Annotated in this window: 53 protein-coding genes and 1 tRNA gene (1 of these 54 only partly in view); 21 read left to right on the top strand and 33 right to left on the bottom strand. The window is 65.6% G+C overall.

What is annotated here, in order from left to right:
- The 3 genes from lon to GM910_RS04480 form a co-directional block, all read right to left on the bottom strand.
- Window positions 1-1819, bottom strand: partial view of an endopeptidase La gene (gene lon / locus GM910_RS04490; RefSeq protein ID WP_159586324.1) — the 5' portion only. Its footprint begins 611 nt before the window's first position; only the first 1819 of its 2430 coding nucleotides appear in the window; the start codon lies at window positions 1817-1819; its stop codon lies beyond the left edge, outside the window.
- Window positions 1820-2075: 256 nt separating this feature from the next.
- Window positions 2076-3350, bottom strand: coding sequence for an ATP-dependent Clp protease ATP-binding subunit ClpX (gene clpX / locus GM910_RS04485; RefSeq protein ID WP_159586323.1), 1275 nt, complete (start codon window positions 3348-3350; stop codon window positions 2076-2078).
- A 275-nt stretch (window positions 3351-3625) separates the two neighbouring features.
- The gene (locus tag GM910_RS04480) at window positions 3626-4258 is read right to left on the bottom strand and encodes an ATP-dependent Clp protease proteolytic subunit (protein ID WP_159586322.1); all 633 of its coding nucleotides are present in this window, start codon (window positions 4256-4258) and stop codon (window positions 3626-3628) included.
- A gap of 176 nt (window positions 4259-4434) precedes the next feature.
- Between GM910_RS04480 and GM910_RS04475 the strand changes: the two genes are divergently transcribed.
- Entirely contained in the window at window positions 4435-5706 is a 1272-nt protein-coding gene (locus GM910_RS04475; protein WP_159586321.1) for a cytochrome P450, read from the top strand.
- 709 nt (window positions 5707-6415) lie between these two features.
- Here the strand turns inward: GM910_RS04475 and GM910_RS04470 are convergent.
- The 4 genes from GM910_RS04470 to GM910_RS04455 form a co-directional block, all read right to left on the bottom strand.
- Complete coding sequence (locus GM910_RS04470) at window positions 6416-7699, bottom strand: O-acetylhomoserine aminocarboxypropyltransferase (protein ID WP_159586320.1); 1284 nt, start codon at window positions 7697-7699, stop codon at window positions 6416-6418.
- 128 nt (window positions 7700-7827) lie between these two features.
- Window positions 7828-8349 carry a CoA-binding protein gene (locus tag GM910_RS04465; RefSeq protein ID WP_159586319.1) on the bottom strand — a complete coding sequence of 174 codons (522 nt, stop codon included), beginning with the start codon at window positions 8347-8349 and terminating at the stop codon, window positions 7828-7830.
- Complete coding sequence (locus GM910_RS04460) at window positions 8346-8771, bottom strand: VOC family protein (RefSeq protein WP_159586318.1); 426 nt, start codon at window positions 8769-8771, stop codon at window positions 8346-8348. Before GM910_RS04460 ends, GM910_RS04465 begins: the two co-directional genes overlap by 4 nt.
- Complete coding sequence (locus GM910_RS04455; protein WP_159586317.1) at window positions 8771-9592, bottom strand: enoyl-CoA hydratase; 822 nt, start codon at window positions 9590-9592, stop codon at window positions 8771-8773. Before GM910_RS04455 ends, GM910_RS04460 begins: the two co-directional genes overlap by 1 nt.
- 125 nt (window positions 9593-9717) lie before the next feature.
- On the opposite strand from GM910_RS04455, the gene GM910_RS04450 reads away from it, so the two are divergent.
- From GM910_RS04450 to argC, 7 genes are all read left to right on the top strand, one after another.
- Complete coding sequence (locus GM910_RS04450; protein ID WP_246225849.1) at window positions 9718-10182, top strand: PaaI family thioesterase; 465 nt, start codon at window positions 9718-9720, stop codon at window positions 10180-10182.
- A gap of 208 nt (window positions 10183-10390) precedes the next feature.
- Window positions 10391-10864: a 50S ribosomal protein L13 gene (gene rplM, locus GM910_RS04445; protein WP_159586316.1), complete on the top strand. Its 474-nt coding sequence runs from the start codon at window positions 10391-10393 to the stop codon at window positions 10862-10864.
- Window positions 10857-11339 carry a 30S ribosomal protein S9 gene (gene rpsI / locus GM910_RS04440; protein WP_159586315.1) on the top strand — a complete coding sequence of 161 codons (483 nt, stop codon included), beginning with the start codon at window positions 10857-10859 and terminating at the stop codon, window positions 11337-11339. Before rplM ends, rpsI begins: the two co-directional genes overlap by 8 nt.
- A 119-nt stretch (window positions 11340-11458) precedes the next feature.
- Entirely contained in the window at window positions 11459-11731 is a 273-nt protein-coding gene (locus GM910_RS04435) for a CopG family ribbon-helix-helix protein (RefSeq protein ID WP_159586314.1), read from the top strand.
- The gene (locus GM910_RS04430; RefSeq protein ID WP_425482649.1) at window positions 11728-12006 is read left to right on the top strand and encodes a type II toxin-antitoxin system RelE/ParE family toxin; all 279 of its coding nucleotides are present in this window, start codon (window positions 11728-11730) and stop codon (window positions 12004-12006) included. Before GM910_RS04435 ends, GM910_RS04430 begins: the two co-directional genes overlap by 4 nt.
- Window positions 12007-12009: 3 nt before the next feature.
- The gene (gene speB, locus GM910_RS04425; RefSeq protein WP_159586313.1) at window positions 12010-12960 is read left to right on the top strand and encodes an agmatinase; all 951 of its coding nucleotides are present in this window, start codon (window positions 12010-12012) and stop codon (window positions 12958-12960) included.
- Window positions 12961-13076: 116 nt separating this feature from the next.
- Window positions 13077-14006 (top strand): N-acetyl-gamma-glutamyl-phosphate reductase, encoded by a 930-nt coding sequence (argC, locus tag GM910_RS04420; RefSeq protein ID WP_159586312.1) that lies wholly within the window; start codon window positions 13077-13079, stop codon window positions 14004-14006.
- 102 nt (window positions 14007-14108) lie between these two features.
- Here argC and GM910_RS04415 read toward each other — a convergent pair whose 3' ends face one another.
- On the bottom strand, window positions 14109-15191 hold the full coding sequence (locus tag GM910_RS04415) for a COX15/CtaA family protein (protein WP_159586311.1): 1083 nt from the start codon (window positions 15189-15191) through the stop codon (window positions 14109-14111).
- Window positions 15192-15353: 162 nt separating this feature from the next.
- On the opposite strand from GM910_RS04415, the gene GM910_RS04410 reads away from it, so the two are divergent.
- Both GM910_RS04410 and GM910_RS04405 read left to right on the top strand, forming a co-directional pair.
- Window positions 15354-15572 (top strand): DUF2842 domain-containing protein, encoded by a 219-nt coding sequence (locus GM910_RS04410; RefSeq protein ID WP_159586310.1) that lies wholly within the window; start codon window positions 15354-15356, stop codon window positions 15570-15572.
- A 76-nt stretch (window positions 15573-15648) separates the two neighbouring features.
- A complete protein-coding gene (locus tag GM910_RS04405; protein ID WP_159586309.1) occupies window positions 15649-16839 on the top strand; it encodes a GNAT family N-acetyltransferase in 1191 nt (396 codons plus the stop codon).
- Window positions 16840-16845: 6 nt separating this feature from the next.
- Here GM910_RS04405 and GM910_RS04400 read toward each other — a convergent pair whose 3' ends face one another.
- On the bottom strand, window positions 16846-17157 hold the full coding sequence (locus tag GM910_RS04400) for a putative quinol monooxygenase (RefSeq protein WP_159586308.1): 312 nt from the start codon (window positions 17155-17157) through the stop codon (window positions 16846-16848).
- A gap of 559 nt (window positions 17158-17716) precedes the next feature.
- Window positions 17717-19819, bottom strand: a complete 2103-nt coding sequence (locus tag GM910_RS04395) for a GumC family protein (protein WP_159586307.1) — start codon at window positions 19817-19819, stop codon at window positions 17717-17719.
- A 201-nt stretch (window positions 19820-20020) separates the two neighbouring features.
- Here GM910_RS04395 and GM910_RS04390 point away from each other — a divergent pair, with 201 nt between their 5' ends.
- The 4 genes from GM910_RS04390 to GM910_RS04375 all read left to right on the top strand — a co-directional run bounded on the left by GM910_RS04390 (window position 20021) and on the right by GM910_RS04375 (window position 24699).
- Window positions 20021-20584: a polysaccharide biosynthesis/export family protein gene (locus GM910_RS04390; protein ID WP_159586306.1), complete on the top strand. Its 564-nt coding sequence runs from the start codon at window positions 20021-20023 to the stop codon at window positions 20582-20584.
- Between the two features lie 22 nt (window positions 20585-20606).
- Window positions 20607-21737, top strand: coding sequence for a glycosyltransferase family 4 protein (locus tag GM910_RS04385; protein WP_159586305.1), 1131 nt, complete (start codon window positions 20607-20609; stop codon window positions 21735-21737).
- 116 nt (window positions 21738-21853) lie between these two features.
- On the top strand, window positions 21854-23386 hold the full coding sequence (locus GM910_RS04380; protein ID WP_159586304.1) for an undecaprenyl-phosphate glucose phosphotransferase: 1533 nt from the start codon (window positions 21854-21856) through the stop codon (window positions 23384-23386).
- Entirely contained in the window at window positions 23383-24699 is a 1317-nt protein-coding gene (locus GM910_RS04375) for an O-antigen ligase family protein (protein ID WP_159586303.1), read from the top strand. Before GM910_RS04380 ends, GM910_RS04375 begins: the two co-directional genes overlap by 4 nt.
- On the opposite strand, the gene GM910_RS04370 is transcribed toward GM910_RS04375, so the two are convergent.
- Window positions 24662-24738: transfer RNA gene (locus GM910_RS04370), tRNA-Pro, on the bottom strand. The two genes, GM910_RS04375 and GM910_RS04370, sit on opposite strands and share 38 nt — an antisense overlap.
- Before the next feature lie 515 nt (window positions 24739-25253).
- Here GM910_RS04370 and GM910_RS04365 point away from each other — a divergent pair.
- Complete coding sequence (locus tag GM910_RS04365) at window positions 25254-25400, top strand: hypothetical protein (protein ID WP_159586302.1); 147 nt, start codon at window positions 25254-25256, stop codon at window positions 25398-25400.
- A gap of 85 nt (window positions 25401-25485) precedes the next feature.
- Here the strand turns inward: GM910_RS04365 and GM910_RS04360 are convergent, their stop codons facing one another.
- The 7 genes from GM910_RS04360 to GM910_RS04330 all read right to left on the bottom strand — a co-directional run bounded on the left by GM910_RS04360 (window position 25486) and on the right by GM910_RS04330 (window position 30447).
- Entirely contained in the window at window positions 25486-26004 is a 519-nt protein-coding gene (locus GM910_RS04360; protein ID WP_159586301.1) for a MerR family transcriptional regulator, read from the bottom strand.
- A gap of 106 nt (window positions 26005-26110) precedes the next feature.
- The gene (locus tag GM910_RS04355) at window positions 26111-26479 is read right to left on the bottom strand and encodes a VOC family protein (protein WP_159586300.1); all 369 of its coding nucleotides are present in this window, start codon (window positions 26477-26479) and stop codon (window positions 26111-26113) included.
- A gap of 137 nt (window positions 26480-26616) precedes the next feature.
- Entirely contained in the window at window positions 26617-26940 is a 324-nt protein-coding gene (locus tag GM910_RS04350) for an integration host factor subunit alpha (protein ID WP_159586299.1), read from the bottom strand.
- Between the two features lie 255 nt (window positions 26941-27195).
- Window positions 27196-28167 carry a beta-ketoacyl-ACP synthase III gene (locus GM910_RS04345; RefSeq protein ID WP_159586298.1) on the bottom strand — a complete coding sequence of 324 codons (972 nt, stop codon included), beginning with the start codon at window positions 28165-28167 and terminating at the stop codon, window positions 27196-27198.
- Window positions 28168-28176: 9 nt separating this feature from the next.
- Complete coding sequence (gene plsX / locus GM910_RS04340) at window positions 28177-29232, bottom strand: phosphate acyltransferase PlsX (RefSeq protein ID WP_159586297.1); 1056 nt, start codon at window positions 29230-29232, stop codon at window positions 28177-28179.
- A gap of 107 nt (window positions 29233-29339) precedes the next feature.
- Complete coding sequence (locus tag GM910_RS04335) at window positions 29340-29897, bottom strand: YceD family protein (RefSeq protein WP_159586296.1); 558 nt, start codon at window positions 29895-29897, stop codon at window positions 29340-29342.
- Entirely contained in the window at window positions 29890-30447 is a 558-nt protein-coding gene (locus tag GM910_RS04330) for a ubiquinol-cytochrome C chaperone family protein (RefSeq protein ID WP_159586295.1), read from the bottom strand. Before GM910_RS04330 ends, GM910_RS04335 begins: the two co-directional genes overlap by 8 nt.
- Window positions 30448-30597: 150 nt before the next feature.
- On the opposite strand from GM910_RS04330, the gene GM910_RS04325 reads away from it, so the two are divergent.
- Window positions 30598-31119 carry an outer membrane protein assembly factor BamE gene (locus GM910_RS04325; RefSeq protein WP_159586294.1) on the top strand — a complete coding sequence of 174 codons (522 nt, stop codon included), beginning with the start codon at window positions 30598-30600 and terminating at the stop codon, window positions 31117-31119.
- Between the two features lie 58 nt (window positions 31120-31177).
- On the opposite strand, the gene GM910_RS04320 is transcribed toward GM910_RS04325, so the two are convergent.
- From GM910_RS04320 to GM910_RS04265, 12 genes are all read right to left on the bottom strand, one after another.
- On the bottom strand, window positions 31178-33307 hold the full coding sequence (locus tag GM910_RS04320) for a sodium-translocating pyrophosphatase (protein WP_159586293.1): 2130 nt from the start codon (window positions 33305-33307) through the stop codon (window positions 31178-31180).
- 144 nt (window positions 33308-33451) lie between these two features.
- Window positions 33452-34669 carry an MFS transporter gene (locus GM910_RS04315; protein ID WP_159586292.1) on the bottom strand — a complete coding sequence of 406 codons (1218 nt, stop codon included), beginning with the start codon at window positions 34667-34669 and terminating at the stop codon, window positions 33452-33454.
- Complete coding sequence (nusB, locus tag GM910_RS04310; RefSeq protein ID WP_159586291.1) at window positions 34666-35169, bottom strand: transcription antitermination factor NusB; 504 nt, start codon at window positions 35167-35169, stop codon at window positions 34666-34668. The genes GM910_RS04315 and nusB overlap by 4 nt, the downstream gene beginning before the upstream one ends.
- A 1-nt stretch (window position 35170) precedes the next feature.
- Entirely contained in the window at window positions 35171-35641 is a 471-nt protein-coding gene (gene ribH / locus GM910_RS04305) for a 6,7-dimethyl-8-ribityllumazine synthase (protein ID WP_159586290.1), read from the bottom strand.
- A gap of 336 nt (window positions 35642-35977) precedes the next feature.
- Window positions 35978-36589: a riboflavin synthase gene (locus GM910_RS04300; protein WP_159586289.1), complete on the bottom strand. Its 612-nt coding sequence runs from the start codon at window positions 36587-36589 to the stop codon at window positions 35978-35980.
- The gene (gene ribD, locus GM910_RS04295; RefSeq protein ID WP_159586288.1) at window positions 36589-37713 is read right to left on the bottom strand and encodes a bifunctional diaminohydroxyphosphoribosylaminopyrimidine deaminase/5-amino-6-(5-phosphoribosylamino)uracil reductase RibD; all 1125 of its coding nucleotides are present in this window, start codon (window positions 37711-37713) and stop codon (window positions 36589-36591) included. Before ribD ends, GM910_RS04300 begins: the two co-directional genes overlap by 1 nt.
- Window positions 37714-37716: 3 nt before the next feature.
- Entirely contained in the window at window positions 37717-38181 is a 465-nt protein-coding gene (gene nrdR, locus GM910_RS04290) for a transcriptional regulator NrdR (RefSeq protein WP_159586287.1), read from the bottom strand.
- 39 nt (window positions 38182-38220) lie between these two features.
- On the bottom strand, window positions 38221-39534 hold the full coding sequence (glyA, locus tag GM910_RS04285) for a serine hydroxymethyltransferase (protein ID WP_159586286.1): 1314 nt from the start codon (window positions 39532-39534) through the stop codon (window positions 38221-38223).
- 209 nt (window positions 39535-39743) lie between these two features.
- Complete coding sequence (locus GM910_RS04280) at window positions 39744-41003, bottom strand: L,D-transpeptidase family protein (RefSeq protein WP_159586285.1); 1260 nt, start codon at window positions 41001-41003, stop codon at window positions 39744-39746.
- 301 nt (window positions 41004-41304) lie between these two features.
- Window positions 41305-41820 carry a transcriptional regulator LdtR gene (gene ldtR, locus GM910_RS04275; protein ID WP_159586284.1) on the bottom strand — a complete coding sequence of 172 codons (516 nt, stop codon included), beginning with the start codon at window positions 41818-41820 and terminating at the stop codon, window positions 41305-41307.
- Window positions 41821-41974: 154 nt separating this feature from the next.
- Complete coding sequence (locus GM910_RS04270) at window positions 41975-42397, bottom strand: DUF6163 family protein (protein ID WP_159586283.1); 423 nt, start codon at window positions 42395-42397, stop codon at window positions 41975-41977.
- Window positions 42394-43455, bottom strand: coding sequence for an enoyl-CoA hydratase/isomerase family protein (locus tag GM910_RS04265; RefSeq protein WP_246225848.1), 1062 nt, complete (start codon window positions 43453-43455; stop codon window positions 42394-42396). The genes GM910_RS04270 and GM910_RS04265 overlap by 4 nt, the downstream gene beginning before the upstream one ends.
- A 179-nt stretch (window positions 43456-43634) precedes the next feature.
- Between GM910_RS04265 and hemB the strand changes: the two genes are divergently transcribed.
- The 4 genes from hemB (at window position 43635) to GM910_RS04245 (ending at window position 48313) form a co-directional block, all read left to right on the top strand.
- Entirely contained in the window at window positions 43635-44669 is a 1035-nt protein-coding gene (gene hemB, locus GM910_RS04260; protein WP_159586281.1) for a porphobilinogen synthase, read from the top strand.
- A 399-nt stretch (window positions 44670-45068) separates the two neighbouring features.
- The gene (locus GM910_RS04255) at window positions 45069-45551 is read left to right on the top strand and encodes an RDD family protein (RefSeq protein WP_159586280.1); all 483 of its coding nucleotides are present in this window, start codon (window positions 45069-45071) and stop codon (window positions 45549-45551) included.
- 159 nt (window positions 45552-45710) lie between these two features.
- The gene (locus tag GM910_RS04250; RefSeq protein ID WP_159586279.1) at window positions 45711-47543 is read left to right on the top strand and encodes an SLC13 family permease; all 1833 of its coding nucleotides are present in this window, start codon (window positions 45711-45713) and stop codon (window positions 47541-47543) included.
- Between the two features lie 23 nt (window positions 47544-47566).
- A complete protein-coding gene (locus GM910_RS04245; RefSeq protein WP_159586278.1) occupies window positions 47567-48313 on the top strand; it encodes an arginyltransferase in 747 nt (248 codons plus the stop codon).
- A gap of 109 nt (window positions 48314-48422) precedes the next feature.
- Here the strand turns inward: GM910_RS04245 and GM910_RS04240 are convergent, their stop codons facing one another.
- Window positions 48423-49193, bottom strand: a complete 771-nt coding sequence (locus GM910_RS04240; RefSeq protein WP_159586277.1) for a hypothetical protein — start codon at window positions 49191-49193, stop codon at window positions 48423-48425.
- Here GM910_RS04240 and GM910_RS04235 point away from each other — a divergent pair.
- Entirely contained in the window at window positions 49134-53141 is a 4008-nt protein-coding gene (locus tag GM910_RS04235; protein WP_281354862.1) for a hypothetical protein, read from the top strand. The two genes, GM910_RS04240 and GM910_RS04235, sit on opposite strands and share 60 nt — an antisense overlap.
- 145 nt (window positions 53142-53286) lie before the next feature.
- Here GM910_RS04235 and GM910_RS04230 read toward each other — a convergent pair whose 3' ends face one another.
- Together GM910_RS04230 and parC are read right to left on the bottom strand one after the other, a co-directional pair.
- Window positions 53287-53763 (bottom strand): SRPBCC family protein, encoded by a 477-nt coding sequence (locus tag GM910_RS04230; RefSeq protein ID WP_159586275.1) that lies wholly within the window; start codon window positions 53761-53763, stop codon window positions 53287-53289.
- Window positions 53764-54042: 279 nt separating this feature from the next.
- Entirely contained in the window at window positions 54043-56298 is a 2256-nt protein-coding gene (gene parC, locus GM910_RS04225) for a DNA topoisomerase IV subunit A (RefSeq protein WP_159586274.1), read from the bottom strand.
- Window positions 56299-56685: the final 387 nt, after the last annotated feature.

The following is a 56685-nucleotide window of genomic DNA, read 5'->3' as shown; positions in this document are numbered from 1 at the left end:
CCGTGACGACGCCCGTCTGGTCCTCGCCCTCGGCCTGGCCGAAGCGGAAGCGCGGCACGCCGAGATAGTCGGCAAGGTTCTTCTCCGTCACCTTGACCGTCTCTTTGCCGGACTTCAGGATCTCGGTCACCGCCTTGCGCGCCAGCTTCATCAGCTCACGCTCCAGGTTACGCACGCCGGCTTCCCGCGTGTAGGTGCGGATGATCTCCTGCAGCGCGCCGTCGGTGACGGAGAACTCCTTCTCCTTCAGCGCGTGCTCGCGCACGGCCTTGGGCAGCAGATGCCGCTTGGCGATCTCGACCTTCTCGTCCTCCGTGTAGCCGGCGATACGGATGATCTCCATCCGGTCCATCAGGGCCGGCGGGATGTTCAGCGTGTTCGCCGTCGTCACGAACATGACGCTCGACAGGTCGTATTCGACCTCGAGGTAGTGATCCATGAAGGTCATATTCTGCTCGGGATCGAGCACCTCGAGCAGGGCCGAGGACGGATCGCCGCGGAAGTCCATGCCCATCTTGTCGATCTCGTCGAGCAGGAAGAGCGGATTGGACTTCTTGGCCTTCTTCATCGACTGGATGACCTTGCCGGGCATCGAGCCGATATAGGTGCGGCGGTGGCCGCGGATCTCGGCCTCGTCGCGCACGCCGCCCAGCGCCATGCGCACGAACTCACGGCCCGTGGCCCGCGCGATCGACTTGCCGAGCGAGGTCTTGCCGACGCCGGGAGGGCCGACGAGGCACAGGATCGGGCCCTTCAGCTTGCGCTGCCGGCTCTGCACGGCCAGATATTCGACGATGCGCTCCTTGACCTTCTCGAGGCCGAAATGGTCGGCGTCGAGCACCTCTTCGGCGAAGTTCAGGTCGTTACGGACCTTGGTGTTCTTCTTCCACGGAATGGAGAGCAGCCAGTCGAGATAATTGCGCACGACCGTCGCCTCGGCAGACATGGGCGACATGGTCTGCAGCTTCTTCAGCTCCGCATCGGCCTTCTCGCGCGCTTCCTTGGAAAGCTTCGTCTTCTTGATGCGCTCCTCGAGCTCGGCCACCTCGTTGCGGCCGTCCTCGCCCTCGCCGAGCTCCTTCTGGATCGCCTTCATCTGCTCGTTGAGGTAGTACTCGCGCTGGGTCTTCTCCATCTGCCGCTTCACACGGCTGCGGATGCGCTTCTCCACCTGCAGGACCGAGATCTCGGCCTCCATGAAGCCCATGGCCTTCTCAAGCCGCTCGCGCACGGAGAGCGTGGCCAGCATCTCCTGCTTTTCGGGGATCTTGATCGCCAGGTGCGAAGCGACCGTGTCGGCCAGCTTGGCGTAGTCCTCGATCTGGCTCGCCGCGCCCACGACCTCGGGCGAAATCTTCTTGTTGAGCTTCACATAGTTCTCGAAGTCGGCGACGACGGAACGGGCCAGCGCCTCGATCTCGACCTCGTCTTCCTCCGGCGTTTGCAGAAGCTCCGCACGCGCCTCGTGGAAATCCTCGCGCTCCGTGAAGCCGGAAATGCGCGCACGCGCAGCGCCCTCGACCAATACCTTGACCGTGCCGTCGGGCAGCTTCAGGAGTTGCAGAACATTGGCAAGGGTGCCGATGTCATAGATGCCGCTCGGGTCGGGATCGTCGTCGGCGGCATTCATCTGGGTCGCCAGCAGAACCTGCTTCTCGGCGCCCATCACCTCTTCCAGCGCCTTGATCGACTTCTCGCGCCCCACGAAGAGCGGCACGATCATGTGCGGGAACACAACGATGTCGCGCAGGGGCAGCACCGGGAAGAGCGTTTCACCGGAAGTCTTCGGGGTGCCAGGAGTCTTGGGGGTATTTGTCATCTTTCAGCCTTTGTCAGCCGCAGCCGCTCTCAAGAGCCAGCCGCGGGCCTTGCTTTCGAAGGATACCGTCCGCCCGTGGGGCTTGCCATACGCAACGCCGACCCGGGGGACGAAACCCGCCACCATATGTCCATTAAGTGGAGGCGCGCGGCACTAAGATCAAGGGCGTTGCGCCGGCCTTCGGGCCTGGGCGGCGAAAGCGGGATATCGGCCCTCCGGCCGTGCCTTGCTACCCCGTCCCGACGGCCAGCTTTCCTCACGCGCTGACGCTGCCTTTTTCCTTCTCGCGCTCGGCATAGATGTAGAGGGGGCGTGCATTGCCGTTGACCACCTCGTCGGAGATCACGACCTCCTGGACGCCCTCCAGCGCCGGCAACTCGAACATTGTGTCGAGCAGGATCGATTCCATGATGGAGCGCAGGCCGCGCGCGCCGGTCTTGCGTTCGATCGCGCGTTTGGCGATCGCCAGAAGCGCGTTCTCGTGGAAGGTGAGTTCCACGTTCTCCATCTCGAACAGCCGCTGATACTGCTTCACCAAGGCGTTCTTCGGCTCGCTGAGGATCTGCACCAGGGCTTCCTCGTCGAGGTCCTCCAGCGTCGCCAGCACCGGCACGCGGCCCACGAACTCCGGAATGAGACCGAACTTCAACAGGTCCTCCGGCTCCACCTGGCGCAGGAGCTCGCCGGCACGGCGGTCCTCGGGCGAAGAGACGTTGGCGGCAAAGCCGATGGAGGTCTTGCGGCCGCGGTCGGAGATGATCTTTTCGAGCCCGGCGAAGGCGCCGCCGCAGATGAACAGGATCGACGAGGTGTCGACCTGCAGGAACTCCTGCTGCGGGTGCTTGCGCCCGCCCTGGGGCGGCACGGAGGCGACCGTGCCTTCCATGATCTTCAGGAGCGCCTGCTGCACGCCCTCGCCCGACACGTCGCGGGTGATGGACGGGTTGTCGGACTTGCGCGAAATCTTGTCGATCTCGTCGATATAGACGATGCCGCGCTGAGCGCGCTCGACGTTGTAGTCGGCCGACTGCAGGAGCTTGAGGATGATGTTCTCCACATCCTCGCCCACGTAGCCCGCCTCGGTCAGCGTCGTCGCGTCGGCCATGGTGAAGGGCACATCGATGATGCGCGCCAGCGTCTGCGCCAGCAGCGTCTTGCCGCAGCCGGTGGGGCCGATCAGAAGGATGTTGGACTTCGCCAGCTCCACGTCGGGATTCTTGCCGGCATGGGCAAGCCGCTTATAGTGGTTGTGCACGGCCACCGAGAGCACGCGCTTTGCGTAGCTCTGGCCGATCACATAGTCGTCGAGAACCTTCAGGATCTCCTGCGGGGTCGGCACGCCCTCACGCGACTTCACCATCGAGGATTTGTTCTCCTCGCGGATGATGTCCATGCAAAGCTCGACGCATTCATCGCAGATGAAGACGGTCGGCCCGGCGATCAGCTTGCGCACCTCGTGCTGGCTCTTGCCGCAGAACGAGCAGTACAGCGTGTTCTTGGAATCACCGCCGCTGTTGCTGATCTTGCTCATCTCTCACGTCCTTTCAGTACCACCGGCGCCCCTTCACGAGGTCGTCTGCCGGAGGGCGAAGAAAGGGTCTGACCCCCCGCAGCTTCGCCCCATTGTCGTTTTCCGAACGAACCACAAATCGGAAAGCGCGGCAACAATCCCCAGCAAAGACTAGGGTATCGAACTTCAACATAGGCTTAACGTAGGCGGTTGCCAGCATCGAGGGAACAGGAAATTGTGACGGAAATGACGCAGCACCCAGCTATTTTCGCCGCCCGTTCCCCGTCCCCGCCCTCTTACGAGATCTTTGGGGCCTCGATCAGTTCGCGATTCGTGATCACCCTGTCGATGAGACCGAACTCCTTGGCCTCGTCCGAGTTCATGAAGTGGTCGCGGTCGAGCGTTTTCTCGATCGTCTCGTAGTCCTGGCCCGTGTGCGTGACATAGACCTCGTTGAGCCGCCGCTTCAGCTTGATGATATCCTGGGCGTGGCGCTCGATATCGGAAGCCTGTCCCTGGAAGCCGCCGGAAGGCTGGTGCACCATGATGCGGGCGTTCGGCGTTGCAAAGCGCATGTCCTTGGCGCCGGCGCACAGGAGCAGCGATCCCATGGAGGCCGCCTGGCCGAAGCACAGGGTGGAGACCGGCGGCTGGATGAACTGCATCGTGTCATAGATGGCCATGCCGCTCGTCACCACGCCGCCTGGCGAGTTGATGTAGAGCGCGATCTCCTTCTTCGCGTTCTCCGCCTCGAGGAAGAGGAGCTGCGCGCACACCAGCGCAGCCACGCTGTCCTCGATCGGCCCCGTGATGAAGATGATGCGTTCCTTCAAGAGGCGCGAGAAGATGTCATAGGCGCGCTCGCCGCGGTTCGTCTGCTCGACGACCATCGGCACAAGGTTCATCGCGGTCTCGATGGGATTTGGCATGGAGGGATACCTTATTCCTTGGAAGCGCCGGCCTGCCGGGCGCGAGGCAGATTCGTTCTCTTTACGCCGATATAGGATGCCCGCTCCCGCCTGCGCAAGGCCGCGATTGAATTGCCGTGCTCCATAAGCCCCGCGCACCGGTTGCGCCGTCGCGAAAGAGGGCTAAGACAGAGCCTATGAACACCGCCGAATCCCCTCCCCTCTCCCTCGACCGGCCCCTCTCCCTCGACCGGCCCCTCTCCCTCGACCGGCAAAGCCGCCGCCTGCGGCTCGACCCGCACAGTCCCGCCTTCGTGCAGAACCCCTACGCGGCCTACGCCCACCTGCACGAAAACGCCCGCGTCTTCTTCTGGGAGGATTACGGCATGTGGTGCCTGGCGGGCTACGAGGAGGTGAACGGCGCGCTGCGCAACCGCCGGCTCGGCCGGCAGGTGCCGGCGGGCACGACGCTCTATGGCGAGCCGCATCTGCGGGAGTTCGCGGCGGTCGAGGCGCATTCCATGCTGGAGCTGGAGCCGCCGGCGCACACGCGGCTCAGAACGCTCGTCAACCGCGCCTTCGTCTCGCGCCAGGTGGAGCGGCTGCGCCCGCGCGTCGAGGCGCTGTGCCACGAACTCGTCGACGGCTTTTCGGCGGACGGCGAGGCGGACCTGATCCCCGCCTTTGCCACGCCGGTGCCCATCACCATCATCGCCGAGATGCTGGGCGTTCCGGTGGAGATGGGAAGCCAGCTCCTCGACTGGTCGCACCGCATGGTCGCCATGTACATGCACGGCCGAGGCCAGGCCGTGGAGGAGAGCGCCAACGAGGCGGCGCGCGAATTCGGCGGTTTCATCCGCTCCTATGCGGCGAAGCGGCGGAGCGAACCCGGCGACGATCTCCTCTCCCTCCTCATTTCAGCGCATGAAAGCGACGACAGGCTGTCGGAAGACGAGCTCGTCTCCTCGACCATCCTGCTCCTCAATGCCGGCCATGAGGCAACGGTGCACCAGCTCGGCAACGCCGTCGCCACCATCCTCGCCCAGGGCGGCGATCCACGCCGCTTCTTCCGCGCACCGGAGGAGACGGCAGCCGCCGTCGAGGAATGCCTGCGCTACGATCCGCCGCTGCACATGTTCACCCGTTATGCCTACGAGCGGGTGGAGGTCGCCGATGGCGTGTGGCTGGAGCCCGGCGAAGAGGTGGGCCTCATGCTGGGTGCGGCCAACAGCGATCCTCAGGCCTTCGACCGCCCGCGTGCCTTCCTTCCCGGCCGTGCGGATCAGAAGAACGTCTCCTTTGGCGCCGGCATCCACTTCTGCATCGGCGCGCCGCTGGCCCGGCTGGAGCTTCAGGTGGCGCTGAAAGTGTTGTTCGAGCGGTTGCCGGAGATCGCGCTGGCCGAGACGCCGCTGTATCGTGACACCTATCATTTCCACGGGCTGGAGCGGTTGGTGTGCCGATGGTGAGCGCGCCAGCCACGCGCGTCATCCCCGGAAGCCGGAGCGTTAGCGGAGGCTGTCCGGGACCCATTCTCGCCTCGCTGAAGCTCCGGCGAAGCGGGCCGGAATGTGGGAAAGTCACGGAGTGGGTCCCGGACAACCGACTTTCGCTCCGCTCAAGCCGGCTTCCGGGATGACGAGCGCGGGTCCCCCCAAACGCAAGGAAAGCACTGGGATTCCTCCCAGTGCCTCCCTGTCCAATTCAGGCACCCGGTCCGACCGTCCGAAAGACTGGCGCGTTCCAGACCCTGATTGACGGTTCCCGGTGGTGCATTGCTCGCGCTTGCGCGCTCGCGTCCGCCCTGCCGGGCCACCCCTTCTCCACCCGCGAAGGCTTCCAAGAGGCGCACCATCGAAGGACTAACCGGCCTTCATGGCAGCATCGGTCTGCCGTTTGCGTTCCGGAACCGCTTGCGACAGCTCCGCTGGACCCCTGGCACCGGACCCAAACTCCGGATCGAAACCCGTCGCCCGACCGGGCCAGCACGGCCTCAGAAAATCCCTTCAGTTGGTTCCGCTGTCCGGGCGGACTGTCGGGCTCCTGAGTTGGTCTGAGCTTACGTCGCGCAAAGGTGCGGCGCAATGGCGCACCCCTTGTGGAAAGCGAGGATTGCGGGGAAAGCGCCAATGAATCTGCACCCGACGCGCCACCAGCAGTCAACAAAGGCAGCCGGTATTACACCTTGGCCAGCGCCTGCTCCAGGTCGGCGATGATGTCGTCCACGTCCTCGATGCCGATCGAGAGGCGGATAACGTCCGGCCCGGCGCCGGCGGCCACCTTCTGCTCGTCGGTGAGCTGCCGGTGCGTTGTCGAGGCCGGATGGATGATGAGGGACTTCGTGTCGCCGATATTGGCCAGATGCGAGAACAGCTCCACGCCCTCCACCACCTTCACGCCGGCATCGAAGCCGCCCTTCAGCCCGAAGGTGAAGACGGCGCCCGCGCCCTTAGGCGAATATTTGCGCATGAGCTCATGGTTGGCATCGCCCGGCAGGCCGGGATAAGACACCCAGGCCACCTGCGGCTGTTCCCCGAGCCATGTCGCCACCTTGAGCGCGTTGTCGGAATGACGCTGCATCCTGAGCGGCAGCGTCTCGATGCCGGTGAGGATGAGGAAGGCGTTGAAGGGAGAAATGGCGGGGCCGAAATCGCGCAAGCCGAGCACCCGCGCGGCAATGGCGAAGGCGAAGTTGCCGAAGGTCTCGTGCAGCACCATGCCGCCATATTCGGGCCTCGGCTCCGAGAGCATCGGGTAGTTGCCGGATTTCGACCAGTCGAAGGTGCCGCAATCGACCAGCGCACCGCCGACGGAATTGCCGTGCCCGCCCATGAACTTCGTCAGCGAGTGCACGACGACGTCGGCGCCGTGTTCGATGGGGCGCAGAAGATAGGGCGAGGCCATGGTGTTGTCGACGATGAAGGGCAGCCCGTGCCGGCGCGCCACCTCGGCTATTCTTTCGAGGTCCACGAAGGTGCCGCCCGGATTGGCGAGGCTTTCCACGAAGATGGCGCGGGTGTTCTCGTCGATCTGGTTCTCGAAGGCTGCGATGTCGTCCGGGTCGGCCCAGCGCACTTCCCAGTTGAAGTTCTTGAAGGCGTGGCCGAACTGGTTGATCGAACCGCCATAAAGCTTCCTGGCGGCGATGAAGTTGGCTCCCGGCTGCATCAGCGTGTGGAAGACGAGAAGCTGGGCCCCATGGCCCGAGGCGGTCGCCACCGCCGCGGTTCCCCCCTCGAGCGCGGCGATCCGCTCCTCCAGAACCGCCTGGGTCGGGTTCATGATGCGGGTATAGATATTGCCGAAGGCCTTCAGCCCGAACAGCGAAGCCGCATGGTCGACGTCGTCGAAGACATAGGACGTCGTCTGATAGATCGGCGTGGCGCGCGCGCCGGTCGCGGGGTCGGGCTGGGCGCCGGCGTGGATGGCAAGGGTGTTGAAACCGGGCGTGCGCTCGTTCATGGGTTTCCTCCGTTCTCGTCGGCGCCATCCTTACAAAGCCGGAGGAGCGAGGGCAAAGAAGATTTGTCCGATTTCGGGTGGACGGACGAAAGTTCGCGCGACACCCGGCCGACCACGGCAAACGGCAATCACCTCTGGCGGATGCCGAAGCTCTGAAAACCCTGCCGCATCACCGGCTTCTTCGAGGAAATCACGCGGCTGTTGACGCCGTTCCAGCCGATCTCGCCCGACAGGCGGCCGTATTCGATCTTCGGGCAACGGTTCATGACGACCTTGATGCCCTTTTCCTCCAGCCGCACTGCTGAGGCGTCGTCGCGCACGGTGAGTTGCATCCACACCACCTTGGGCAGCGGGTCCATGGCCAGGATCTCCTCGGCGACGCCCGGCACGGCGCTGGACGCACGGAAGATATCCACCATGTCGACCGGCCCGGGAAGATCGGCAAGCGAGGCGTAGGTCATGGCGCCGGCGATCTCCTTGCCGGCCTGGCCGGGATTGATCGGGTACACCTGGTAGCCCTTGTCGATCAGATACTTCGTGACGAAGAAGCTCGGCCGCACGTCGTTGGCCGAAGCGCCGAGGATGGCGATCGACTTCACGGAGTTCAGGATGCCGGCGATATAGGCATTGTCGTAGGTATCGTGGTTCATTCGGGGAGCGTAATACGGCCTTCCTCGTCGATTGGAAAGTCCGGGTTATGGGCAACCTCCCACAGATTGCCCTCGGTGTCCTCGAAATAGCCCTGCATCCCGCCAAAGAAGGCGCGCTTTGCGGGCTTGACGACGCTGCCTCCGGCCTTCTCCGCCCGCTCGATCATGAGCCCCACCTCGGCTTCCGAGCGCGTGTTGTAGGCGAGCGCGACGCCGGAGAAGCCCCTCGTTCTCTCCCTGATGCCGGCGTCCTCGGCAAGTTCGTCGCGCGGCCACAGCGCCAGGATGATGCCGCCCATCTGGAAGAAGGCGACGCCCTCGGTGATGCGCTCGTTGCGCTCCAGGCCCATATCCTCGTAGAAGCGGACCGCGCGGTCGAGATCGTCGACGCCGAGGGTGATGATCGAGATGCGCGGTTCCATCACTCGCCCCTCCATTCCGGCTTGCGCTTTTCGATGAAGGCGCCGATGCCCTCCTCCGCGTCGCGCGCCATCATGTTCTCCACCATGACGCGCGCCGTATATTCATAGGCCTCGGCCAGGCCCATTTCCGCCTGCCGGTAAAAGGCCTCCTTGCCGATCTTCAGCGTCAAAGGCGATTTGGACGCAACGGCTTCGGCCAGGTTCATCACACCGCGATTCAACGCGTCCGGCGCCACCACGCGGTTGACGAGGCCGTAGGAGAGCGCGGTGTCGGCGTCGATCATCTCGCCCGTCAGAAGCATCTCCATCGCCTGCTTGCGCGGGACGTTGCGCGACAGCGCCACCATGGGCGTCGAGCAGAACAGGCCGATATTGACGCCGGGCGTGGCGAAGCGGGCATTCCCCGTCGCCACCGCCAGGTCGCACGAAGCGACGAGCTGGCAGCCGGCGGCCGTCGCCACGCCGTCGACAGCGGCGATCACCGGTTTGGGATGGCGCACGATCGCCTGCATGAGGGAGGCGCAGAGCGCCATGGTCTCGGCGAAGAAGGCCCTTCCCCGGTCGGCGTCCTTGCGGTGCGCCGTCATCTCTTTCAGGTCATGGCCGGCCGAGAACACCTTGCCCTCATGCGCCAGCACGATCACCCGCACCGCCGCCTCGTCCCGCGCCGCGTCGAGCGCGGCCTTCAGCGCCTCCATCATGGATATGGACAGCACGTTCGCCGGCGGGTTGTCGAGCGTCAGCGTCAGGATGCCGCCGGTGCGCACGCCGCCGACAAGGCTCCGCGTCTCGCCCCGGACGGTCGCAACTGCCTCAGCCATGGCTCGTCTCCTCTCGGATGGACCTTGTCCTCACCTAACACAGCACGGCTTGCAGATCAGCCGGGAAAAGGCCATCGTCGCCTTCCGTTGACGCAAAGGTCAAGCGCCGCAATGGAGGAGCCGATATGGACGCAAGTGCCCCGGCGGGCCTCGCCCCGGTGATGAGCGTCGAAGAGGTCAACGCCTATCTGGCGGAGGTCTATCCGCAGCTCAATGAGGACCATACCGAGTACAGCGCCGTCGCCGTCAGCCCCGGCGGCTGCACCGTGCGGCTTGCAGCCGGCGAGGGGCACCTGAGGCCTGGGAACACAGTCTCGGGCCCGGCGCTCTTTACGCTCGCCGATATCGGCGGCTATGTCTGCGCGCTGTCGCATATCGGCCGCGAAGCGCTGGCGGTCACCACCAACCTCAACATCAATTTCATGCGCAAGGCCGAGGCAGGCGACATCGACGGGAAATGCCGCATCCTCAAGCTCGGCAAGACGCTGATGGTGTTCGAAGTGGCGATCACCGCCGGGCCCGACCGCGCCCTCGTCGCCCACGCCACCGGCACCTATTCCCTGCCTCCCAGGCACCGAAAGATGGGGTAATATATTACCTTTTTCCTATCTTATTGTTTTATATTGATTTTTATCGCCAAACCCGCCCCAATTGCGCTTGACTTGCTTCATCCCCCCTCCTATAAGCCCGCGGATCGTGGCATTGCCGTGATTTATCGAGGGTCCTTGTCGGGCCATCGGTTCAAGCAACAAGAAACGCCCCGCCCTCGGGCAGGGTTCAAGATAAGACAGGACGACCATGAAAACCTTCTCGCAGAAGCCTGCGGAGGTGGAGAAGAAGTGGGTACTGATCGACGCCGAAGGGCTTGTCGTCGGCCGCCTCGCCACCATCGTAGCCAACCGCCTGCGCGGCAAGCACAAGCCCACCTTCACCCCGCATGTCGATGACGGCGACAACGTCATCATCATCAATGCCGACAAGGTGGTCTTCACCGGCAGGAAATACCAGAACAAGAAATACTACTGGCACACCGGCCACCCGGGCGGCATCAAGGAGCGCACGGCGCGCGACATCCTCGAGGGCCGTTTCCCCGAGCGCGTGGTTGAGAAGGCCGTCGAGCGCATGATCCCGCGCGGACCGCTCGGACGCCGCCAGATGAAGAACCTGCGCGTCTACGCGGGAACCGACCATCCTCACGTCGCCCAGCAGCCGGAAAAGCTCGATGTCGCGGCGATGAGCAAGAAGAACGTAAGGGTCCAGGCACATGGCTGAAATCAATTCCCTCCAGGAGCTGGGCGAGGCGACGCAGGCGGTCGCGCCCGAGGCCGAAGCTCCCGTGCACGTGCAGAAGCTCGACGCACAGGGCCGCGCCTACGCCACCGGCAAGCGCAAGAACGCGATCGCCCGTGTGTGGGTGAAGCCGGGCTCCGGCAAGATCACGGTCAACAACAAGGACTTCAACGCCTATTTCGCGCGCCCCGTCCTGCAGATGATCCTGCAGCAGCCGATCGTGGCGGCCAACCGCAACGGCCAGTACGACGTCGTCGCGACGGTCGTCGGCGGCGGCCTGTCGGGCCAGGCGGGCGCTGTGCGCCACGGCATCTCCAAGGCGCTCACCTATTACGAGCCGGAGCTGCGTGCGGTCCTCAAGAAGGGCGGTTTCCTCACCCGCGACAGCCGCGTGGTGGAGCGCAAGAAGTACGGCCGCGCCAAGGCCCGCCGTTCGTTCCAGTTCTCCAAGCGCTAAGGCTTGGGACTTTCCGGATCGGAAAAGCGGGCCTTCGAGCCCGCTTTTTTGTTGCGCATGCGGCTCGACCCAATCGTTTCTAATCGCTATGATTGGAAGCGATTAAATGAGGCATCCCCATGGAAACCAAGGTTCTCACTGCACATGTGCCGCTGGAGCTTGCCGAAAGGGTCGATCAAGTCGCCTCGCGCCTGGAGCGCTCGCGCGGATGGATCGTCAAGCAGGCACTGACCGCCTGGATCGAGCAGGAAGAAGAGCGAAGGCGACTGACCCTAGAAGGGCTGGCGGATGTGGATGCCGGTCGCGTGATCCCACACGAGGCGGTTCAGGCATGGGCGGATAGTCTCGATACCGACAACCCGCTCCCGCCACCCAGCATTCCACCCAAATGATCAGGGTGGAGTGGACCGGTGACGCGCTTTCCGACCTGACGCGGCTTCATAGTTTCCTCGCGCCGCTCAACCCTCGCGCCGCTGCGCAAATCGTGCGGTCACTCACGGCGGCCCCGTCGCGGCTGCTCGAACATCCGCGCATCGGCGAAAAGTTGGAAGAGTTCGAGCCACGCGAGGTTCGCCGCATCCTCGTCGGCAATTATGAGATGCGCTACGAAATCCGCAGGTCAACGATCTACATCGTGCGCCTGTGGCACACGCGGGAGGAACGGTAGGACATGCCGTCCAAATCCATCGACCACGCCTTCACCGCGCGCCAAAACCTCGGCGCCGCCGGCGATCCCACCTATGCCGGCGCCCTCTCCTTCATGCGCCGCCGCTTCACCAAGGATGTGAAGGGCGCGGATGCGGTGGTGTGGGGCCTGCCCTTCGATGCGGCAGTCTCCAACCGTCCGGGCGCGCGCTTCGGGCCGCAGGCAATCCGCCGCGCCTCGGCGATCCTCGACAACGACCCGCAATATCCCTTCGGCCTCGATCTCTTCGAGACGCTCGCCGTCGTCGACCATGGCGACTGCCGGTTCGACCACGGCTATCCGCAGAGGGCGCCCGCCACTATCGAACGGGAGGCCGGAAAGATCCTGCGCGCGGACGCCTTTCTCGTCTCGCTCGGCGGCGACCACTCCGTCACCTGGCCACTGCTCAAAGCCCATGCGGCAAGGCACGGCGCGCCGCTGGCCCTCGTCCAGTTCGACGCGCATCAGGACACCTGGCCGGACGATGGAAAGCGCGTCGACCATGGCTCGTTCGTCGGCCGCGCCGTGCGCGAGGGGATTGTCGACCCCGCCCGCTCCATCCAGATCGGCATCCGCACCCACGCCCCGGAGGATTGCGGCATCAAGATGCTGCACGGCTACGAGGTGGAGGAGATGCGGGCGGCCGAGATCGCCGAGGCGATCGCCGCGCGTGTCGGCAATGCGCCGGCCTACATCACCTTCGACATCGACTGCCTCGACCCGGCCTTCGCGCCGGGCACAGGCACGCCGGTGGCCGGCGGCCCCTCCTCCGCCAGGATGCTCTCGGTCCTGCGCCGGCTCGGGCCACTCAATATCGTCGGCGCCGACATCGTCGAGGTGGCCCCGGCCTACGATCATGCCGACATCACGGCCATTGCCGGAGCGGCCGTCGCCATGCACTATCTGGGGCTTCTGGCAGAGAGGAAGCGACGATAGCGCATGCGGGCCCCTCGGCACTTTTCGGCCAGGCACTTTTCGGCAGGCACTTTTCGGATTGATTCCGGACGGCGCTTCAACCATTTGAAACCGGACTCTTTTTCGGACGCGAACCCATGACGGCAAAAATCTTCATCGACGGCGAACATGGCACCACGGGCCTGCAGATCCGCACGCGGCTCGCCGCGCGCGGCGACATCGAACTGATCTCCGTGCCCGTGGAGCGGCGCAAGGACAAGGCGGCGCGCGCGGAGTATCTGAACGCCGCCGACATCGCCATCCTCTGCCTGCCGGACGAGGCGGCGCGCGAGAGCGTCTCCCTCATCGAGAACGACACGACACGGGTGATCGACGCCTCCACCGCCCACCGCGTCGCCGGGGGCTGGGCCTACGGCTTTCCCGAGATGGACCGCGACCAGGCGAAGGCCATCATGCAGGCCAGGCGCGTCGCCAACCCGGGCTGCTGGCCGCAGGGGCCGATCGCCCTCCTGCGCCCGCTCGTGACCGCCGGCCTGCTGCCCGCGGATTTCCCCGTCACGGTCAACGGCATCTCCGGCTATTCGGGCGGCGGACGGTCGATGATCGAGGACTACGAGGCCAAGGGCGAGGACGCGCCGGAGTTCCTGCCCTACGCGCTCGGCCTCAACCACAAGCACCTGCCGGAGCTGCGCGCCTATGCAAAGCTCTCGCGCGACCCGCTGATGCAGCCGGCGGTCGGCAATTTCGCGCAAGGCATGGTCGCCGCCGTGCCCCTGCAGCTCGGCCATCTCGACCGCGTGCCGAAGGGCGAGGAGCTTCATGCGGCGATAGCCGACCACTACGCGGGCCTCGAGGAGAGCGCCGTCGAGGTCGCCCCCCTGGCGGCAATCGAGCGCTCCGCCGAGATCGAGCCCGAGCGCTTCAACGGCACCAACACCATGCGGCTCCACGTCTTCGCCAACGACGCGCGCGCCCAGGCGCTGCTCCTCGCCATCTACGACAACCTCGGCAAGGGCGCGTCGGGGGCGGCGGTGCAGAACCTGGATCTGATGCTGAGGACCACCTGACGCATCACGCCGCGGCATCCAACGCGCGTCATCCCGGAAGCCGTAGCCCGCAGGGCGGAGGCTGTCCGGGATGACGCGCGTTGGCTGACCCTGGCCAAAATTTCATCCGGCTTTAGGCAGCGGATAGGCGCCCTTCGCGGCGCGCCAGTGCGCCGCCGCAAATCCCAGCACGATGAGCGCCGCGCCCTGGTGGGCGAGCGCCCAGCCGAGCGGTGCGACCATGAGCAGCGTGGCGATGCCGATGGCCGCCTGGGCGAGGACGAAGAGGACGAGGACGACTGCCCGCCGTGCATGCGTCGACCCTCGGTCGGCGCGCCAGGCGGCAACGGCGTGCCAGAGGACGAGCGCCACGAGCGCATAGGCGCCGAGGCGGTGGAGGAACTGCACCGTCTTCGGGTTCTCGAACAGGTTGATCCAGGCCGGCGCCTGGACGAAAAGCCCCCCCGGCACCAGCGCGCCGTCCATCAGCGGCCAGGTGTTGTAGGTCATGCCGGCGTTGAGCCCGGCGACCAGCCCGCCGAGATAGATCTGCGCCAGAACGGCGGCCACCAGCCACCCGGCGAAGCGTCGCGTTCCATCATGAGCAGGCCCGGCGCTGTGCGGCGCCAGCCCGCGCGCCACGGCCATGGTGGCGACAAAGATGATGCAGGCGATGACGAGGTGCGTGGCGAGCCGGTACTGGCTGACGTCGCTCCGCTCGACAAGGCCGGACGCCACCATCCACCAGCCGATGGCGCCCTGCAGGCCGCCGAGCGCCAGGATGCCGAGGAGCTTCGGCTTCAAATGGCCCTCCAGCCGACCCGTCAGCCAGAAGAAGGCGAGCGGCAGGGCGAAGACGAAGCCGACGCCGCGCGCCAGGAACCGGTGCGCCCACTCCCACCAGAAGATCACCTTGAATTCGTGGAGGCTCATGCCCCGGTTGATCTCCTCGTACTGGGGAATCTGCCGGTATTTCGCAAACTCTTCCGCCCACTCGGCCTCGCTGAGCGGCGGTATGACGCCGTGGACGGGTTTCCATTCGGTGATCGACAGGCCGGACTCGGTCAGCCGCGTCGCCCCGCCGACCAGCACCAGCGCGAACAGCGTCAAAACCACGGCGTAGAGCCACACGCGCACCCAGAGCCGATTACGGCGTTCGCTGGCGGCGCTCGCGGCGGGAGCGCGCAGATCCGTGGTGGCTGCCATCTCGTTGTCCAATCGGAAATCCAAAAGGTAGGTGCCGCAAAGCCGCCCGGCTTGCAAGCCTGCCCGCGGCGACATGCGGTCGCGCCGAGCCTCCCGCTGCGGCAATATTGGCCTGTCGGGCGGCCGCGTATTGCGCTATGCAGCGCCCGAGAGGATTTCGCGATGCCCACACGCCTGAGGAAATTCGTCGGCATGGTAGCGCTGGTGGCGCTGGTCGTCGTCTATGCCATCGTCTCCACGGCGGTCGCCGTCGCGCAGCTCGCCGACAAGAGCGCGCTGGTGCACCTGATCTATTATCTGGTGACGGGGCTTCTGTGGGTTCTGCCGGCCATGCTTCTGGTCAAATGGATGGAAGGAAAGCCGCGGCGCCCGGCCGACTGACGTTCCTCCTCCCGTCGAGCTTTGATTCATCTTTTGCCGGTAAGGTACGGGAAAATACGCAAAATCAGGCTTCGTCATGGTGGACGCCGCATCCTTTTCCAAGCAGGAAACGCCGCACGCCGAACGGCCCGCCGCCGCCGCGCGCTCGGCCTTCTCGGCGCGCATATTGCCTGCAGACGGGGCGGCGCTCGAAGCCTACGCCGCCTTCTGCGCGGACACCGTCCATTCGCCCACCCAGAGCCCGATGTGGGCGGCCGCGTGGCTTGAGGGCACCGGTGAGGACGGGCTGATCGCCCTTCTCGAACGGAACGGGCGGCCGGCAATGGCGCTGGCCCTTGAGATCGGGCGCAAGGGCCCGTTCCGCGTCGCGCGTTTTGCCGGCGGAACGCATGCCAACGGCAACTTTCCGGCGGTGGGTCCCGCTTTCGATACCGCGGACGCTGCCATGACGGCGCTCGTGACGGCAATCCGCGAGGCCCGGCCCGATATCGACATGCTGTCGCTTGAGCGGCAGAGGAAGACCTTCGAAGGCCTGCCGAACCCGACGCTCGCCCTTCCCCACACCATGAGCCCCAACATCGCGCTCGCCGCCGATCTTTCCGGTGGCCTCGACGCGATGCTCCAGACCAGCGGCAAACGCAAGAGCAAGAAGCACCGCGCTCACGCCCGCAAGTTCGAGGCGGCGGGAGGCTACCGCCGCCTTGAAGCGCGTAACGTGGAGGAGGTCGACGCCTTGCTCGACAGGTTCTTCACGCTGAAGCACGCGCGCTTTGCCGAATTGGGAATAGCCGACGTCTTCGCCGCGCCCGAGGTGCGGACACGCTGGCGCACCCTTTTCCGGGCGGCCCTTGGCCAAGAGGCGCCGCCCTTCGTTCTGCATGGGCTGGAGGTGGGCGGAATCCTGCGCGCCGTTACCGGCTCCAGCCGTACCAGCGACAGCATCATCTGCGAGTTCAGCACCTTCGCCCAGGACGAGCTCGTCAGTTTCAGCCCCGGCGAGTTCCTCTTCTACGAGAACATCCAGGCCGCCTGTGCGGAGGGCCTGGCGGTCTACGACCTCAGCGTCGGCGACGAGCCCTACAAGCGGCTTTGGTGCGGCATGGAAACCAGCCACGCGGACGTCTTCGCCGGCCTCACTCTCAAGGGAAAGCTGCTTGCGGTGGGCTACCGCGCACTCGTGCGGCTGAAACGCATGGTCAAGAACGACCCCGCGGCGGCAAGCCTGGTCCGACGGCTGCGCAGGATCGCGCGCGGGCGGTCCGACTGATCCGATCTAGACACGCCGATCCCACGCGACATCCGTCGGCGTGTAGTGGCGCATTTCGGCGATCTCGCCGATGAACGGGCGGATGAGCGCCAGAAAGGGCGGGAAATTGGGGCCGGTGCGAAAGCCCTTCATATGCGCTTCCGCCGATGTCCAGAGGATGCGAAGCGTGACGTTCGAGGCATCCTCGTCGCACTGGGAAAGCTCATAGCCGAGGCATTCCGGCGCGGCGCGCAAATGGGCTCCCGCCTTCTCGTAGGCCGTGCGCAGTTCCTCGGCCGAGTGGTCCTTCAAGACATAACGGATATATTCGACGATCATGCCCTCGCTCCTCGAAACGGTGAACCGGCCCCGAAGCTAACCGAAGACGCGGCCGCCCGCTACGGCAGGGCTATCGCATATGGCTTTCGTTCAGTCTGTTTGACCCCCACCCTCAATCCCCCCTCAAGGGCTATAGGATTCACACATCGAGGGTGGGAAGGCGCCGGCGTTGCGGCCGGCAACTCCTCGCCCCCACGAATGTGGGGGAGAGGTGGCCCCGTGTAGCGGGGTCGGTGAGGGGGCGAAGGCGCCGCCTCTTCCATCAGCTCCCGCCTCGATCCGACAAGGCACCGGCCGTGGGCAACACCGCGCAAATGGCGCCCCCGAGCCGGCCCCCTCACCGTCTCGGCCTTCGGCCGATCCACCTCTCCCCCACTCCGTGGGGGCGAGGAATGGGCGCCCTTCATCTCCCTTGGCACGTCTTCACCAGCGTTGGCTCTGGCAAGATGTGTGAATGCTGTAGCCCCTGAGCCCCTGAGCCCCTGAGGGGAGGGATTGAGGGTGGGGTTCCGGCGAAGCCGAACAAAGATTGCGATAATAGCCCTGCCCGCTCCGGCGGTCAGGCCACGTCGCGGCCGGGAGGGGCGGCCGGGGAAATGTAGCCTGCCGGCGTCACCAGAAGCGGCGTGCCGAAGCCCTCTTCCTGCAACTCCGATGCCGCGGCGACGACGCTCTCTTCCTTCGGGTCGAGAACGCTCACCAGCACCCGGGTGTCGTCGTCCATGAGGCGCTCGATCGCCGGGGCATCGGCGGCGCCGCACTCGGCCACCACCAGGTCGTAGGCGGTGGTCAGCGAGTTCATGATGATGGGAAGGCGGTCGATGCCGCGCATGGCGCGGTCGGGTTCGGCCGTGCCGATGGGAATGACGTGGCAGGCCGAATAAAGGTCGGCATGGATGACATCGGCGAACTGGGCCTCGGCCGCCAGGAGATTGGTGATGCCGGGATAGATCTTGCTTTCCAGTGTCGGCCGTGAAACGGCGCCGGAGGCCGTCAGGTCCAGGAGGAGGACGCGCAGCCCCGCGTCGGCCACCTCGCGCGCCACGAGAACGGCCGTCGCGGCGGCCTCGTCGCCCTCGGGCGAGATGAAGATGGCACGCGCCACGCCGGTCGAGATCAGTGCCTCGGCGGCGGCCTCGACGTTCACCTCGCCGAGGCTGCCGATGGCCGGCGCGGCCGGCGCGGGCGGTGCGGGCGGAGCGGGCGGCACGTCTTCGGCCGTGGCAGGCATCCGCACCTGGGGCACCGGCTCGATGTCGCCGGTGGCCGGGCGCAGGGCGCGGCCGCTGAAGAGCTCCTGCAGCAAGACCACGATACCCATCAGGAGGAGAGAACCGGCGAAGGCGGCAAGGGTGATGGGCAGGATCTTCGGGAAGTAGGGCTCGGAGGGCGTGATGGCGCGCGAGAAGATGCGTGCATCCACCGGCAGATAGTTGCGGTCGCCGCGGGCGGCCGCCTCGCGGTAGCGCGTAAGATAGGATTCCAGAAGCTGGCGCTGGGCGGCGGCCTCGCGCTCCAGCGCACGCAGTTCCACCTGCTCCTCGTCGGCGCGGGCCGATTCGGCCTTCAGCGTGTTGAGATCGGCGGTCAGCTCGCGCTCGCGCAGGCGTGCCATTTCAGCCTCCTGCTCCAGCCCCTCCAGCACCTTGCGCGCCTCGATGCGGATCTGCGCGTCGAGATCGGCAAGCTGGGACTGCAGCGCCTTGATATGCGGGTGGTTGTCCAGAAGCGACGTCGACAAGTCGGCGATCTGCGCCCTGAGCTCCACCTGCCGCTCGCGCAGCCGCTGTATGAGGTTGGAGGCCAGCACCTCCGGGACTGTCTCCAGCGCCGCGCCCTGCTCTATGGCGGCGCGTACCGTCTGGCCCCTGGCTTCGGCCGCCGAGCGGTTGGCGCGCACCCGCGACAGTTCGCTCGATAATTCGGACAGTTGCTGCGTGGCGAGCACCGTGTTGTTCTGGCCGATCAAAAGGTCCGACCGGGCGCGGAACTCGGCAACCCGCGCCTCCGCCTCCTTTACGCGGTCGCCCAAGTCGGCGATCTCCGGCTCCAGCCATTCCGTGGCGTTCTCGTTGGACTCCGCCTTCGCCGCGCGCTGGCTCGCCACATAGGCGTCGGCGATGGCATTGGGCACACGCGCCGCCAGTTCCGGATCCTCCGAGGAAAAGCGGATGACGATGACGCGGGAATTTTCGACGCGGTAGACTTCGAGTTTCTCACGGAAGGTATCGAGCACCCGCTCCTCCGGCGGGATGGCGCCGGCATCTCTTTTAAGACCGATGATGACAAGCACCCGGTCGAGGAGCGACTGCCCGTCCGCCTCGAACTCCTCGCGGCTGGCAAGATCGAGCTCCCGTGCCACCTGCGTCAGAATCTGGGTGGAGGCTATGACCTCGACCTGGCTGGCCACGCTCTCTGCGTCCAACGACGCCCGCTCGCCGGTATCGGCCGCCTGCGGGCGCGTGTAGACCGATTCGCCAACCTCGATGAGCACCCTCGTCTCGGCGCGGTAGTGCGGAGTGGCCATCGCCGCGAGCATGAAGGCGATCGCCGTAATAGCAAACGCGAAGAAGGCGATGCGCCACCATTTGCGCCTAAGGCTCGCGAACAAATGGCCGAGGTCGACGTCCACGTCGTTAGCCATCTTCCCACCGCTGGTCATTGCGCCGCACTCCGGAGTCTTCCGGCGTGAAGGTAAACCCACATGGTAACCAGGGGGTTAATCGCGCACGCCCCCCCGTGCCGCCCCAAGCCACCCATAACCGGGCGCTTAACCCTGCATTAACCCTGATGAGCCAATAACCGGGCAGGTCATGAAGCTCTGGCGCATCGGGGGCTCCGGCAGAGAAGTGTGTATCCGGCCATGAAACATCCGACTTCATTCCTCCTCGGGCTTGCAGCGAGCGTTGCCGTTGCGGGCTGCTCGGGCTACCGCCCTGCCCCGCCGGCCTTTCACGAGGCGCTCTACCAGCCCTATGTGATGGACGCGGGCGACCGGCTGCGCATCACGGTCTTCGACCAGCAGAACCTCTCCAACACCTACAGCGTCGACCAGGCGGGCTACATCGCCTTCCCGCTGGTCGGCTCCGTGCCGGCGCGCGGCTTTACGGCCAACCAGATCGAGCAGCAGGTCGCGCAGAAGCTGCGCCAGGGCTACCTGCGCGATCCCGATGTGACGGTGGAGGTCGACCGCTACCGGCCGATCTTCATCATGGGCGAAGTGGGCGCTCCCGGGCAGTATTCCTACGTGCCCGGCATGACCGTCCAGAAGGCCGTCGCGGCGGCCGGCGGCTTCACCCCGCGCGCCAACCAGGCGTTGGTGGACGTCACCCGCCAGATCAACGGCGAGATCCTGACCGGCAGCGTCGTCACGTCCGATCCGCTGCTTCCCGGCGACACGGTCTACGTGCGCGAAAGACTGTTCTGACCGTGTCGGCGTCTGGCGTCCGGTGACCCACGGCCTGCGCATCGTCCATTGCTTCCGCTCGCCGGTCGGCGGCATCTTCCGCCATGTGCGGGATTTGTGCGAGGCGCAGGTCGCCGCCGGCCACGAGGTCGGCATCGTCTGCGATTCCACCACCGGCGGCGCTTTCGAGGATCGGCTCTTCGCCGAGATCCAGGATATCCTGGCGCTCGGCGTCACCCGCACGCCGATACAGCGCCACATCGGACCCGGCGATCTCGGCGCGGCCTTGCGGTCGCTGAGGATCGTCCGGCGCTTGCGGCCGGACGTCCTGCACGGGCACGGCGCCAAGGGCGGCGCCTATGCACGGCTTTTCGGCACCGCGATGCGCGTCAGCCGCCGCCCGGTCGCCCGCCTCTATTCGCCCCATGGCGGCAGCCTGCACTACGACGCCGAGACGCCGGTAGGCCGCTTCTTCTTCGCGCTCGAGGCGCTCATGGAGCGGCTGACCGACCACATCCTGTTCGTCTCGGATTACGAGCGGCGCGCCTATAAGCAAAAGATCGGCGGTCCGCGCGCGCCGACGAGCCTCGTCTACAACGGCTTGCGCGCCGGGGAGTTCGCGCCGGTCGTCGACGCGCCGCAGGCGGCGGACTTCGTCTATATCGGCATGATGCGCGATCTGAAGGGGCCGGACCTCTTCATCGATGCGCTCAAGACGGCGGAAGAGCAGACCGGGCGGACGCTTTCGGCCGTGATGGTGGGGGATGGCGACGGGCGCGACAGGTATGCCGCCCAGGCGGACGCGCTCGGCTTTTCAACAAGGATCACCTTCCGCCCGGCGATGCCGGTGCGCCAGGCCTTCGCGCTCGGCCGCACCATGGTTGTCCCGTCGCGGGCGGAGGCGATGCCCTATATCGTCCTGGAGGCGCTGGCGGCGGGCAAACCCCTCATCGCCACCGCCGTCGGCGGCATTCCGGAAATCTTGGGGGAAGGTTCACCCGCCCTGTGTGCCCCCGCCACCGCCGCGCTCGCCGCGAAGATGACAGCCGTGCTCGCCGACGAGGCGGCCTACCGCTGCAAGATGCCGTCGCGCGAGGAACTGAAGGCCCGCTTCGGCGTCGACGTCATGACCGGCAGGATCGAGGCGATCTACCGCGAGACGCTCGGGCGCTGAGGGATAAGTCCCCGACCCCGCAAGCCAATCCTCCGATCCTTCAACAACAGCGAAGCGCATCAAGGGAATCTTAGGGCCCTTGGTGCTATCCGCCTATAAACCGGTTGTTATGCCCCATGAACAACATCGACCCCATCCACCGCTACAGGAACGGCGCGCGCGGCCAGGCGGAAGGGCCGCGCCAGCGGCAGAAGCCGAATCTCGGCCCCGTGGCGAGGCAGGTAGCGCAGCAATACCGCCAGGACACCTTGTCCCCGGTCATGGTGAGCGGCGTGATGCGGCTGATCGAATTCGCCGTGCTCCTCCTTGCCGGTCTGCAGCTCTATGCCGGCCATGTGGGGCTGACGACGCATCTGTTCGTGCAGTATCCGCTCATCATCGTCGGCGTGGCTCTTGTGGCCGTCTTGCTCATGGAGGTGTCCGACTGCTACCAGCTGTCGGCATTGCGCAGCCCGCTTTCCCAGGCCGGGCGCATCTTCATCATCTGGTCGGGCACCTTCGCGCTTCTGACCGTGGCGCTGTTCTTCCTGAAGATCTCCTCGGAGTTCTCGCGCTTCTGGCTCGGCACCTGGTATGTCAGCGGGCTCATCATCATCATCGTCCTGCGGCTGGCGGCCGCGCACCTCTTCCGCCGCTGGGCGCGCAACGGGCGTATCGAGCGCCGTGCCGTCATCGTCGGCGGCGGCAAGAACGCCGAGACCCTCATCCGCGCCATCGAGCAGCAGCCCTATAACGACATCCGCATCTGCGGCATCTTCGACGACCGCGACGACTCGCGCTCGCCGCCCGTCGTCGCCGGCTACCCGAAGCTCGGCACGGTGGCCGAATTGATCGAGTTCGCCCGCATCGCCCGCATCGACATGATGATCGTGTCGCTGCCGATCACCGCGGAGGCGCGTGTCCTAGCGATGCTGCGCCAGCTGTGGGTGCTGCCCATCGACATCCGGCTGTCGGCGCACTCGAACCACCTGCACTTCCGCCCGCGCGCCTATTCCTACATCGGCTCGGTGCCGATGCTGGACATCTTCGACCGCCCGATCAACGACTGGGACAAGGTCGCCAAGCGCGCCTTCGACATCGTCTTCAGCCTCATCGGCATCGCCGTCTTCTCGCCGGTGATGCTGGCGACGGCCATCGCCATCAAGCTCGACAGCAAGGGCCCCGTCCTCTTCAAGCAGAGGCGGCACGGCTTCAACAACGAGGAGATCGAGGTCTACAAGTTCCGCTCCATGTATGCCGACCAGTGCGACCCGACGGCAAGGAAGGCGGTGACGAAGGGCGACCCGCGCGTGACCCGCGTCGGCCGCTTCATCCGCAGGACCTCCATCGACGAGCTGCCGCAGTTCTTCAACGCGCTCTTCGGCAGCCTTTCGCTCGTCGGCCCGCGCCCGCATGCGGTGGCGGCCGAGGCGCATAATCGTCTGTTCGACGAGGTGGTGGACGGCTATTTCGCCCGCCACCGGGTGAAGCCCGGCGTGACGGGCTGGGCGCAGATCAACGGCTGGCGCGGCGAGCTCGATACGGAAGAAAAGATCAGGAAGCGCACCGAGTACGACCTCCACTACATCGAGAACTGGTCGCTTCTGTTCGACCTCAGGATCCTGTTCCTGACGCCGATCCGCCTTCTCGACACGGAAAACGCCTATTGAACGCACTCGTCCACAGCGGCGACAGCAGCCTTCGTGCGGCGGCAAACGCGCGGCTGATCGCGCTCATCCGCGCCGGCGCCGTCGCGCTCGGCGTTTTCCTGTCTGGCTTCGTGCTGCGCGAGCCGGCGCCTTACGAGCTCTACATGGCCGGGCTGATCGCGGTGTGGGCCGTTTTCGGGCTGCGCATCTCGCGCCACGCGGTGCCGCTTCTGGTGCTCCTTGTCCTGTTCAACATCGGCGGCTTCATCTCCATGAGCCAGCTCGCCGATATCGGCGACATCCCGCTTTACCTCGCCGTCTCGCTGTTCCTCGCCTTCACCGCGGTCTTCTTCGCCGCGATTGTCGAGGCGCAGCCGGGCCTCCTCGATGTCATCTTCGGCGCCTGGGTGGCGGCGGCGGTGGTGACGGCCTTCGCCGGCATCCTCGGCTACTTCCAGGCCCTTCCGGGGGCCGAGATGTTCACGCGCTACGGGCGGGCGGCCGGCGTCTTCGAGGATCCGAACGTCTTCGGCCCGTTTCTCACCCTGCCGGCGATCTACCTGCTTCACCGCATGATGACCGGTCGTGCCGGCGCCGCATTCCTTTCGCTCCCGCCCTTCCTCATCGTCGCGCTCGGCCTCTTCCTCTCCTTCTCGCGCGGCGCATGGGGCCTGTTCCTGTTCTCCGCCGTCATGCTCACCCTCGCCCTCTTCATCCACAACCAGCGTGGGCTCATAAGGCTGAGGATCACCGCCATGTGCATCGCCGCCGTGGTGCTGACCGTCGTCGGGCTCCTGGTGGCGCTGCAGATACCGGCCGTGGCGGATCTCTTCGCTCAACGCGCACAACTGGTCCAGGACTACGATAGCGGCCGCCTCGGCCGTTTCGCCCGCCATGCCATCGGCTTTCTCCTCGCAACCGAGCGTCCGCTCGGCATCGGTCCGCTCGAGTTCGGCCGGATATACGGCGAGGACACGCACAATATCTGGCTGAAGGCGCTGCTTGCCTACTCCTGGCTCGGCTTCGCCGCCTACCTCACCCTCATCGCGTGGACCGTGGCCGCCGCATTCCGCATGCTCTTCCGGGCGCGGCAATGGCAGCCCTATCTTCTGTGCACCTACATCGTCTTCATCGGCCACATCGCGCTGGGCAGTGTGATCGACACGGACCACTGGCGGCATTTCTACCTGATGCTCGGCATGCTGTGGGGGATGATGGCGCTGGAGCAGCGGCGGCAGGCAGGTCTCGGCAAGCCCCTGTCCGCAGCGGTGAATGAAGAAAAACCCCGGCTGAAAATGGTCGGAGCGGCGGGATTCGAACCCACGACCCCTTGACCCCCAGTCAAGTGCGCTACCGGGCTGCGCTACGCTCCGAACCGCGCAAAGCCCTATATTCTCCGGGCTGCCGACGCAAGGGCAAAATCCGTTCCCTGGAACAAAAGCAGGCGGCCACAGGCGTTTGGAAGGCTCTCGTTCAACCACTCAAATGAATATTACGGCGATTTTTATTCCCTGATCGCAAGCACTCACGAGGAATAGATTATTTCCCACTGAAACAAATGATTACTTATAAAAATAAATTAGAGGATTCTCGGCCGAATTTCCCCCTCACTTTCCCTTCTACCGTCTTTGCGCGGGGGTGGAAGCGGCAGGTAATCGTATCGGTCTGCCGTCAACAGGTGGAGGGCCATCCTGATGAAACATCTTCTTGCAGCGCTCGGTTCTGTCGATATCGACCAGAGCGGAACGGTTACGTTCGAGGAGCTGCAAGGGTGGTTCCGGATGTGACGGAGGAGGCCTTCACCGCCGCCGGTATGGATGGAAGTGGCGATCTCCCCCAAGAGAAACGCGCCGCCATCGCCGGCCGGACAACCAATGAGGAACAACCAATGCTGAAGATACTGCTTTCCATGGCGTCGGCCGTGGCTCTTTTCGCCCTTGCCGCCTGCGACAGTGGCGGCACAGCGCCCGAGGGCGACGCGGCTACGGATCAGATGACCACGACCCCGGAAGAGCCGGCCGAGCCGACGCAGTAAGCAGTCGCAGGGTAGTCGAGAAGGGGCGCTTCGGCGCCCCTTTTTCTTGGACCGCCGGTGCCTCGCCCCAGATGGGCGCGGCGCTCTAACGCACCTGGTCGAGCAGGCGCTTGCACTCCAGGAGGTCGAACAGCGTCTCCTGCAGGAGCGCACGATTGTCGCGCGAAAGCCGCCCGTCGTCGGCGGAAACCGGCCCGTCCTCCTCCATCCCCATGCCGAAGAAACGGCGGCTCGGCTTGGCCTTCGGCTTGCCGACGAGCATCTCGTCGTCGGCGCCCTTCTCCTTCGCCTCGGCGAGCTTCTGCTGGGTGATGGCCTCGACGGCGGCCATGTCGCCGCGGCCGATGGCGACGACGAACTGGTTGCCGTTCTCGCGCAGGAGCTTCTGCACGCCCTTGATGGTGTAGCCCTGGTCGTAGAGCATGTGGCGGATGCCCTTGATGAGCTCGACATCCTGCGGCCGGTAATAGCGGCGCCCGCCGCCGCGCTTCATCGGCTTGATCTGCGAGAAGCGCGTCTCCCAGAAGCGCAGCACATGCTGGGGAAGGTCGAGTTCCTCCGCCACCTCGCTGATGGTGCGGAAAGCGTCGGGGCTCTTGTCCATCCGTTCTTCACCTCCTGCGACTCGACGCCCGCCATTTCAACAGGCTGGCGCGCTTCCTGACAAGGCCTGCGAGGAACAGCGAGCATATCACGGCAGAAGGCTACCGCTATGCCGGCGGCGCTCCAGGGCCGATGATTTCCGCAATCGTGCCGTCCGGGCTGTGGAAATGTTGCCAGCTTTCGCCATCGGCATGTTGAACATCACCGATGAAGCCAACCCCTGCTGCGATCATCGCCTGGCGTGTCGCATCGAAATCATCCACCCGGAACCCGACAACCGGTCCGGTCTTGAAGAAGGCGTGAAACGCGTCGCCGGGACCGTAAAGCTCCAACACGGTTCCATCGGAAAGCCTGAATCCCACGAGATCGCCAGCTTGCCGCGTGACCGGAACTCCGATCACGTCGCGAAACAGCCGCACCGTCTCATCGAGCCGGTCGCTTCGCATGCCCACAAACCCGATCCCGCGCACTGCCATCACGTCCCCCGAGAAAAATGGGTTCCATAAGGCCGAACCTATAGACGCAACATCGAATGGGCCAGCCCCAGCATTGCCGTTGCATTTGAAGAGCACGGGAAAAGCGCGCGCAGTCTGGCTGGCAATTTACCTGCGAGCTAACCCGCCTTGCGCGCCTTGCGCTCCTGGTGTGCGCGCAGGATACGGTTCTTGAGCACGTTGGAGGCCTTGAAGGTCATCACCCGGCGCGGCAGGATCGGCACTTCCTCGCCGGTCTTGGGGTTGCGGCCGATGCGCTCGTTCTTCTGGCGCACCTGGAAGGTGGCAAAGGAAGACAGCTTCACCGTCTCCCCACGCACCACCGCGTCGCAGACCTCCTGCAGGACCATCTCGACGATCTGGGCCGATTCGGTGCGCGACAACCCCACCTTTCGGTAGACGGCTTCCGCGAGGTCGGCGCGTGTGATTGTCTTTCCCCCCATCGGCCAACCAACCCTTCGAAACTATTGAAAATACAAAGCGACGCCACGGACGTTACAAAAATTGGCCTGCAAAGGTCAAGAACCGGAGAGGCTAGTCTTAGGGCTAAGAGCGGGATGCGCCCGCATTCGCTCCTTTTATTTGTTTTTGCAGCATTTTTGCGACACTAGTGGTGCGATCCTGACAGATCGCACTCATCTGTCAGGACAAATCGCCCCACTAGATGTTTCCACCCGGCTGCAAATGCTCAAGAGCGTTCACCAGCGCAAAAGCACCGCGCCCCAGGTGAACCCCCCGCCCATCGCCTCCAGAAGCACCAGGTCGCCGCGCTTGATCTTGCCTTCCGCCACTCCGTGGGCGAGCGCCAGGGGAACGGAGGCGGCCGAGGTGTTGCCGTGCAGGTCGACGGTGATGATAACCTTCTCCTCGGCGATGTCGAGTTTTCTCGCCGAGGCGTCGATGATGCGCTTGTTGGCCTGGTGCGGCACGAACCAGTCGAGGTCGTCCGCCGTCACGCCGGCCTTGGCGAAAACATCCTCGATCACGTCGGTGATCATGCCGACCGCGTGCTTGAAGACCTCGCGGCCCTGCATGCGCAGATGGCCCACCGTGCCGGTGGTCGACGGGCCGCCGTCGACATAGAGCTTGTCCTTCTGCGCGCCGTCGGAGCGCAGCGAAGATGCGAGAACGCCGCGGTCGGCGATGGTCCCCTCGCCTTCCACCGCTTCCAGGACCACCGCGCCCGCGCCGTCGCCGAACAGGACGCAGGTGGTGCGGTCGCTCCAGTCGAGGATGCGCGAAAAGGTCTCCGAGCCGATGACCAGCGCGCGCTTGGCAAGCCCGCCGCGAATGTAGAGGTCGGCGGTGGTGATGGCGTAGACGAAGCCGCTGCACACCGCCTGCATGTCGAAGGCATAGCCGTGATGGATGCCGAGCCTGGCCTGGATATCGACCGCGGTGGCGGGGAAGGTGTTGTTGGGGGTAGAGGTCGCCAGGATGATGAGGTCGATATCGGCCGGCTCCAGTCCGGCGTTTTCCAGGGCGTGACGGGCGGCAGCCTCGCCCAGCGAGGCGGTGGTCTCGTCGTCGGAGGCGACGTGGCGCTGGCGGATGCCCGTCCTCTGGACGATCCACTCGTCCGAGGTGTCCACCAACTCCTCGAACTCCTTGTTGGTCATGATGCGGCGCGGCAACGCTGAGCCGACGCCGCGCACGGCGGACCTGATCATCATTCTATCCTACGCGTTGGAAGCCATCTGGCCTGCCATTCCGGCGGGCTTGCGGGCATGGAAAAGGTCGAGAGTGGTGCGCGTCCTGTCGAAGACGCCGCTCTTCACCATCTCATAGCCCAGTTCCACGGCGGCGGCAAAGCCCTCCTCGTCGGCACCGCCATGGCTTTTGACGACGATGCCCTTCAGCCCGAGGAACACCCCGCCGTTGATCTTGCGCACGTCCATCTTCTCACGCAGGCGCTCAAAGGCGCCACGTGCCAATATATAGCCGATGCGCGCCAGAAGGGTGCGACTCATGGCCTCGCGCAGATATTCGGCGATCTGGCGTGCCGTGCCCTCGGCCGATTTCAGCGCGATATTGCCGGAAAAGCCCTCGGTGACCACCACGTCGACCGTGCCCTTGCCGATGTCGTCGCCCTCGACGAAACCCTGGTACTGCATGGTGTCGAGCGCCGCCTCCCGCAGCATGCGGCCGGCCTCCCGGACCTCTTCCTGGCCCTTGATCTCCTCCACTCCGACATTGAGCAGACCCACCGTCGGCCGCTCGATATCGAACAGCGCGTTGGCCATCGCCGCGCCGAGAATGGCGAAATCGACGAGTTGCTGCGCATCGGCACCGATGGTGGCGCCGACGTCGAGCACGATGCTCTCGCCACGGATCGTCGGCCAGATGGCGGCGATGGCCGGGCGCTCGATGTCGGCCATGGTGCGCAGGCAGAATTTCGACATGGCCATCAGCGCGCCGGTATTGCCGGCCGAGATGCAGGCGTCGGCGTCACCTGCCTTGACCGCCTCGATGGCCTTCCACATGGAGGATTTCCAGCGCCCCTGGCGCAAGGCCTGGCTCGGCTTGTCGTCCATGCGCACGGCCACGTCGCAATGCACGAATTCGCTGATGTCCTTGAGCCGCGGCAGTCCGTCGAGCACCGGGCGGACCGCGTCCTCATGACCGAAGATCACAAAACGCGCATCCGGCCGGCGCTCGGCGACCCGGAGGAGGCTTGGAAGTGTGACCTCAGGGCCGTGGTCTCCGCCCATGGCGTCAATCGAAATGCGTATCACGCGTTATATGCCTCGGTTGTTGAGCGAACGGGCCCTTCGCGAAGTGCGGCGAAAATAGCGTTTTTGCACGGCGGCACAACCTCGATTCCGCAGGTTTCCGTGCAAACTCAACCCTTTTCACGCAGCTTCTTGAGCCCTTCATGGAGGGGGCCGGATCCCTCCTCCTTTCCTTCCTCCTCGGCCGGAAGGTCCAGCGTGGCGGTGCTCTTCCTGGGGTAAGGGTCGATGCCGAGGGCGAAAAACTCCTCCGCGAGCGCGCCGAGGTCGATCCTGTCGCCGGTGAAGGCTTCAGGCAGATCCTCACCCTCCGCTTCGACGAGGATTTCGCCGCTCTCGTGGTCGGCGCGGGCGAGCCGCGAGCCGTCGGGCACGAAAAGTGCTGCGATCTCCTCGTCGATTCGCGCGATCAGCGGCTCCAGCGTCACCACGCAAGCCTGCGTGATGTCGGCCTCGACACGGCCCGTCACACGCACGCCGTCGCCTTTCCAGGGCCGCACGCCAAGCTCGGCATAAAAGCGCTGGACCGAGAGCAGATCGTGAGCATGGGCAAGAGCGGCGCGCTGCGCCGCATCGGCCTCGATCGTCACCGTCGTTCCCTTCTGCGGCAGCCGGTTGACCTGAAGCGGGTAGGAGACCGGGCTTTGCGTGCGAAGCGGATCAGCCATTGTCCATCCCTTCCTGCGGCAGGGGCGCGAAGCGCAGCCTGCCGGCGCGCAGATCCTCGTCCGAAAGCGCCTGAAGCGCTTCATGGGCATCCAGCGTATAGGCGGCAAGGGCGTCCGCCTCAATCCATACCGCGCGGTCGGGCGCAATGTTCCGCCTAAGGGCGGCGGCAAGGGCCGTCTCGTCGCCGGCGTCCACGGCGGCGCCATAGGCCGACAACCGGCCGTAGAACATGCGGGCAAGCTTCTTTATCCGCTTCGGCACGCCGAGATCGCCGACGCCCAGTTCGCGCAGCGAATGGTCCACTTCCAGGAAGAAATGATCCGTCAACTCCTGCGCGATCTCCTTCAACGCGCCCTCCTTGCCGCGCAAGCGGTGCAGAAGCAGGAAAAAATGCAGGGCCATCATCTCGAAGCGGCCGAGCGGCGTGTCCGGCGCCCGCCAGTCGGAATAAAGCTGCGGCCGCCGCGCCGCTGCCACGATTTCCCCGTAGAGAGCGTCCACGACAAGGCGGCGGCTGCGCCGGCGCGCGCCGGAAAGCCACTGGAACATGGGGTTGCCCTCCTTCAGGCTGGTTCGGATCGCATATCGCACCGGGCCCGCCGCGAGGTCCGGTTGCATCGGCGCGCAAGCTGGTTTACCGGTTTTGCCGTCGCGTGCAAGGTGACGACCGGGCCGATCCGGTGCAATCGTTCAAGGGAGATGTCGTTGCAGGTGCGGAAAATCAAGACCAACCATGCCTGTCGGTACGTCCTCGCCGCCGCCCTCGGCGGCACCGCGCTGGCGCTTTCGGGATGCAACGCCGCCTCGACGCTGAATGCACGCGAGACGTTCACCCAGGGCTACGTCATCGACGAGCAGGCGCTGGAGCTGGTGCCGGTGGGCTCCAGCCGCGAGCAGGTGCTCTTGGCGCTCGGCACGCCGTCGACGACGGCGACCTTCGACAACGAGGTCTTTTATTACATCTCGCAGAAGCGCGTGCGCGGCGCCGCCTTCATGAGGCCGAAACTTGTCGACCAGCAGGTGCTGGCCGTCTATTTCGGCGACGACCAGCGCGTCACGCAGGTTGCGCACTACGGCATGCAGGACGGCAAGCTGTTCGACTTCGTCTCGCGCACCACGCCGACCGGCGGCAAGGACCAGAACTTCCTCACCCAGATGATCGCCGGCGTCGCCCGCGGCGGCCCGCCCTCCAACCCGCTGGGGGCGCCGACATTTCCCTAAAGACGCAAAGGCCGGCGAGGATCCCTCCCCGCCGGCCTCTTATCGTTTTCCGCCTACTTCAATGCGCCAGCACGGCCAGAAGCAGAAGCGCGATGATGTTGGTGATCTTGATCATCGGGTTCACGGCCGGTCCGGCGGTGTCCTTGTAGGGATCGCCCACCGTGTCGCCGGTGACGGAGGCCTTGTGCGCCTCCGAGCCCTTCTCGTGCTTCACGCCGTCCTTGTCGACGAAGCCGTCCTCGAAGGACTTCTTGGCGTTGTCCCAGGCGCCGCCGCCGGCGGTCATGGAGATGGCGACGAAGAGGCCCGTTGCGATGACGCCCAGAAGCATGGCGCCGACGGAGGCGAAGGCCTCGTTCTTGCCGCCGATCAGGTAGATCACGGCGAAGACGACGAGCGGCGAGAGCACCGGCAGGAGCGAGGGGACGATCATCTCCTTGATCGCCGCCTTGGTCAGAAGGTCGACCGCGCGGCTGTAGTCCGGCTTCTCCTTGCCCTGCATGATGCCCGGCTTCTCGCGGAACTGGCGGCGCACCTCCTCGACGATGGAGCCGGCGGCGCGGCCGACGGCGGTCATCGACAGGCCGCCGAACAGGAAGGGCAAGAGACCGCCGAACAGGAGGCCGACGACCACATAGGGGTTGGACAGCGCGAAATCGACCATCACGCCCTCGAAGAAGGAGCCCGGCTCCGCATTGGCGGCGAAGAACTTCAGGTCCTCCGTATAGGCCGCGAACAGCACCAGCGCGCCGAGGCCGGCCGAGCCGATGGCATAGCCCTTGGTCACCGCCTTGGTGGTGTTGCCGACGGCGTCGAGCGCATCCGTCGTCTGGCGCACCTCTGCCGGCAGATCCGCCATCTCGGCGATGCCGCCGGCGTTGTCGGTGACCGGGCCGAAGGCGTCGAGCGCCACGACCATACCGGCGAGCGCCAGCATCGTGGTGACGGCGATGGCGATGCCGAACAGGCCGGCGAGCGTGTAGCTCACCAGGATGCCGGCGATGATGACCAGCGCCGGCAGCGCCGTCGCCTCCAGCGAGACGGCGAGGCCCTGGATGACGTTGGTGCCATGGCCGGTGACCGAGGCCTGGGCGATGGAGCGCACGGGGCGGAAGCCGACGCCGGTATAATATTCGGTGATCCAGATGATGAGGCCGGTCACCACAAGACCGGCCACGCCGCAGAAGAACAGGCTCGCCCCCGTGAAGGAAGCGCCGCCGGCCTCGAACTCGGTCGAGCCGCCGAGCCAGAGCCAGACGATCAGCGCCAGCGCCACCACGGAAAGGAGGGCCGTGGCCAGGAAGCCCTTATAGAGCGCGCCCATGATGGAGTTGTTGGAGCCGAGCTTGACGAAGAACGTACCGGCGATCGAGGTCACCACGCACGCCGCGCCGATGACCAGCGGGAACAGCATCAGCGTCAACGCCGTCGCGCCGGTAAAGAAGATCGAGGCCAGCACCATGGTGGCGACGACCGTCACCACGTAGGTCTCGAAGAGGTCGGCCGCCATGCCGGCGCAGTCGCCGACATTGTCGCCCACATTGTCGGCGATCGTCGCGGGATTGCGCGGATCGTCCTCGGGAATGCCGGCTTCCACCTTGCCGACGAGGTCGCCGCCGACATCCGCGCCCTTGGTGAAGATGCCGCCGCCAAGGCGCGCGAAGATGGAAATCAGCGAGGCGCCGAAGCCGAGCGCCACCAGCGCGTCGATGACCGTGCGATCGGTCGGCCCGTAGCCCATCGGGCCCGTCAGCGCCCAGAAATAGACCGACACGCCGAGCAGCGCCAGGCCGGCAACCAGAAGGCCGGTGATGGCGCCGGACTTGAAGGCGATGTCGAGGCCGGCGGCCAGGCTCGATGAAGCCGCCTGCGCGGTGCGCACATTGGCGCGCACGGAAACATGCATGCCGATGAAGCCCGCCGTGCCCGAAAGCACCGCGCCGATCAGAAAGCCGAAGGCTGCGGCGGCGGTCAGAAGCCACCAGGCGATCGCAAAGACGACGACGCCGACGATGGCGATGGTCGTGTACTGACGCGTAAGATAGGCCTGTGCACCCTCCCGAATGGCACCGGCGATTTCCTGCATGCGCGCATTGCCCTGATCGGCCGCAAGGACCGATTGCGTCGCCCAGATGGCGTAAAGGACAGAAAGCAGGCCGCAGGCGATGACGACGTAAAGCATGGTCATTGCCAATCAATCCCTCTGATTTCGGCCCGCTGGAACCCCTCCCGGGCCTAGAGAAAGGCCGCGGGAAGAATATTCCCGCAGCCTTAAACTATGGCTTATGCGAAACACACCGCCGAACGTCAAGGTTTTGCCGGCTTTTGGGCTTCACCGCAGCGCCGCGCGCGCCCGCCGCCGCCCCAGCGCCAGCAGGCCCAGCACCAGGAGCCCGGCGCCAGCCACGGGGAAGATCACCCAGTTCAGCATCTCCCAGCCGAAGGCGTTGTAGACGCGGCCGGACATGAGCGAGGCGAAGGCGACGGTGGAGAAAAGCACGAGGTCGTGCACGCCCTGCACCTTGTTCTTCTCCGAAAGATGATAGCAGTCGGCGACCATGGCCGTGGCGCCGATGAAGCCGAAGTTCCACCCCACGCCGAGAAGGATGAGCGCCAGCCAGAACTGCCAGAGCTCGATGCCCGACAGCGCCACCACTCCGCAGCCGATGAGGAGCGCGAGCCCGGTCGCCACGATCCGCTCCTTGCCGAATCGCGCGATGAGGCGGCCGGTGAAGAAGCTGGGCGCGAACATCGCCAGCACGTGCCAGGAAATGCCGAGCGTCGCCTCGTCGGGCGAAAAACCGCAGCCCACCATGGCAAGCGGCGCCCCCGTCATCACGAAACTCATCAGCGCGAAAGCGCTGACGCCGCACAGGAGCGCGACGATGAAGCGCGGCTGCGACATGATTTCCAACAACGGCCGCGCCGGCTGATGGTCGTCGAGCGCCGCCGAAGGCGCGTCCTTGGGCAGGCGAAGCAGCGACAGGATCAGGGCGCCGATGGCGGCAAGGCCGATGATCCCCACGAAGGCGCCGGCGAACATGACGGGCGCGAACATCTCGCGCGTGTGGATGGCCGTCTGCGGCCCGATGACGGCGGAGAAGATGCCGCCGCTCAGCACCCAGGCGATGGCACGCGGCTTGAAATCGGCCGGCGCGTTGTCGACGGCCGCGAAGCGATACTGCTGTGTGAAGGCCGTCCCGGCGCCGACCAGGAGCATGCCGAACGCGAACAGCCAGAAATCGGCCTGAAACAGCGCGAATGCGGCGACGGCGCCGCCCAGCGCGTTTGCCCCGGCCCCGGCGACCAGGCCGTAGCGCCGGCCGATCGCGCGCATCAGCATCGCCGCCGGAAGCGCGGCGAGCGCCACGCCGACATTGAAGCCGGTGACCGGCGCGGTGGCGAGCGATTTGTCCGCGCCGAGCAGGTAGCTTCCTGCAAGGCCCCCCATGGAGATGGCGATGGGCGCCGAGGCACCGACGATGGCCTGCGCGGCGGCGAGAATCAGTGCCGTGCGTTTGGCCTCGCGGTAGAGTGCCTCATCGCTCACGAGACATCCTTCCCCCTGCCCTCTTTGCGGCTGGCGCGCGCCACGCGGTCGAGCACGGCGTTGACCACCTTCGGCTCGTCCTCCTCGTAGAACGCCTTGGCGATGTCGACATATTCGGAGATGATGACGGCGACCGGCACGTCCGCCCGCTCGGTCAGCTCGTAGACGCCGGCGCGTAAGATGGCGCGCAGCGTCGAATCGAGGCGGGAGAGCGGCCAGTCCTCAAGCAGCGAGCGGCGGATGACCGGGTCGATCGTCTTCTGGTTCTCGACCACGCCTGCAAGGATGGCGCGGAACCATTGCGGGTCCGCCTCGCGGTAGAGATCGCCGTCGACCTCCTTGCCGAGACGGAATGATTCGTATTCCGCCGTCGTCTCCAGAAGGCCCGTGCCGCCCACATCCATCTGGTAGAGCGCCTGCACGGCGGCCAGCCGCGCGGCGCCCCGCTTGTTGGCCGGGCGGAAGTTGACCGGCTCGCCGGCTCCTGAAGGATGCGCCACCTCAGGCCCCCAATCGCTCTTTCAATTCGATCATGCGCAGCGCCGCTTGCGCTGCTGCATATCCCTTTCCGCCGGTGGCGTTCGAACCTTCGCTCTTCTCGATTCGCGCCAGCGCCTGCGCCTCGTTCTCGACCGTCAGGATGCCGTTGCCGACCGCCAGCGAATGCTTAACGGCCAGGTCCATCAGGGCACGGCTCGATTCGTTGGCGACAATGTCGAAATGATAGGTCTCGCCGCGGATCACGCAACCCAGCGCCACGAAACCGTCATAGACCGTGCCGCCCTTCCCCGCCGCCGAAACCGCATAGGCAACCGCCGGCGGAACCTCCAGCGCGCCGGGCACGGTGACAACATCGTAGCTGGCACCCGCCGCTTCCAGCGCCGCCTTGGCGCCGGCGAGAAGGCCGTCGGCCAGGTGGTCGTAGAAGCGCGCTTCGACGATGAGAATTTTTGGGGAAGTCGTATCGGCCATCAGTCTCTCCGGGATCGTCGGTGACTTAGGCCGAAGCCTTCTGCTTAGCAAGCGGTTCGTTGGGATAGGGGCATGGGCGGCACGCAAGACTGCGCCGAACACGATGGAATAGCATTGAAGGAGCCGGCACACGTCGCCACCACCCCCTTCCGCCTGCCGGCACCTCCCCCACAAGGGGGGAGGAAGGCTGGCCGCTTGCTCCGGCGCTTCTTTTGCAACGCTGGCGATTGGCGAAGGCCGTCGCGACGGCTTTCCTCCCCCCTTGTGGGGGAGGTGCCGGCAGGCGGAGGGGGGTGGTGGCGCCCGCGTGCCGGCATAAAAAAGCCAGCGCGGAACCTAAGCGTCCGCCGCCTCCGCAAGCCGCGCGGCATAGCGGGCCATCGTGTCCACCTCGATATTGACCCTATCCCCCACCTGCCGCTCGCCCCAGGTGGTCACGGCAAGCGAGTGATGGATGAGGAGCACGTCGAAGCGATTCTTGTCGACACGGTTGACCGTCAGCGACGTGCCGTCGAGCGCCACCGAGCCCTTGGGCGCGACGTACCTGGCCAGTTCCGCCGGCGCCTCGAGCACGAAGCGCACTGCCTCGCCCTCTTCCAGCCGCTCGACGATCTCCGCCGTGCCGTCCACGTGGCCGGAGACGATGTGGCCGCCCAATTCGTCGCCGACCTTCAGCGGCCGCTCCAGGTTGACCCGCGTGCCCTCGCCCCACGCGGCGGCCGTCGTCAGCCGCAGCGCCTCCTCCCACGCTTCCACCTCGAACCAGTGCCGGTTGGAGCCTGCCTCCGGCAGAGCGACGACGGTCAGGCACACGCCGGCGCAGGCGATGGAGGCGCCGATGTCGATGGTCGCCGGATCGTAGCGCGTCTCGATGCGCAGCCGCGCGCCCTTCGCAAGGGGCCGGACCGCCTGCACCGTTCCCACGTCCGTGACGATCCCCGTGAACATCAGTGTGCCCTCGCATATTCGAGATAGCCGTCGTCGCCGAAGCGGGCTTCGCGGAGCTTCGTGAAGCCGTCAGGGATATGGTCGGGATTAACGGGCGATGCAATGCCGTGCGGGCCTATTTCGCCGGGGCCAATGAAGAGGCAAAGGCGGTCGACAAGGTTCTCGGCCAGAAACGCCTCTGCCGTGTAGGCGCCGCCTTCCACGAGAAGGCTCGAGATGCCGCGCGCGGCAAGGTCTTCCAGAAGCTCCGGCAGGGCGATCTGGCCGTTTACCGCCTCGACGGCAAGGAAGTCGACGCCCGCCTTGGCCAGAGCCGCCCGGCGCGCCGCATCCGCATCCCGCGCGGCGGTAAGGAGCACCGGCATGTCGCGCGCGGTGCGGGCCAACTCAGAATCGAGCGGCAGGCGCAGACGGCGGTCGAGCACGATGCGCGCCGGCGAGCGGGCTTCCAGCCCCGGCAGACGGCAGGTCAGCGCCGGGTCGTCGGCCAATGCCGTGCCGATGCCGACGAGGATGGCATCGGCCTCGGCGCGCATCAGGTGGACCTGGCGGCGGGCAATCTCGGCGGTGATGGGCACCTGCCCCTCCCCCCCAACGCCGATCTTGCCGTCGGCGGAAAGGGCAAGCTTGAGAATCACTTCCGGCCGCTTTCTCAAGGACCGTATGAGATACCCTTTCATCAGGTCGGCGGCCGCATCGGCCAAAACGCCCTCCACCACCTCGATGCCGGCCGCGCGCAGGATGGCGTAGCCCTTGCCGCTGACGCGCGGGTCCGGGTCGCTCGCAGCGCCCACCACGCGCTTCACGCCGGCGGTCACGAGCGCCTCCGCGCAAGGCGGGGTGCGCCCGTGATGGGCGCAGGGTTCCAGCGTCACATAGGCCGTCGCGCCCCGCGCCAACGCCCCCGCCTCCTCGAGCGCCTGCGCCTCGGCATGCGGCCTGCCGCCCACGGCCGTCACCGCGCGCCCGACGATGCGGCCGTCACGCACGATAAGCGTGGCAACGGAGGGATTGGCGGCCGTCAGACCGAGATGGCGGCGCGACAGGCGGATGGCGGCGGCCATGAAGCGCCGGTCGGTCTCCTCAAGACCGGCAAGCGGGGTGGGAGCGCCCTTGTCCGGCATCGCTCACTCCAGGTCCGGCTCGCCCTTGAGCTCGCCCAACACGTCCTGAAAGTCCTTCGCCTCGCGGAAATTCCGGTAGACGGAAGCGAAGCGGACATAGGCGACGTCGTCGAGCGACTTCAGCGCCTCCATGACCAGGAGGCCGATCTGGTCGGAAGGAATCTCGCTCTCGCCCGAGTTCTCGAGCTGGCGCACGATCCCGGTCACCGCGCGCTCCACGCGCTCGGGGTCGACATTGCGCTTTCTCAGCGCGATGTCGAAGGAGCGCATCAGCTTGTCGCGGTCGAACGGCACCTTCCGGCCCGAGCGCTTGACCACCACGAGATCGCGCAGCTGCACGCGCTCGAAGGTGGTGAAGCGGCCGCCGCAATCGGGGCAGGCGCGGCGGCGGCGGATGGCGGCACCGTCCTCGGCGGGCCGCGAATCCTTCACCTGGGTGTCCTCGGACTGGCAGTATGGGCAGCGCATGGCAGCCTTTTCTTGGCAGGTTTGCTTGTCGCGTCAGCCTTACCCCAGATAGGGGTAGAGCGGAAAGCGGTCGAGGAGGCCTTCAACCTTCTTCTTGACCGCCTCCTCGACGGCCAGGTTGCCCTCGTCGGAATTGGCCGCTTTCAGCCCGTCCAGCACCTCGGCGATCAACTGGCCCACCTGAGCGAACTCGGCGACGCCGAAGCCGCGCGTCGTGCCGGCGGGGGTGCCGAGGCGGATGCCGGAGGTGACGAAGGGCTTTTCCGGGTCGAAGGGGATGCCGTTCTTGTTGCAGGTGATGTTGGCCCGCCCAAGGGCTGCCTCGGCGCGCTTGCCCGTCGCGTTCTTGGGGCGCAGGTCCACCAGCATCAGATGGTTGTCCGTGCCGCCGGAGACGATATCGAGGCCGGTCTCCTGGAGGCTCGCGGCAAGCGCCCGGGCGTTTGCCACCACCTGGTGCGCGTAAGCCTTGAACTCGGGCTGCAGCGCCTCGCCCAGCGCCACCGCCTTGGCGGCGATGACGTGCATCAGCGGCCCGCCCTGCAGGCCGGGGAAGACGGCGGAATTGAGCTTCTTGGCGATGGCCTCGTCGTTGGCCAGGATCATGCCGCCGCGCGGACCGCGAAGCGACTTGTGCGTGGTGGTCGTCACCACATGGGCATGCGGCAGGGGCGAAGGATGCGCGTCGCCCGCCACCAGGCCGGCGATGTGCGCCATGTCGACCATCAGGTAAGCGCCGACGCTGTCGGCGATCTCGCGAAAGCGCTTCCAGTCCCAGACGCGCGAATAGGCCGTTCCGCCGGCCAGGATCAGCTTCGGCTTCTTCTCGTGCGCCAGCCGCTCCACCTCGTCCATGTCGAGGAGATGGTCGTCCTGGCGCACGCCGTAGGAGACGACGTTGAACCATTTGCCGGACATGTTGACGGGCGAGCCGTGGGTGAGATGGCCGCCGGAATTCAGGTCCAGCCCCATGAAGGTGTCGCCGGGCTGCAGCAGCGCCAGGAACACCGCCTGGTTCATCTGGCTGCCTGAGTTGGGCTGCACATTGGCGAAGTTGCAGCTGAAGAGCTCCTTGGCGCGGGCGATCGCCAGCTCCTCCACCACGTCGACGAACTGGCAGCCGCCATAGTAGCGCTTGCCGGGATAGCCCTCGGCGTATTTGTTGGTGAGCACGGTGCCCTGCGCTTCCATCACCGCGCGGGAGACGATGTTTTCCGAGGCGATCAGCTGGATCTCGTCGCGTTGGCGACCGAGCTCGTTGCGGATCGCGTCGAAGATGTCGCGGTCGGTTTCCTCGAGCGGCCTTGAGAAGAAGGTCTCGGTCTCGACGGCGGCGGCGGACGCATGTGCCATGGCGATATCACCCCTTGCGCTGGAAGCTCATGATGCGTGGCGGAACCCGCGCGCCCTTAGCACTTTTCCAGGACCGCCACCACGTCTTGTGCCGATTTTTTGAGCCGGTGCGACATAGAGGGCGACATGCCGCGGCGCGGATAGGCTGGGAATGCGAAAAGGCCGCCCCGAAGGAGCGGCCTTTGAACGGAACTCCCAGGTGAGGGTCGCTACAGCGCGGTGGAAATCTGCAGCTCCTGCTGGCCGTCGCGGCCGTAGATGTCGTCGCGGAAGTGGATCGCGCCGTCGCCCGTCGACCAGGCCGAGATGTAGGTGAAGTAGACCGGCACCGGACTGGCGACGGGAATGCGCTTGTCTTCCTCGGTCTGGATCGTCGTCTCGATCGTGCGCCGGTCCCAGCCGGGCGTGTCGCGCAGGATCCACGTCACCAGGTCGCGCACGTTCTGCACGCGCACGCAGCCGGAGGAGTGGAAGCGCGCCTGATCGCCGAACAGCTGCTGCTGCGGCGTATCGTGCATGTAGACCGCATGCTCGTTGGGGAAGTTGATCTTGACGGTGGCCATGGCGTTGATGCGGCCGGGATCCTGGCGGAAGCGGTATTTGGCCGCGTCGTCCGTCGACCAGTCGACGCTCAACGGATCGACCTCGGTGCCGTCCGGCGCGATCAGGCGGATGCTGTTGTCCGTCAGGTAGTTGGGATCCTCGCGCATCTTCGGGATGATGTCCTTGCGGACGATGGACACCGGCGCGTTCCAGTACGGGTTGAGGATGATCTCGTTGATATTGGAGTTCAGCACCGGCGTCTGCCGGTCGACCTTGCCGACGATCGCCGTGTGGCGCAGGAAGACGCGGCCATTCTCCACCGCCTCGATCGAGGCCGCGGGGATGTTGACCGTCACCAGGCGGCCGTCGAGGGGATTCGCCGTCATCTCGCGCAAGCGCCCAAGGTTCGTCTGCAGCTGGCCGAGACGGATCGGCGCCGAGACGTTGAGCGCGGAATAGGTGTACTGGCCCGTAACGCCGTCGGCGGGCAGGCCGTGGCGGGCCTGGAACCGCTTCAGCGCCGCATCGACGTAGGAATCGAAGGCAGGCGACATGCCTGCCTGCTGGGACAGGTCCTCGGAGATCATCAGCCGGCGGCGCAGGATTTCCACATCCGGATCGACGACGCCGAGCTGCAGCTTCTTGGTGGCCGGCACCATGGGCCAGCCGCCGCGCCCGACGATGTCCGAATACCGGGCGATGGCACGCTCGACATTGCTCGCCGTCTGCTGGCTGAGAATGGGTTGGGTGGAAGAGACGTTGCCGACTTGCGCCGCCTGGGCGTCGAACCGGTCACCCCAACTGCCCCGCCGCGGGGAATTGATGATGGCATCGATTGCATTCTGTGCCCTGGCGGAGCCTGCAAGGGCCGCAGCGGCCGCTGCAGCACCGGCTCCGGTAAGGAAAAGGCGGCGGTTGGATTTCATGTTTACCGAACCCTCAACGTAAAACCCGGATTGTCTGGCTTTCGAACGTGCACGAAACAGCGTTAATTTTTCGCCAAAGCGCCGCTCGAAGCGTGACCGACTTGCCCTCTCCGGCCGGAATACGGCCTTGGCAGCGGCGATGTCGCATCATCCATTCCACCGCAATTATGTTATTAGCGTGGCGCTTATGGTTACAACAGGAACCCCCATCACAATACCGTAATGGCCGGCACCCCGTCAGGGATACCAGCCATTCCGGTCGGCCTTCGCCGGCCGCCCCCAGCAGTCAAAACGGCACTGCTCACATGCGATAGGCGATGGTGTCGTTCCAGAAGCGGTCGAGCCGCTGCAGGGCACGGTTCATCTGGCGGAACTCGTCGGCCTTGATGCCGCCGACCTGCTCGATGGAGCCGATGTGACGGTCGTAGAGCTTGGAGACGACCTTGGCGATCTCCGTGCCCTTCGGCGTCAGGCTGATGCGGACCGAGCGGCGGTCGATGCGCGAGCGCTGGTGGTGGACGAAGCCCTGGTCGACGAGCTTCTTCAGGTTGTACGAGACGTTGGAGCCGAGATAGTAGCCGCGCGTGCGCAGTTCGCCCGCCGTCAGCTCGGCATCGCCGATATTGAACAGGAGCAGCGCCTGGATGGCGTTGATGTCGCTGCGGCCCTGGCGCTCGAACTCGTCCTTGATGACGTCGAGCAGGCGGCGGTGCAGCCGCTCGACGAGCTGCAACGATTCGAGATAGAGGGAGCGCAGCGGAGCCTCGCTCTCTTCATGGGTAGACGTCTTCTGTGTCGCGGATCGCGTGTTGATCATGACTGGTGCCTTTCGTTTTGACGCCGGTGAGTTTTTTGTTTTCACCTTGGAGGCAACCGTATCGAATGCACCTAAAATTCGACTTAAACGTCAGGCTTAACAACACCTTGCGCAGGAAACCCTGCATTTAGGGCTAAAAAGGCGTTAACTTCGGTTAATGCGCGGCGCGGCGCCGGGCGAGATGAAGCAGGGTCTGCAGCACGGTATAAAGGGCGGCCACCGCGCCGTGCAGAACGATGAGCCAGGGCCAGGCGCCGAAGAGCTGGGGGAAGAAGCCGTACATGACGGCTTCCGCGGCCGCGCACAGGAACCAGACCACCGGTCCCCAGGAGGCCAGCATCCAAAGCCCGACCGCGGCAAAGGGAAAAAGGACGGCAAGCGGGGCGGCCGTCGCCTGCCAGTAGAACGGCATCAGGTCGAAGCGCCATTCCGGCCCCTCGAAGAAGCCCAGGAGCCTGACCCAGTAGCCGATGCCCTGGACGAGGCAGAAGAGTGCCACGGCGCGCTGCAACATCTCCAGCGCATATTCGAGGGGGGATTGGCGCACCGGCATCTGCGTGACCGCGTCGTTCGTCACAGCTTAAGCTCCCCGTCGGGAAGCGGCGCGAAAAAGGCGTCGATCGCCGCCGGATCCACCGCGTCGAGCGATGCCGGCCGCCACTCCGGCGCCTTCGTCCTGTCGATCACCGCGGCGCGGATGCCCTCGTAGAAGTCGCCGTTGGCCAGCATGCGGTTGACGATCCGGAACTCCATGCGCATGCACTCGTCCATGGTGAGCGCGGCGCCGAGGCGCAGTTGCCGGAAGGCGACGTGAAGGCTGGTCGGCGAGCGCTTGGCGATTGTCTTGAGTGTCGCGGCCGCGAATCCATCCCCCTCTTCCGCGGCTTGCGAAAGGCTGGCGACGCACTCTTCCAGCGTTGAAAGGGAAAAATGCCGGGCGATGGCGTCAAGGCTCGCCGCATCCTTTTCCCGGGGCACGTCGCGGGCACGGGCGGCAAGGGCGGCAAGGGCGGCGTCCACGTCGCCGGTCTCGGCGATCTCGTCCGCAAGCCCCGCAAGCGCCGCCGAATCGACGGCGTGGGTGGCAAGCCCCGCCGCAAACGCCTCGCCCTGCCCGATGCGCTCGCCGGTCAGTGCCAGATACATGCCGTAGTGGCCTTGAAGGCGTGAGAGGAAGTGGCTGCCGCCGACATCAGGGAAGAAGCCGATGCCGACCTCCGGCATGGCGAAAAGCGCCTTCTCCGTCATCACCCGGTGCGAGCCGTGGGCGGAGACGCCCACCCCGCCGCCCATCACCACCCCGTCGATCAGCGCCACATAGGGCTTCGAGAAGCGCGCGATAGCCGCATTGAGGCGATATTCGTCGGCGAAGAAGCCGATCGGCGGCCGACCGGCGCGGCCGGCCTCATAGATGTCGAGAATGTCGCCGCCGGCGCAGAAGGCCCTGCCCTCCCCCTTGATGAGGACGACGCGCACCTTCTCGTCGGCCTGCCAGGCGGCAAGTGCCCGGACCATCGCCTTGACCATGGAATGGGTGAGCGCGTTGAGCGCTGCCGGCCGGTCAAGCACAATGACGCCGGCACGGCCCTGCTGCGCGAAACGGATGTCGCCGCCACCGCCGAAATCGCCTTCCAATCGAGCCTCCCCTCGCGAAACGCTCAGTTGGTGATTATGTGCGGCATGGCGCCGCGTCAATGGCGGCATGCCCGCCTTTCCCGCCGCCACGGGCCGCATCGGGGGCGATACGCCCGCACTCCATGTTGTTCAGGCGTGCCGGCGCGTGATAAATACCGGGGCATACTGGAGAAAAGCCCGTGAACAAGCTGACCCGCGCCAAGCCCGAAGCCATCCGCAGCGTCGACGAGATCACCGCCGGGCGGCGATTGAGACGCATGCGCAAGGCCGACTGGTCGCGCCGGCTCGTGCAGGAGAGCCACCTGCGCGTCGACGACCTGATCTGGCCGATCTTCCTCATCGAGGGTGAAAAGCGGCAGGAGGAGATCGCCGCCATGCCGGGCGTCTTCCGCTATTCGGTGGACCTTGCTGTGCTCCAGGCCGAACGCGCGGCGAAGCTCGGCATCCCCGCCCTTGCCACATTCCCGAACATCGACATGAGCCGGCGCGACGTGCGCGGCTCGGCCATTCTCGACCCCGACAACCTCATCAACCAGGCAACCCGCGCCATCAAGGAGGCGGTGCCGGAGATCGGCGTCATCACCGACGTGGCGCTCGACCCCTTCACCAACCACGGCCATGACGGCATCCTGCGCGACGGCGTCATCGCCAACGACGAGACGGTGGCGCAGATCGCGGAAGCGGCGGTGCTGCAGGCGGCCGCCGGCTCCGACGTCATCGCCCCGTCCGACATGATGGACGGGCGCATCGGCGCCATCCGCGACGCGCTCGACGGCAACGGCTTCCAGGACGTCGCCATCATGTCCTACGCCACCAAGTTCGCCTCCGCCTTCTACGGCCCCTACCGCGAGGCGATCGGCACCGGCGGCCTTCTGAAGGGCGACAAGAAGACCTATTACATCGATCCCGCCAACACGGACGAGGCGCTGCGCGAGACCGAGCAGGACCTTGCCGAGGGCGCCGACATGGTGATGGTCAAGCCGGGCCTTCCCTATCTCGACATCGTGCGGCGGCTGAAGGACAGCTTCGCCGTGCCGACCTTCGCCTATCAGGTGTCGGGCGAATACGCGATGATCAAGGCAGCCGCCGCCAACGGCTGGCTCGACGGCGAAAGGACCATGATGGAAAGCCTGCTCGCCTTCAAGCGCGCCGGCTGCGACGGCATCCTCACCTATTTCGCGCCCGAGGCGGCGGAAATTTTGGCGGGGCGGTAGCGGGCCACAATGGAAATGCCGGCGCCCCTTCGCGCCCCCCTCTGTCCTGCCGGACATCTCCCCCGCATGGGGGGAGATTACGCTGGCCGCTTGCTCTGGGACCTGTCCTGCTACGCCGATGATTAGTGAAGCCATACGCGACAGCCAATCTCCCCCCTCGCGGGGGAGATGTCCGGCAGGACAGAGGGGGGCGCGAAGGGCGCCGGCATCTCGAAATCTTGAAACCCCGCCCGCCATCCCCATCTGCATGTGACCAGTGGTGCGGTCCTGACAGATGGTACCCATCTGTCAGGACAAATCGCCCCACTAGATTAATAGCTTGTGGGCTGACTTTTCCAAACAGATGGGTACCATCTGTTTGGGTCAGACCACTAGCGTTCCCATAAAGGCAGGAGCCCAATGGCACACACTGACGCACATTCAAGGACGCTCGACGGCGAGGCTATCGCCGCGCGCCTCGACGACTGGCGCACCCTTCAGGGCGTGCGCACGCGGCGCGTCATCGCCTTTTTCGTCGACTACCTCCTGATCGGCCTGCTTCTCATCCCCGTCGGGCTCCTGGTGTTCCTGTTCGGCGTCCTCACCATCGGCCTCGGCTGGCTGCTCTTCGGCATTCTCGGGCCGGTGACGGCCCTTCTGTATGTCGCCGCCACACTCGGGGGACGGCATCAGTCCACCCTCGGCATGCGGATGATGGGCATTCGCCTTGAAAGGCTCGACGGCGGGCGCGTCGACCCGCTTCTGGCGGTCGTCCACACGGTTCTTTTCTGGGCCGGCAATGCCATCCTCACGCCTCTTATCCTGCTCGCCACCCTCATCCTTCGCTACAAGCGCGCCGTGCACGACCTGCTTCTGGGCACGGTGGTGGTGCGCGCTGACTGACGGAACGGCGTACCACGCCGAGGCGAAGGCGTGGTGCAAAGTTGCGCGTGAGAAGGCAGCGCAGGCAAATCCATGCTTGCGGCGGCAGGCGCCGTGCTTATGCTCTGGCGCACCTGCGGGCAGCGATTTCGGCCCGCGTGCAGTTGAATGCGGGACGCGATGGCCGATTTCCACCTCTGGATGACCTATGCGATCATCCTCGTAACCGTCGTCGCCTACACGAGCGAGCGCTTCGCGCTGGAGCTGGTGGCGCTGGCGAGCTTGGCCGCCTTCCTCTTCCTGTTCGCCGTCTTCCCTTACGAGAACGAGGCCTATGGCAGCCTGCACCCGGAAGAGCTCTTGACCGGCTTCGCCAACCCGGCACTCGCCACGGTGCTGGCGCTTCTCATCGTCGGCCAGGGCCTCTTCGCCACCGACGCCATGGACAGGCCGGCGCGCATGATCTCGCGCCTGGGCGGCCGCTCCAGCACCCGCGCCATCGTTATCACGCTGTTGGCCGCCGCCGCCCTGAGCGCCGTTTTGAACAACACGCCGGTGGTGGTCATCTTCATTCCCGTGCTCACGGTGATGGCGGCGCATCGCGGCTTCGCCGCCTCCAAGGCGCTGATGCCGCTCTCCTTCCTCACCATCTTGGGCGGCATGACGACGCTGATCGGCTCCTCCACCAACCTTCTGGTAGCAGGCGTGGCGGCCAAGTCGGGCATCGGCATCGGCTTTTTCGACATCACCGTCCCGGGCGCGCTGCTCGCGGCCGTCGGGGCGGTCTATGTGCTCGGCGTGATGCCGCGCATCCTGCGCGGGGTGAGCAGCGAGACCAGCTATCAGCAGACGGTCTCCGGCACGCAGTTCATCGGCGAGATCCGGCTGACGGCGGGTCATCCCTTCATCGGCGTCGAATCGCGCGCCGGCCTGTTTCCCGGCCTCGGCGAATTGACCCCGCGCCTCATCGTGCGGCGCGGCATGAATTTCTTTCCGCCTTTCGAGAACGTCACCCTTTCGGAGGGCGACCGGCTGGTGGTGACGGCGACGCGGCGCGCCTTCCTGCACGCTCTTTCGAGCGGCGGCGCCAGCATCGTCTCCGACGGCGCCGACGAGCATCTTGCAGGCACCGGCGATCCCTCGCAGCCGCTGGGCCCCGACTACCATCTCGCCGAGGCGGTCATCGCGCCCGCCTCGCGCCATGCCGGGCGCACCATCCGCAATGCCGGCATCGACACCACCCACGGCATCCACATGCTCGGCGTGCAGCGCAAGCACCGGATGGGCCGCACGCCGATGTCGGAAATCCGCCTGGAGCCCGGCGACACGATCCTCATCGGCGGCACCGACAGGGCCTTCGAGGAGTTGCGCGAGGGCCACGATCTCCTGGTGCTCGAATGGTCGGCCGAGCCGGTGCCGCAGCGCCGCAAGGCCGGCATCGCCATCGCCATATTCGCCTTCATCGTGATCACGGCGGCGCTCGACCTGCTTCCGATCGTGGCAACCTCTATCATCGGCGCCGTCGCCATGATCGCCACGGGCTGCCTCACCCTGCCGCAGGCGGGCCGCGCCTTCGACCGGCAGATATTCGTGCTCGTCGGCGCCTCCATCGCCGCCGCGACGGCGCTCGAGCGCACCGGCGGCGCTCAGCTCATCGCCGATGCGGCGGTGGCGCTGATGGACGGCCAAAGCCCGGCTGTCGTCTTGTCGGGTTTCTTCGCCGTGGTGGCGGTGCTGACGAATTTCCTGTCCAACAACGCCACCGCCGTCCTGTTCACCCCCATCGCCGTCGGCATCGCGCAGGCCATCGGCGCGCCGCCGATGGCCTTCGTCGCCGCCACCATCTTCGCCGCCAACGCCTCCTTCGCCACCCCCATCGGCTATCAGACCAATCTCCTGGTGATGGGGCCCGGCCACTACTCCTTCCGCGATTTCATCAAGGCCGGTGCGCCGCTGGTGGCAATAATGTGGTTGACGTTTTCCCTCGTCGGTCCATGGTATTATGGGCTTTGACAAAGGAGCGACGCCCACAAAAAATGACGCATCATCAGACACAATCGCCGCAATTCTTCCTCACCGCGCCCTCGCCCTGCCCCTATCTGGAGGGCCAGTACGAGCGCAAGGTGTTCACGCACCTTGTCGGCGACAAGGCGCCCGAGCTCAACGACCTTCTGACCCAGGGCGGCTTCCGCCGCTCGCAGAACATCGCCTACCGGCCGGCCTGCGAGACCTGCCGGGCCTGCGTGTCGGTGCGCATCCTGGCGCAGGAGTTCCAGCCGACGAAGAGCATGAAGCGCATCATGAAGCGCAATGCCGACCTCATCGGCACCGCCCACGACGCCGAGCCGTCGACCGAGCAATACACCCTCTTCCGCGCCTATCTCGATGCCCGCCACCGGCGCGGCGGCATGTCGGACATGACGGTGCTCGACTACGCCATGATGGTGGAGGACACCCACGTCGACACCAAGGTGATCGAATACCGCCGGCGCGGGCCCGATTCCTTCATCACCGGCCGCGGCGAGGGCCCGCTCCTGGCGGTGGCGCTCACCGACCAGATGACCGACGGCCTGTCCATGGTCTATTCCTTCTACGATCCGGCCGTCGAGGACCGCTCGCTCGGCACCTTCATGATCCTCGACCACATCCGCCGCGCCACGGCGGCGGGCCTTCCCCACGTCTATCTCGGCTACTGGGTCAACGGCGCCCGCAAGATGGCCTATAAGGTGCGCTTCAAGCCGCAGGAGCATCTGGGGCCGAACGGCTGGGAGCGCTTCGAATAGCCTCACGGCCGTAACGGCGGGCCGGACGGCATGCCGCCGATATTTCTTTATCACCTCCAGCTTCCCTACACAGCGATACGGTTGCAGACGCGTTTAGTTGCGAGCGCGATTACCGTGCGTTTGCCGTAAACGTAGGGAGACTGTCTCGATGGTTCAAAACCAGGTCGGGGAAATGAGGCCGGTGCATAAAAACCGGCATGCGCAGCCACGCAGAACAGTCCGCGGCCTTCCGCCCCTTCTTTTCAAGGCCGCGCGCGAGCGTGGGCAAAAGCTGGTATGCGGCGTGGTAGGGGCCCTGGCCCTGCTCGCCGGCCTTGGTTCCCCCGCTCAGGCGCAGGTTCAGCCGCCTGTCGTCACCTGCTTCACCGATGGCGCTATCTTTAACACGGCGTATAACGCGGCAACGGGAGGTACGCTCGACAGTGGGAACGATGCTTATTGGGAAGTGGCTGAAACCACCGAGGATGTCAGAGGCCAGCCGCCAACGAACCTGACATATCAAAGAGCGGTTGTCATCGAAGCGCCCGCGCCGGGCTGGGCCGTATCTCCCTACGCCAATGCGGACTGGATATCGATCCAAGCCAACGGGCTGCATCAGCAAAACCCCGCTGGGCACCTCGACATATTTTACCGGTTCAGCTTCTACCTCGATCCACAAGTCCAAACGGATCGCCTCGCCATGGATATGGCGTTCTGGGCTGACGACAACATCTTCGAGACGTGGGTAAATGGCACCGCGCAAAACGTCAAATCTCCTTTTCCAGCGGGCCAGGAGTACGACTTTCCGGGGTTTCTTCAAGAAAACGGCGCAGTCGGTGTTTTGCCCGGCGGATGGAAAACCGGCACCGATCCCGGCGATCTCAACGAAATAGTCGTCCATATCAAGTCGGTCGGTGGCTTCCAGGGGTTGCTTTCGCAGTTTGATCCAGGTGGGCTTTGCCAGCCGGTACTGACGCTGCAAAAAGCCGTGATAAACGACAACGGCGGCACGGCGAGTGCGACCGACGGCTTTACGCTTAGCGCAACGGGGCCGCAAGGCGCGGCAGCACCCATAACGATTTCGGGGCAATATACGGATCCGGCCAACCCGGCCATAACCGAGCAACTGGTCGCGACGGGCGAATACCAACTCTCGGAGGTGGTTCCCGTAGCCGGATATACGCCCAGCTATAGCTGCGAGATCCAACGCTTTTCCGAAGATGGCACGTCACAAACCGTCATCGACGACGACGATCAAAACGTTGAGCTCCACACCGCCGATATCGCCGTCTGCACCATCACCAACGACGACCAGCCGGCACAGCTTACGTTGCAGAAGCTGGTCACCAACGACAATGGCGGGTCGGCCGCGCCGGCCGATTTCACGCTCGTCGCCACGGGGCCGACGTCGATCCAAGGCGCCCACGGCAGCCAGACGGTGACGAACGCCGAGGTGAGCGCAGGATCCTATACCTTGTCGGAGGCCAACGGCCCGAACGGCTATACGGCCAGCCCCTACATCTGCGCGGTCAACGGCGCCGCCGCCGTCGCCGACCAGATAACGCTCGCGAGCGGCGATCAGGCGGTGTGCACCGTAACCAACGACGACCAACCGGCCACCCTGACGCTGCAGGTGACCGTGCAGAATGATAACGGGGGCACCGCCACGGACGCCGATTTCACTTTACGGGCTGCCGGCCCGACGACGATCGAGGATGCGGAAGGCGCCAATGCCGTAACGGATGCAGAGGTCGACGCCGGCGCCTACACCCTCTCCGTTCCGACGGCGCCCTCCGGCTATGCGCCCATCGGCCCTTACAGCTGCACGGTGAACGGCGGCAATCCCGTCGCAAGCGACAATCTGACGCTCGTTCCCGGCGATGTGGCCGTCTGCACCGTCACCTACCGGGACGAGGCGGCCATGCTCACCTTGCAGAAAGTGCTCAACCTCACCCATGGCGGGTCGGCTCAAAGAGGGGACTTCACCTTGACGGCGACCGCCACCGGGGCCACGGCGCCGATCGTCTCAGGCGCGCATGGCGAGCCGCCGGTCACGGGCGCGGCGGTGAGCGCCGCCACCTATGTGCTGGCGGAAACAGGCGGTCCGAACGGCTATACGGCCGGGCCCTATCGCTGTTCGATCAACAATGGCGCCGAGGCCGCCCTTACCAACGACCAAATCACGCTCGCCGTCGGCGACGCGGCTGTGTGCACCGTGACCAATTCCGATCAGCCGGCAAAACTGACGCTGCTGGTCGACGTCCGCAACGACAACGGCGGCACCGCCACGGATAACGATTTCACCCTGCGGGCCGACGGGCCGACACAGATCGAGGGCACTGAAACCGGCACGGCGGTAACGAAGGCCGAAGTCGACGCCGGCGCCTATGCCCTCTCCGTGCCGACGGCGCCCTCCGGCTACGCTCCCACCGGCTCCTACAGCTGCACGGTCAACGGCGGCAATCCGGTCTCAAGCGACGATCTCGCACTCAATTCCGGCGATGAGGCCGTCTGCACCATCGTTTACCAAGACCAGGCGGCGACGCTGACGCTGAGGAAGGTCGTGCGCAACGAGAAGGTCGGCACCGCAAAAGCGGAGGATTTCATCCTCGCCACCGCTGGTCCCACGCCAATCGAGGGAAACCATGGGAGTCCGGACGTCACCGGCGCTTCGGTGAAGGCGGGCGAATACACGTTGTCGGAAGCCGATAATGTACCTGGCTATTCGGCCATCGGTCCCTATGGATGCGAGCAGGACGGCACCGCCCTTTCGCCGGCCAACACGGTCACGCTCGGCCCGGGCACCACGACCGTCTGCACCGTTACGAACCTCGACCAGGCGGCTACGCTGACGCTCTTGAAGGCATTGGTGAACGACGATGGAGGGACCGCCGTGAAAGGAGACTTCGTGCTTACGGCGAGTGGCCCGGTCGAAAAGCGAGGGCCCGAGGGGCATGCGGACGTGACACAAGCGCAAGTGCCGCTCGGAGCCTATACGCTGGGCGAGGAAGGGCCCTCGGGCTATGGCTCGAGCCTCTACAGTTGCGTCGTCAACAACACTGCCGCCGTCGAGGGCAATACATTGACGCTGGCGGCCAACGACGTGGCGGTGTGCACCATCACCAACGACGATATCCGGCTCGAAAAGACGGGGCCCGAGGAAGAGGGCGGCCTGCTCGCCGACGTCGCCGAACCCGGGGAGACGCTGATCTACACCCTGACGCTCACCAACGACGGCGATGTCGACGGCCTCTATGACCTCGTCGACGACATGGATGACAGCATCAGCTATATCGGGCTGGCCGAAGGCGGCGCGGGACTGGGCGAGCCGAGCAATATCGACCCCTTGGAATGGAAGGATGTCGTGGTTCCCGCCCGTGGCCAGGTGGCCGTCAGATACAAGGTGAAGGTCGCCGACCCGATCCCCGACGGTGTCGAGATGATCCGCAATTGCGCCGGCCCGGGCGTCTGCGTCGAGATAGCCGCAGCCGGCAAGGTCACGACGAAAAAGGCGGTGGTGGAGGAAGAGGGCGGCGCGCAGGACGATCTGGTGGAGCCGGGCGAGATCCTGACATTCGAGATCGCGCTCATCAACGAAGGCAATGCCCCCTCCCCTTATAATCTCGAGGACCGGGCCGATCCCCACCTCACATATATCAAGGGCTCGGCAAATGCCGGCGAGCCGGCGAGCACGAGACCGCTGGTGTGGCGCGCCATCACGGTGCCGGTCGGAAAGCCGCTGGTCGTCAGATATAAGATGAAGGTCGCCGACGACCTGCCGCTCGACGTAAAGACCGTCAGCAACCTGGCGTATGCGGAAGGCAAGGCGTTGCCCGCGAACTTCTGCGCGGTCAATCCCGGAGCCTGTGTCGTTGCCGATACCGTGAACCTGACGCTCACCAAGACCGCCGGCCAGACTGAAGTGCGAAGGGGCGAGACGGTGCCGTTCACGATCCGGGCCGTCAACAATGCCGGCGCGCCGATGCGGGATCTTACGCTGATCGACACGATCCCGCCCGGCTTCCGTTTCATGGAAGGTTCCGCCACCATCGCCGGCAAGCCCGTCACTCCAACCGTCGAAGGCCGTTCGCTGCAATTTTCCATCGAATCGATCGACGCCAATGGGGAACTGGAGGTCCAGCTTAGCCTGCAGGCGCTCGCCTCCATTGAGCCCGGCGAATATGTGAACCGCGCCGGCCTCTTCGATGTGCGCGGCCGCCAAGTCGTGACGCAGGCGGAAGCGAGGGTCGAGATCACGGTCGACCCGGTCTTCGATTGCGGCGACATCATCGGAAGGGTCTTCGACGATATCAACCGCAACGGCTATCAGGATCCGGGCGAGGTGGGCCTGGGCGGCGTCCGCGTTTCCACCGTCGCCGGCCTTTTGGTGACCACCGACGCGCGCGGCCGCTTTCATGTCGCCTGCGCGGACCTGCCCGCGCGGGCAGGCTCGAACTTCATCATGAAGCTCGACCCGCGCACGCTGCCTGCGGGCTACCGGATCGTCAGCGAAAACCCGCGCGCCGTCCGGCTCACGGCAGGCAAGGCCCAGCGTCTCAATTTTGCCGCCGCGCTCGGCCGCCTCGTGCGCGTCGACGTGAATGACGCGGCATTCGCGCCCGGAACGACCGTGCTCCTGCCTGAATGGCACACGCAGCTTCCGGGCCTCATCGCCTTGCTCGAGCAAGAGCCGTCGGTCCTGCGCATCGCCTATGTCGAAGCCACCGGCGACCGGCGCCTCGCCGCCGAGCGCGTCAAACAGATGCGCCGTACGGTTGCCGAAATGTGGAAGGCGGTGCCGGCCCGCTACCGCCTGGAGATCGAATCGCGCATCGAGATCGGCCGGTAGGAGCGGTGTCATAGGGGTGGGCGGCGGTCGTGGGTAACGAATCGCCGCCTATTTCCCCGAATCGATGATCCGATCCAGGTCTCTGTCTCTTCGCAATTCCGGACGGAAAACCGGTTTCCACTTTTCTGGAATTGCTCTACCGCCCTCACATCTTGGCCAGAAGCTCGGCGAGTTGGTCGGCGCATTGCCCCCAGCCCTCGTGGAAGCCCATCTCCTCGTGCGCCTTGCGGTCCTCGACCGTCCAGTGCCGGGCCCGCGCGGTGTAGCGCGTCTTGCCGCCCTCCTCTTCGAAGGTGAGGATGGCGGTGAAGAAGGGCTTCTCGGAAGGCTGCCAGGCCTCCGAATAGGCATCGGTCGTGACCAGCTTCTCGTTCTCCACCACCTCCAGATAGACGCCCTGATTGGGGTACTCGTTGCCGTCGGGATCGCGCATAGTGAAGCGGCTGGCACCGCCCGGCCGCACGTCGAGCTCGACTGAAGCGATGGTCCACGGCCTCGGCACGAACCATTGCTTCATGATCTCCGGGTCGGTCCAGGCGCGAAAGACCTTCTCGCGCGGCGCATCGAAAACGCGCGTCAGCACGAGTTCGCGATCGTTGGCAGGGGTGTCCTGGTTGGTCATCGTGTCCTCCTTGGGTTGCTTTCCGTGCCGAGGACGATAGCACGAGGGCAAATCCGACACGCCCCTTCCCTTTCGTCAAGCGGCGGGGCTATCGCATGTGGATTTTGAGTCCCTGATGGTACCCCCACCCCTTACCCCTCCCCTCAAGGGGGAGGGGGGCGCCGACGCCTCAGAATCCCCCTCCGCTTGAGGGGAGGGGTGAGGGGTGGGGGTCCCGGCGAGGCCGAACAAAGACTCCGTCCATATGCGATAGCCCTCCAGCAAGGGAGCGAAAGCCGCCTACCCGAACTTCCCCGTCCTCGGAAAGCCCTTCGGCGCCATGCGCCCCGCCGCCGCGCGGTTGCCGAGCCACTCGGCGAGCTCCCCTTGGCTGCGGCTGAAGGTGCGGTCGGCCGAATCCTGCCAGGAAAGCCCCTCTTCCATGGCGAAGGTCTTCACGTCCGACACGCCGCCGTCCTTGTAGCGCTGCAGGCGCACGCCCTTGCCGCGCGCCATCTCCGGCACCTCCGACAGGGGGAAGACGAGAAGCTTCCTGTTCATGCCGACGATGGCCACATGGTCGCCGGTGACCGGAATGCACAGCTTCGCCTCGTCCGGCGCCTTGACGTTCATCACCTGCCTGCCCTTGCGGGTGTTGGCGACGACGTCCTTCTCCGCCACGATAAAGCCGTTGCCGGCGTGGGAGGCCAGGAGCAGCAGCCGCTCGGGATCGTGCGCGAAGGCGGTCACGACCGCCTGGTCGTTCTCCATGTCGACCATGATGCGCACCGGCTCGCCATGGCCGCGGCCGCCCGGCAGCCGGTCGGCGCCGAGCGTGTAGAACTTGCCGCCGGTGGTGAACAGCAGGATCTTGTCCGTCGTCTGGGCGTGGAAGGTGAGCTTGAGCGAGTCCCCCTCCTTGAAGGCGAGCGAGGAGAGGTCGGACAAGTGCCCCTTCATGGCGCGCAGCCAGCCTTTCTCCGAAAGGACGATGGTGACCGGCTCACGCTCGATCATCGCCTGCTGCACATCCTCGAGGTCGTGGGTCGGCGCCTCGCCGAAGGTGGTGCGGCGGCGGCCCAGCGCCGGGTTCTTCTCCGGGTCGAAGGTCTCGCGCACCTTCGCCACCTCCCAGCGCACCGTCTTCCACTGCTTGGCCGTGGAGCCGAGCAGCCCCTCGATCTGGGTCTTCTCCTCGGAAAGCTTGTCGAACTCCTTGCGGATCTCGAATTCCTCGAGCTTGCGCAACGCCCGAAGCCGCATGTTGAGGATGGCTTCGGCCTGGGTATCCGTCAGTTCGAAACGGGCGATCATGACGGGCTTCGGCTCGTCCTCCTCGCGGATGATGCGGATCACCTCGTCGATGTTGAGATAGGCCACGAGATAGCCGCCGAGGATCTCCAGCCGCCGCTCGATCTCGGCCAGCCGATGGCGCGAGCGGCGCAGGAGCACCTCGCGGCGGTGGTCGAGCCATTCGCGCAGAACCTCTTTCAGCGACAGGACGCCCGGCACCTTGCCGCGCGAAAGCACGTTCATGTTCAAGGGGAAGCGCGTTTCAAGGTCGGTGAGCCGGAAGAGCGATTCCATCAACAATTCAGGTTCGACCGTGCGGCTCTTCGGCACCAGCACGACGCGGACGTCCTCCGTGCTCTCGTCGCGCACGTCCTCCAGAAGCGGCAGCCTGCGGGCGATGACGAGCTCGGCGATCTTCTCGATCAGCCGCGACTTCTGCACGCCGTAGGGAATCTCGGTGACGACGACGTTCCACGTGCCGCGGCCCTGGTCCTCCTTCTCCCAGCGCGAGCGCACGCGAAAGCCGCCGCGGCCGGTCTCGTAGGCCTCGCGGATGGCGGCAGCCCCCTCGACGATGATGCCGCCGGTCGGAAAATCCGGTCCCTTGACGAAGTCGAGCAGACGCAGGACCGGCGTTTCCGGATCGTCTATCAGGGCAAGGGCCGCGTCGCACACCTCGGCCGCGTTGTGCGGCGGGATGGAGGTGGCCATGCCGACGGCGATGCCGGACGAGCCGTTGCACAGAAGGTTCGGGAAGGCGCCGGGAAGGACGATCGGCTCCTCGTCCTCCTCGTTGTAGGTGAGGCGGAAATCGACGGCATCCTCGGTGATGCCCGTCAGAAGCTCCGCCGCCACCTCCGTCATGCGCGCTTCGGTGTAGCGCATGGCGGCGGCGTTATCGCCGTCGATATTGCCGAAGTTGCCCTGCCCGTCGACCAGCGGGTAGCGCATGGCGAAGGGCTGCGCCAGCCGCACCAGCGCATCGTAGATCGACTGGTCGCCATGCGGGTGGAACTTGCCCATCACGTCGCCGACGATGCGGGCGCATTTGGCGAAACCCTGGTCGGGGCTCAGCCTCAAGAGCCGCATCGTATGCATGATGCGCCGGTGCACGGGCTTCAGCCCATCGCGCACGTCGGGCAGCGCCCGGTGCATGATGGTCGACAGCGCATAGGCCAGATAGCGCTCCTCGAGCGCTTTTTTCAGGTCGACGGGAGCCGCCGAATCATCGCCCCCGCCGGGCGGAAGAAGCTCTTTTCCCATGGCTTCCGGTTAGACCAGCAGACGATTCGCGGCAAGTGGGCAAGCCCGTCGTCAAGGCCAAAAATGGGATTATGGAGGTCGGCCGATGCTGTCTGGCTGCAATGCGTGCCAAGGGTGCCCTCAAACACGCGTTTGGAAGAGCGGTGCAGCCCTTCCGGCCCACCAGCGCGCGTCATCCCGGAAAGCCGAAGGCTTGTCCGGGACCCATTCCGTGACTCGTCCACCTTCCGGCCCGCTTCGCCGGAGCTTCAGCGAGGCGAGAATGGGTCCCGGACAGTCTCCGCTTCGCTCCGACTTCCGGGATGACGCGCGTTGGAAAGGCGGCGGGCGCCCTTCACCTCAGCCGGCAATGCCTCGCCTGCGCGGGGACAAATTCCCGCCCCCTCA

The sequence above is a fragment of the Chelativorans xinjiangensis genome, assembly GCF_009812055.1.
Classification (GTDB): Bacteria; Pseudomonadota; Alphaproteobacteria; order Rhizobiales; family Rhizobiaceae; genus Chelativorans; species Chelativorans xinjiangense.
This window is presented reverse-complemented; position numbering and strand designations above follow the sequence as displayed.

Excerpts from the sequence above, each read along its gene's own strand:
- clpX (WP_159586323.1), bottom strand. The coding sequence starts at position 3,350 with ATGAGCAAGATCAGCAACAGCGGCGGTGATTCCAAGAACACGCTGTAC.
- GM910_RS04480 (WP_159586322.1), bottom strand. The coding sequence starts at position 4,258 with ATGCCAAATCCCATCGAGACCGCGATGAACCTTGTGCCGATGGTCGTC.
- GM910_RS04475 (WP_159586321.1), top strand. The coding sequence starts at position 4,435 with ATGAACACCGCCGAATCCCCTCCCCTCTCCCTCGACCGGCCCCTCTCC.
- GM910_RS04470 (WP_159586320.1), bottom strand. The coding sequence starts at position 7,699 with ATGAACGAGCGCACGCCCGGTTTCAACACCCTTGCCATCCACGCCGGC.
- GM910_RS04465 (WP_159586319.1), bottom strand. The coding sequence starts at position 8,349 with ATGAACCACGATACCTACGACAATGCCTATATCGCCGGCATCCTGAAC.
- GM910_RS04460 (WP_159586318.1), bottom strand. The coding sequence starts at position 8,771 with ATGGAACCGCGCATCTCGATCATCACCCTCGGCGTCGACGATCTCGAC.
- GM910_RS04455 (WP_159586317.1), bottom strand. The coding sequence starts at position 9,592 with ATGGCTGAGGCAGTTGCGACCGTCCGGGGCGAGACGCGGAGCCTTGTC.
- GM910_RS04450 (WP_246225849.1), top strand. The coding sequence starts at position 9,718 with ATGGACGCAAGTGCCCCGGCGGGCCTCGCCCCGGTGATGAGCGTCGAA.
- rplM (WP_159586316.1), top strand. The coding sequence starts at position 10,391 with ATGAAAACCTTCTCGCAGAAGCCTGCGGAGGTGGAGAAGAAGTGGGTA.
- rpsI (WP_159586315.1), top strand. The coding sequence starts at position 10,857 with ATGGCTGAAATCAATTCCCTCCAGGAGCTGGGCGAGGCGACGCAGGCG.
- GM910_RS04435 (WP_159586314.1), top strand. The coding sequence starts at position 11,459 with ATGGAAACCAAGGTTCTCACTGCACATGTGCCGCTGGAGCTTGCCGAA.
- GM910_RS04430 (WP_425482649.1), top strand. The coding sequence starts at position 11,728 with ATGATCAGGGTGGAGTGGACCGGTGACGCGCTTTCCGACCTGACGCGG.
- speB (WP_159586313.1), top strand. The coding sequence starts at position 12,010 with ATGCCGTCCAAATCCATCGACCACGCCTTCACCGCGCGCCAAAACCTC.
- argC (WP_159586312.1), top strand. The coding sequence starts at position 13,077 with ATGACGGCAAAAATCTTCATCGACGGCGAACATGGCACCACGGGCCTG.
- GM910_RS04415 (WP_159586311.1), bottom strand. The coding sequence starts at position 15,191 with ATGGCAGCCACCACGGATCTGCGCGCTCCCGCCGCGAGCGCCGCCAGC.
- GM910_RS04410 (WP_159586310.1), top strand. The coding sequence starts at position 15,354 with ATGCCCACACGCCTGAGGAAATTCGTCGGCATGGTAGCGCTGGTGGCG.
- GM910_RS04405 (WP_159586309.1), top strand. The coding sequence starts at position 15,649 with ATGGTGGACGCCGCATCCTTTTCCAAGCAGGAAACGCCGCACGCCGAA.
- GM910_RS04400 (WP_159586308.1), bottom strand. The coding sequence starts at position 17,157 with ATGATCGTCGAATATATCCGTTATGTCTTGAAGGACCACTCGGCCGAG.
- GM910_RS04395 (WP_159586307.1), bottom strand. The coding sequence starts at position 19,819 with ATGACCAGCGGTGGGAAGATGGCTAACGACGTGGACGTCGACCTCGGC.
- GM910_RS04390 (WP_159586306.1), top strand. The coding sequence starts at position 20,021 with ATGAAACATCCGACTTCATTCCTCCTCGGGCTTGCAGCGAGCGTTGCC.
- GM910_RS04380 (WP_159586304.1), top strand. The coding sequence starts at position 21,854 with ATGAACAACATCGACCCCATCCACCGCTACAGGAACGGCGCGCGCGGC.
- GM910_RS04365 (WP_159586302.1), top strand. The coding sequence starts at position 25,254 with ATGCTGAAGATACTGCTTTCCATGGCGTCGGCCGTGGCTCTTTTCGCC.
- GM910_RS04360 (WP_159586301.1), bottom strand. The coding sequence starts at position 26,004 with ATGGACAAGAGCCCCGACGCTTTCCGCACCATCAGCGAGGTGGCGGAG.
- GM910_RS04355 (WP_159586300.1), bottom strand. The coding sequence starts at position 26,479 with ATGGCAGTGCGCGGGATCGGGTTTGTGGGCATGCGAAGCGACCGGCTC.
- GM910_RS04350 (WP_159586299.1), bottom strand. The coding sequence starts at position 26,940 with ATGGGGGGAAAGACAATCACACGCGCCGACCTCGCGGAAGCCGTCTAC.
- GM910_RS04345 (WP_159586298.1), bottom strand. The coding sequence starts at position 28,167 with ATGATCAGGTCCGCCGTGCGCGGCGTCGGCTCAGCGTTGCCGCGCCGC.
- GM910_RS04335 (WP_159586296.1), bottom strand. The coding sequence starts at position 29,897 with ATGGCTGATCCGCTTCGCACGCAAAGCCCGGTCTCCTACCCGCTTCAG.
- GM910_RS04330 (WP_159586295.1), bottom strand. The coding sequence starts at position 30,447 with ATGTTCCAGTGGCTTTCCGGCGCGCGCCGGCGCAGCCGCCGCCTTGTC.
- GM910_RS04325 (WP_159586294.1), top strand. The coding sequence starts at position 30,598 with ATGTCGTTGCAGGTGCGGAAAATCAAGACCAACCATGCCTGTCGGTAC.
- GM910_RS04320 (WP_159586293.1), bottom strand. The coding sequence starts at position 33,307 with ATGACCATGCTTTACGTCGTCATCGCCTGCGGCCTGCTTTCTGTCCTT.
- ribH (WP_159586290.1), bottom strand. The coding sequence starts at position 35,641 with ATGGCCGATACGACTTCCCCAAAAATTCTCATCGTCGAAGCGCGCTTC.
- GM910_RS04300 (WP_159586289.1), bottom strand. The coding sequence starts at position 36,589 with ATGTTCACGGGGATCGTCACGGACGTGGGAACGGTGCAGGCGGTCCGG.
- ribD (WP_159586288.1), bottom strand. The coding sequence starts at position 37,713 with ATGCCGGACAAGGGCGCTCCCACCCCGCTTGCCGGTCTTGAGGAGACC.
- nrdR (WP_159586287.1), bottom strand. The coding sequence starts at position 38,181 with ATGCGCTGCCCATACTGCCAGTCCGAGGACACCCAGGTGAAGGATTCG.
- glyA (WP_159586286.1), bottom strand. The coding sequence starts at position 39,534 with ATGGCACATGCGTCCGCCGCCGCCGTCGAGACCGAGACCTTCTTCTCA.
- GM910_RS04280 (WP_159586285.1), bottom strand. The coding sequence starts at position 41,003 with ATGAAATCCAACCGCCGCCTTTTCCTTACCGGAGCCGGTGCTGCAGCG.
- ldtR (WP_159586284.1), bottom strand. The coding sequence starts at position 41,820 with ATGATCAACACGCGATCCGCGACACAGAAGACGTCTACCCATGAAGAG.
- GM910_RS04255 (WP_159586280.1), top strand. The coding sequence starts at position 45,069 with ATGGCACACACTGACGCACATTCAAGGACGCTCGACGGCGAGGCTATC.
- GM910_RS04250 (WP_159586279.1), top strand. The coding sequence starts at position 45,711 with ATGGCCGATTTCCACCTCTGGATGACCTATGCGATCATCCTCGTAACC.
- GM910_RS04245 (WP_159586278.1), top strand. The coding sequence starts at position 47,567 with ATGACGCATCATCAGACACAATCGCCGCAATTCTTCCTCACCGCGCCC.
- GM910_RS04240 (WP_159586277.1), bottom strand. The coding sequence starts at position 49,193 with ATGGACGACTATTTCGTTGAGATCGCCGGGATCGGTGCCGGTTTTCCA.
- GM910_RS04230 (WP_159586275.1), bottom strand. The coding sequence starts at position 53,763 with ATGACCAACCAGGACACCCCTGCCAACGATCGCGAACTCGTGCTGACG.
- parC (WP_159586274.1), bottom strand. The coding sequence starts at position 56,298 with ATGGGAAAAGAGCTTCTTCCGCCCGGCGGGGGCGATGATTCGGCGGCT.